The 41959-nt window shown below is 31.2% G+C and carries 34 protein-coding genes; 2 read left to right on the forward strand and 32 right to left on the reverse strand.

All coding sequences use genetic code 11. The features are described 5' to 3' along the window. Positions 1-260 precede the first annotated feature (260 nt). Positions 261-1328 carry a nitronate monooxygenase gene (locus COL3_RS14965; RefSeq protein WP_008423626.1) on the forward strand — a complete coding sequence of 356 codons (1068 nt, stop codon included), beginning with the start codon at positions 261-263 and terminating at the stop codon, positions 1326-1328. A 139-nt stretch (positions 1329-1467) separates the two neighbouring features. Here COL3_RS14965 and COL3_RS14970 read toward each other — a convergent pair whose 3' ends face one another. The 26 genes from COL3_RS14970 to yqeC form a co-directional block, all read right to left on the reverse strand. Beyond that, positions 1468-1848, reverse strand: coding sequence for a RidA family protein (locus COL3_RS14970; protein WP_008423625.1), 381 nt, complete (start codon positions 1846-1848; stop codon positions 1468-1470). Positions 1849-2059: 211 nt separating this feature from the next. After that, positions 2060-2551, reverse strand: a complete 492-nt coding sequence (locus COL3_RS14975) for a MogA/MoaB family molybdenum cofactor biosynthesis protein (RefSeq protein WP_008423622.1) — start codon at positions 2549-2551, stop codon at positions 2060-2062. Then, positions 2544-2972: an MOSC domain-containing protein gene (locus COL3_RS14980; RefSeq protein WP_008423620.1), complete on the reverse strand. Its 429-nt coding sequence runs from the start codon at positions 2970-2972 to the stop codon at positions 2544-2546. Before COL3_RS14980 ends, COL3_RS14975 begins: the two co-directional genes overlap by 8 nt. A gap of 2 nt (positions 2973-2974) precedes the next feature. Beyond that, on the reverse strand, positions 2975-3952 hold the full coding sequence (moaA, locus tag COL3_RS14985) for a GTP 3',8-cyclase MoaA (RefSeq protein ID WP_008423618.1): 978 nt from the start codon (positions 3950-3952) through the stop codon (positions 2975-2977). A gap of 68 nt (positions 3953-4020) precedes the next feature. Continuing rightward, entirely contained in the window at positions 4021-4497 is a 477-nt protein-coding gene (gene moaC, locus COL3_RS14990; RefSeq protein WP_008423617.1) for a cyclic pyranopterin monophosphate synthase MoaC, read from the reverse strand. Positions 4498-4514: 17 nt separating this feature from the next. Next, on the reverse strand, positions 4515-5540 hold the full coding sequence (locus COL3_RS14995; RefSeq protein ID WP_008423615.1) for a molybdopterin-binding protein: 1026 nt from the start codon (positions 5538-5540) through the stop codon (positions 4515-4517). A 52-nt stretch (positions 5541-5592) separates the two neighbouring features. After that, positions 5593-6501 carry a selenium metabolism-associated LysR family transcriptional regulator gene (locus COL3_RS15000; protein ID WP_008423613.1) on the reverse strand — a complete coding sequence of 303 codons (909 nt, stop codon included), beginning with the start codon at positions 6499-6501 and terminating at the stop codon, positions 5593-5595. A gap of 30 nt (positions 6502-6531) precedes the next feature. Further along, on the reverse strand, positions 6532-7905 hold the full coding sequence (gene hydA, locus COL3_RS15005) for a dihydropyrimidinase (RefSeq protein ID WP_008423611.1): 1374 nt from the start codon (positions 7903-7905) through the stop codon (positions 6532-6534). A gap of 58 nt (positions 7906-7963) precedes the next feature. After that, entirely contained in the window at positions 7964-9292 is a 1329-nt protein-coding gene (gene ssnA / locus COL3_RS15010) for a putative aminohydrolase SsnA (protein ID WP_008423609.1), read from the reverse strand. Positions 9293-9306: 14 nt separating this feature from the next. Next, positions 9307-10893, reverse strand: coding sequence for a D-aminoacylase (locus tag COL3_RS15015; RefSeq protein ID WP_008423607.1), 1587 nt, complete (start codon positions 10891-10893; stop codon positions 9307-9309). Positions 10894-10936: 43 nt separating this feature from the next. Continuing rightward, complete coding sequence (locus COL3_RS15020; RefSeq protein WP_008423605.1) at positions 10937-12124, reverse strand: YgeY family selenium metabolism-linked hydrolase; 1188 nt, start codon at positions 12122-12124, stop codon at positions 10937-10939. Positions 12125-12163: 39 nt separating this feature from the next. After that, the gene (dpaL, locus tag COL3_RS15025) at positions 12164-13366 is read right to left on the reverse strand and encodes a diaminopropionate ammonia-lyase (protein WP_008423603.1); all 1203 of its coding nucleotides are present in this window, start codon (positions 13364-13366) and stop codon (positions 12164-12166) included. A gap of 54 nt (positions 13367-13420) precedes the next feature. Further along, positions 13421-15133, reverse strand: coding sequence for a hypothetical protein (locus COL3_RS15030; RefSeq protein ID WP_008423601.1), 1713 nt, complete (start codon positions 15131-15133; stop codon positions 13421-13423). Positions 15134-15273: 140 nt separating this feature from the next. Then, on the reverse strand, positions 15274-17901 hold the full coding sequence (xdh, locus tag COL3_RS15035) for a selenium-dependent xanthine dehydrogenase (protein WP_035283408.1): 2628 nt from the start codon (positions 17899-17901) through the stop codon (positions 15274-15276). A 407-nt stretch (positions 17902-18308) separates the two neighbouring features. Continuing rightward, a complete protein-coding gene (locus COL3_RS15040) occupies positions 18309-20069 on the reverse strand; it encodes a sigma 54-interacting transcriptional regulator (protein ID WP_008423596.1) in 1761 nt (586 codons plus the stop codon). Positions 20070-20204: 135 nt separating this feature from the next. Continuing rightward, a complete protein-coding gene (locus COL3_RS15045) occupies positions 20205-22238 on the reverse strand; it encodes a Na+/H+ antiporter (protein ID WP_008423594.1) in 2034 nt (677 codons plus the stop codon). A gap of 269 nt (positions 22239-22507) precedes the next feature. Beyond that, positions 22508-24784 carry a molybdopterin cofactor-binding domain-containing protein gene (locus tag COL3_RS15050; protein ID WP_008423592.1) on the reverse strand — a complete coding sequence of 759 codons (2277 nt, stop codon included), beginning with the start codon at positions 24782-24784 and terminating at the stop codon, positions 22508-22510. A 37-nt stretch (positions 24785-24821) separates the two neighbouring features. After that, the gene (locus tag COL3_RS15055; protein ID WP_008423590.1) at positions 24822-25271 is read right to left on the reverse strand and encodes a 2Fe-2S iron-sulfur cluster-binding protein; all 450 of its coding nucleotides are present in this window, start codon (positions 25269-25271) and stop codon (positions 24822-24824) included. Beyond that, positions 25261-26061, reverse strand: coding sequence for an FAD binding domain-containing protein (locus COL3_RS15060; RefSeq protein ID WP_008423587.1), 801 nt, complete (start codon positions 26059-26061; stop codon positions 25261-25263). Before COL3_RS15060 ends, COL3_RS15055 begins: the two co-directional genes overlap by 11 nt. A gap of 395 nt (positions 26062-26456) precedes the next feature. Beyond that, complete coding sequence (locus COL3_RS15065) at positions 26457-27038, reverse strand: nucleotidyltransferase family protein (RefSeq protein WP_035283387.1); 582 nt, start codon at positions 27036-27038, stop codon at positions 26457-26459. 55 nt (positions 27039-27093) lie between these two features. Beyond that, positions 27094-27852, reverse strand: coding sequence for an acyl-CoA dehydratase activase (locus COL3_RS15070; protein ID WP_008423583.1), 759 nt, complete (start codon positions 27850-27852; stop codon positions 27094-27096). A 29-nt stretch (positions 27853-27881) separates the two neighbouring features. Beyond that, a complete protein-coding gene (locus COL3_RS15075; protein WP_008423580.1) occupies positions 27882-29033 on the reverse strand; it encodes a double-cubane-cluster-containing anaerobic reductase in 1152 nt (383 codons plus the stop codon). Positions 29034-29123: 90 nt separating this feature from the next. Then, positions 29124-30161 carry a selenide, water dikinase SelD gene (selD, locus tag COL3_RS15080; protein ID WP_008423578.1) on the reverse strand — a complete coding sequence of 346 codons (1038 nt, stop codon included), beginning with the start codon at positions 30159-30161 and terminating at the stop codon, positions 29124-29126. Positions 30162-30215: 54 nt separating this feature from the next. Continuing rightward, the gene (gene yedF / locus COL3_RS15085) at positions 30216-30833 is read right to left on the reverse strand and encodes a sulfurtransferase-like selenium metabolism protein YedF (RefSeq protein WP_008423577.1); all 618 of its coding nucleotides are present in this window, start codon (positions 30831-30833) and stop codon (positions 30216-30218) included. A 61-nt stretch (positions 30834-30894) separates the two neighbouring features. Continuing rightward, positions 30895-31686 carry a selenium-dependent molybdenum cofactor biosynthesis protein YqeB gene (yqeB, locus tag COL3_RS15090; RefSeq protein WP_008423575.1) on the reverse strand — a complete coding sequence of 264 codons (792 nt, stop codon included), beginning with the start codon at positions 31684-31686 and terminating at the stop codon, positions 30895-30897. A 44-nt stretch (positions 31687-31730) separates the two neighbouring features. After that, complete coding sequence (gene yqeC / locus COL3_RS15095; protein WP_008423574.1) at positions 31731-32504, reverse strand: selenium cofactor biosynthesis protein YqeC; 774 nt, start codon at positions 32502-32504, stop codon at positions 31731-31733. A 242-nt stretch (positions 32505-32746) separates the two neighbouring features. Between yqeC and COL3_RS15100 the strand changes: the two genes are divergently transcribed. Then, positions 32747-33820: a permease gene (locus COL3_RS15100; protein ID WP_008423572.1), complete on the forward strand. Its 1074-nt coding sequence runs from the start codon at positions 32747-32749 to the stop codon at positions 33818-33820. A gap of 62 nt (positions 33821-33882) precedes the next feature. On the opposite strand, the gene COL3_RS15105 is transcribed toward COL3_RS15100, so the two are convergent. The 6 genes from COL3_RS15105 to COL3_RS15130 all read right to left on the reverse strand — a co-directional run bounded on the left by COL3_RS15105 (position 33883) and on the right by COL3_RS15130 (position 41695). After that, positions 33883-34731 carry an FAD binding domain-containing protein gene (locus COL3_RS15105; RefSeq protein ID WP_008423570.1) on the reverse strand — a complete coding sequence of 283 codons (849 nt, stop codon included), beginning with the start codon at positions 34729-34731 and terminating at the stop codon, positions 33883-33885. Then, the gene (locus tag COL3_RS15110; protein WP_008423568.1) at positions 34725-35201 is read right to left on the reverse strand and encodes a (2Fe-2S)-binding protein; all 477 of its coding nucleotides are present in this window, start codon (positions 35199-35201) and stop codon (positions 34725-34727) included. Before COL3_RS15110 ends, COL3_RS15105 begins: the two co-directional genes overlap by 7 nt. Beyond that, positions 35194-37299: a xanthine dehydrogenase family protein molybdopterin-binding subunit gene (locus COL3_RS15115; protein WP_008423567.1), complete on the reverse strand. Its 2106-nt coding sequence runs from the start codon at positions 37297-37299 to the stop codon at positions 35194-35196. Before COL3_RS15115 ends, COL3_RS15110 begins: the two co-directional genes overlap by 8 nt. A 169-nt stretch (positions 37300-37468) precedes the next feature. Next, positions 37469-38746: a guanine deaminase gene (guaD, locus tag COL3_RS15120; protein ID WP_008423566.1), complete on the reverse strand. Its 1278-nt coding sequence runs from the start codon at positions 38744-38746 to the stop codon at positions 37469-37471. A 404-nt stretch (positions 38747-39150) separates the two neighbouring features. Further along, positions 39151-40512, reverse strand: a complete 1362-nt coding sequence (locus COL3_RS15125; protein WP_008423565.1) for a nucleobase:cation symporter-2 family protein — start codon at positions 40510-40512, stop codon at positions 39151-39153. 646 nt (positions 40513-41158) lie between these two features. Beyond that, positions 41159-41695, reverse strand: a complete 537-nt coding sequence (locus COL3_RS15130) for an XRE family transcriptional regulator (protein ID WP_008423564.1) — start codon at positions 41693-41695, stop codon at positions 41159-41161. Positions 41696-41959: the final 264 nt, after the last annotated feature.

Here is a 41959-nt window from a genome sequence, read left to right on the forward strand (position 1 = left end):
ACAACCAATGGTTTTGGAGACCACTACTCTACCGTTGAGCCATACCCCTAAGACAAATAGTATTTTATCATGTACTAATAACTTATGTCAAGAAATTTATCATTTTATTTTTTAAAAAATAATTAAAAACACTTTTAGCAAAAAAGTAGTTTTTTTAAATACTTCTTGTTTAAGTATCAATATTATTCTATAATATAGTAAAATACTTTGATTGTCAAAATATTTTATTGTCGATTTTTTCGTGAAAGGATATATGTAAAATGAATTTTAATTCTCTTAAAATTGGAAATTTAGTAGCTCCTATTCCTATTATTCAAGGAGGCATGGGAATTGGTGTTTCATCTTCCAACTTAGCTGCTGCTGTTGCAAATGCTGGTGGAATTGGAATCATTTCTGCTGCGCAGCTTGGTTATAAAGAAGATGATTTTGAAAAGAACCCTTTAGAGGCAAATTTAAGGGCTTTAAAAAAACATATTACTCTTGCAAAATCTAAAGCTGTAAATGGTATTATAGGAATTAATGCTATGGTTGCAACTAATAATTATGAAGACCATATTAAAGCTGCAATAGAAGCTGGAGTTGATTTAATAATTTCTGGTGCTGGACTTCCTACTATGTTACCTAAACTAGTAAAAGGTTCCTCTGTTAAAATTGCACCTATAGTTTCTTCTTTAAAGGCCGCAAAAGTAATTTTAAAGCTTTGGGATAAGCATGATAATGTAGCTCCAGATCTTGTTGTAATTGAAGGTCCAAAAGCTGGTGGTCATTTAGGATTTAAAGTAGAAGAATTAGAAGATGAAAATCTAGACTTTGATAAAGCCGTTGTAGATATAATCGATGAAACAAAAAAATACGCAGAAAAGTATAATAAGGAAATTCCAGTAGTAGTAGCTGGAGGAGTTTTTGATGGATATGATATTGCTAAATATCTTAAATTAGGAGCTAGTGGGGTTCAAATGGCAACAAGATTTGTCGCTACAGAGGAATGTGATGCTTCTGATGAATTTAAAAACGCCTATGTTAATTGTACAAAAGATGATATACAAATAGTAAAAAGTCCTGTTGGAATGCCAGGCAGAGCTATTAAAAATCCTTTTGTTAAAAGAACTTCTACTGAAAAGGAAAAAATTACTCACTGCTATAATTGTCTAACACCTTGTAATCCTGCAAATACACCCTACTGTATAAGTAAAGCTTTAATAAATGCAGTAAAAGGTAATCTTGATGAAGGACTTATCTTCTGTGGTGAGAATGCAAGTAGAATTACAAAAATAACTACTGTTAAAGAACTTATGGATGAATTAGTTTCGGAACTAAAAAATGCATAGTTTATAAAAATGGACTGTCTAATAAATAGCTTTTTATAAAGCAAATTTATAGGACAGTCCATTATTTTAGATTTCTTTAAGGCCACAATATTCGCTGAACTTATGCACAGTTAAAAAATAACAAGTTCATATGCCTTAATTAAGCATTTTTGCAAGCTATTACTTCAACCTCACATAAAACTGCCTTTGGAAGTTCTTTTACAGCTACACAAGAACGCGCTGGTTTACTAATGAAATATTTAGCATAAACTTCATTAAATTTAGCAAAATCGCTCATATTTGCTATAAAACAAGTTGTTTTTATAACACTGCTAAAATCAACATTATTAGCTTCTAAAATAGCTGAAATATTTTTCATCACTTGTAATGCCTGCTCCTCTATATTCGAACCTACCACTTCACCTGTTGCTGGATCTAAAGGTATTTGCCCTGATGTAAATAATAAATCGCCAAAGCTTATTGCTTGAGAATATGGTCCAATAGCTGCAGGAGCCTTTTCTGTATTTGTTACTTTTAACATTTTCAATTCCTCCAAATTAAATCAAATAATATAGTTATTTTAGATTTTATAAAATTAATATAAAAAATTCATTTTTCCTACTTCAACTTTTTTAAGTTTTAACTTATATTCTAATTTTACTCGCATTATGTCATATATTCAACCTTTAATGCTATAAATTGTATATGAAAACTAAGAAATTACATTAGCATAGCTAATCCTCTTCTCGCACTTATTGCCTGCCACATTCAGCTTCGTCACCTTTTAGGATCTTTATACCATGTTCTAATTCAGATACAATATAATTTAGGCTTTCCCTAACCGCCTTTTCGCTTCCAGGCAAATTCACAATTAATGTGTTTTTTCTAATAACAGAAATACCTCTGCCAAGCATAGCTCTCTTAGTTATTTGCATTGAATAAGCTCTTATTGCCTCTGCTATTCCCGGAACTATTCTCTCTCCAATTTCAAGAGTAGCTTCCGGTGTACAATCTCTTTTAGAAAATCCTGTTCCACCAGTAGTTATAATTAAATCAACAGTATTTTTATCACACAGTTCTTTCATTTCATCACGTAAAATTTCCTGCTCATCAGGAAGAACTTTATAAAATTCAATTTTATATCCATTCTCTTTCATTATTTCCGCAATAGCGCTTCCACTTTTATCTTCTCTCTGTCCAGCATACCCTTTGTCACTAGCCGTAATTATCCCAACTCTATACAACTCTCATATCATCTCCACATTTTATTTTTCCGCCATTAATCACCTTTGCAAAAACACCGTTAGTAGGCATAATACAATTTCCCATTTTTTTATAAATCTCACAATGATTATGACATTCCTTCCCAATTTGAGTAAGTTCTAAAATCACATCATTACACTTTAATATTGTTCCAACTGGCAGTTTAGTAAATTCAATTCCTTCTACTACAAGATTTTCTCCGAATGCTCCATCTATTACATTAGCACCTTTATTATTGAATTCTTCTATTTTCTCATAAGATAATAAACTCACCTGTCTATGCCAGTTACCTGCATGCGCATCATTTTCTATTCCAAAGTCTTCTATAAAATTAGCTTCCTTAACATTTTTCTTTTGGGTACCACGTCTTTCACTTATACATACCGCTATTATTTTCCCCATAATCATCCTCCAATCTGAGACATCTTTCTTATCTCTATATTATTAGATTTCTTGTCTTCGTTAAATTCATGTTTTTCTGGTTTACTTAAGATCCCAGACTTCATTACATTTGTTAATTCATCTTCACTAATACCATTTCTAATTAGATTCTTTAAATCAATGCCTGTTCCATAACATAAGCATGGTTTAAGCAACCCGTCTGCAGTGATTCTAATTCTATTACAATCCTTGCAAAATTCATTACTTATAGCACTAATAAAGCCTATTCGCCCTTTAAATATATCATTTTTATAATATACAGCAGGTCCATTATCCTTTACACTATTTACCTTTGAAAACTTTCCAAACTCTTTTTCAAGAATATCTAATATCTCTTTGCTAGATATACCATTAAACGACTTTCCTAATCCCATTGGCATCATTTCTATAAACCTTACATCTACATCTTTTTCCTTGCTAATTAATGCAATATTAGATAATTCATCAAAATTAAAATTTTTAATAGGTACGCAGTTTATTTTAATTTTAATTCCGCTTTTTATTGCTTTTTCTATTCCATTTATAACTATATCAAATTCACTTCTTCTCGTAATATCATTAAATTTCTCTTTTATTAATGTGTCTAAACTTACATTTACACTATCAACACCTGAGCTTTTTAACTCCTGAATTTTATCGTAAAGGAATACTCCGTTTGTAGTTAATGTAACACTTTTTATATGTGGTAATTCTTTAATATACCTAATTAATTCTACAGCATCTTGCCTGAGCAGAGGTTCCCCTCCAGTTATTTTAATCTTTGTAATTCCCAAATTAGAAGCACTTCTACAGATTTTAATAATTTCATCGAAAGTTAATATTTCATCATTTTTTAAGGTATCAAATTCACCTTCTGATACACAATATTTACACCTTAAATTGCATTTATCAGTTATAGATATTCTAAGATACTCTATATTACGTTTATATAAATCTAGCAAGATCTTGTTTTCCTCCTTATTATAATCATGTAGGTTGTATAAATACGCCAGCAGTTTAAAAACTATTTTTATCTATTATTTTCTATATCTCCACTTTTGCCGCCTGTCTTTTTATATAAGTAAACCTCACTTATTTCCATAGTTTTGTCCATAGCCTTGCACATATCATAAATTGTAAGAAGCGCTACTGTTACTCCAGTTAGTGCCTCCATTTCAACCCCAGTTTTACCACTTACCTTAACAATACATGTTGCTTCTATTTCCAATTTTTCTTCAGACATCTTAAAATCAATACTGCTTTTACTAATCATTAGCACATGGCACATTGGTATTAAGTCTGATGTTTTTTTAGTTGCCATAATTCCTGCAACCCTTGCGACTCCCAAAACATCGCCCTTTTTTGATGTTCCATTTTTTACGGCATCAAAAACCTCTTTATTTACTATAATTTTTCCCTTTGCAATAGCTGTTCTTTCTGTTACATCTTTATTTGTTACATCTACCATTATTGCATTTCCATTTTTATCAAAATGGTTTAACTCCATATTGGATTCCTCCATTCTTACATTCCTTTTCCAAACCCACAGTTTGGATAGGTGCATATATCACAAGATAAGCAAAGACCTCCATGTCCCATTATCGATAAATCTTTACTAGATAGTTTAACATTTGCCATTATTCTAGGTAAAACTAAATCAAATATAGTTCTCTTTGAATACATTACACAACCTGGCAATCCGACTATTGGAATATTATTTTTATAATAAGATAGTAGGAACATTGCTCCCGGTAATACTGGTGCCCCATAAGATATAATTTCGGCTCCTGTGCTTTTTATTGCGCTTGGAGTTAAATCATCTGGATCTACGCTCATACCTCCTGTACAGACTATCATATCTGCACCTTTTTCAAGAAAACCAATAATAGATTTTCTTATATTTTCAAGGTCATCATTAACTATCTCTTCACCTAATATTTCAGCATTATATGCTGATAATTTTTCTATTATAACGGGCCCAAAAGTATCTTTAATTCTGTCATAAAATATTTCATTACCTGTGGTAACAATACCAACTTTTTTGATAGCAAATTTTTTAATATTTAGTAACGGCTCATCTCCTACTATTTTTTTAACTTCATTCATTTTTTCTTTTTCTATAACAAGCGGAATAACCTTAGTTCCTGCTAATTTATCACCTTTTTTAACAGGAAAGTTATTATGACGAGTAGCAATCATAATTTCACCTAAAGAATTGATTTTGTTCATTTTCTCTACGTCAATTTGTAAAAGGCCATCAACGTCTGCTACAAGTTCAACCTTACCTTCTTTAACCTCAGTCCCTACTATATTTTCCCCTTTGCATACACTAAGTAGAATATCTGCCGCCTCATTTTCATGCAGCATTTCCTCATTTTTTTCCCATATATAAATATTATCTTTACCTAATGAAAGTAAAATCGGAACATCTTCTTCTTTAATAATATGCCCTTTTCTAAAAGCAACATTTTTAGTTACTCCTTTTATTATTTGCGTAATATCATGGCATAAAACATGGCCAACTGCCTGCGTTGTTTTTATCATTTTCATTATATACGCTCTCCTTAAATATACTGTCCATAACAAATTAAATATAATTTTATCATTTATCTAAATCATTGTAAAAATTTTTTATGAATTTTATAAACTTTCTTCCTGTTAAGGAAAGTTGTCTATTTTGATTATATACAACAAATATTTTCTTGTACCTTTTTTGATTACATATATCAAAGGTTAATATTTTACCAAACATTTCAAAGTCTTCTGTTGCCTTTTTAGACATTATTGATATTCCAATCCCACTACTTACGGATTTTTTTATTGTTTCCTGATCATTAATTCTCCCTATTACATTTAATTTATTCATATCAAAATTTATACTTTCAAGGAATATAACAGCCTCTTTCTGCTCCTCAGGTCTGCATTCTCTCATTATTATTGGCTCTTTTAATAAATCATTTAAAGAAACACCATTTTCTTTAATTCTTCGATATTTGCTATTATTGGGTGTTATAATAACTAACTTATCCTTGTAAATTTCTTCATATACACAGTTTACATTCTCAATTTTTTTGCCCACAACTCCAATCTCAACTTCATTCCCTGCTACTTTCTCAATAACTTCATTACTATCTCCTCTTATTACTGAAAAATAATTATTAGGATTTTTTTCATTAAAGGCAAATAGCACTTCTGGTAAAATATATTGTGCTGACATTGTAGATGCAGCTAATGTAATTTCATTGCTATCACATTGTTGCTTATTAAATGCTTCTAATGCTTTATTTTTCATATCTATAATTTCTCTAGCATATTTATAGAACTCTTTCCCATCTTCTGATATACACATCTTTTTAGTTGTCCTTATAAAAAGCTCAACATTTAGTTCACCCTCTAAGGACTTAATATGTCCACTTATTGTTGGTTGGGATAGGAAAAGCTTTTGTGCGGCCTTTGAAAAACTATTCAATTCTACTACATTCACAAAGGCTTCAAGTTGTTTAAATTCCATCTTCCTAATTCTTCTCCTTATGCCTGCATATTATAAGCATTTTTTTCTTTTTAAATACCTTCCAATTAGATTCTCCTCATTTACAGCTTTATCTTCAACCATCTTATTTCCTCTTAAGAATACCATTTTGATTTTTGCTTTACTTGGAAAACCTTCATATGGAGTAAAATCCACTTTTTGCACACTGCTTATAGCTTTAATAACTTCATCATTTCCTTCATCTATAATTATTAAATCAGCATGACTTCCTACGGCTATTTCGCCTTTTAGCGGGTATAATCCAAATATTTTAGCAGGTTTTGTAGATGTCAACTCGACCATCTTATTTAATGAAATTAAGTTTTCACATACTCCACTGCTATACATAAGCTGAATTCTATGTTCTACCCCTGGTATACCATTTGGAACTTTAGAAAAATCTCCTTCCCCAAGTGCTTTTTTATATACATAATTGAAGGAACAATGATCTGTTGCAACAGTATCTATTTCTCCATCCTTTATAGCTTTCCATAAAGCTTTATTATCTTCTTCATCTCTAAGTGGAGGTGACATTATATACATGGCTCCTTCAAAGCCATTGTCACCTTGTAATTCATACTTATCTTTATTTAATAAAAGATAATGAGGGCAAGTTTCTACAAATATCTTTATTCCTTTTTTTCTTGCCTCATTTACCGCTTCAAGGGCCAATTTAGAACTTAGGTGAACTATATAAACCGGATAATCTACTTCCTCTGCTACTTTAATTAAAGTTTTTACTGCATCTAATTCCACTTCTGGTGGTCTTGATATAGCATGATATTTCATTTCTAAGTTACCATTTCTAACTAGATTGTTGATATTTTCAACTATTTTATCTCCATTTTCACAATGAAATAAAATAAGCACTTCTAGTTCCTTTGCCTTCTTTAAAGCATTACTTATTTCTTCCTCATTAACTTGAAGATTTTTATATGCCATATACATCTTAAACGAAGTAATACCTATACTCACCACTTTTTCCATTTCTTTTTCTACTTCTTTATTCCATTCACATAAAGTCATATGAAATCCATAATCACAGTAACATTTACCTTCGGTTTTTTCCTTATATATCTCTAAAGCTTCACTAATTTTTTGACCTTTATGACAATCTACAAAATCAATTATTGTAGTGGTGCCGCCAGCTATTGCAGCCTTAGTGCCGCTTTCAAAATCATCGGATGTATTAGAACCTAAATCGAAATGAGTATGAACGTCTATTCCACCAGGAAGTATGTAGCTTCCTGCTAAATCAATTATTTCATCCCCTTCTTTTTCAAGAGATGACCCTATAGATTCAATTATTTCATTTTCTATTCTCAAATCGCTTTTAAATGTTTTCTTACTAGTTACTATATAAGCACCCTTAAGTACTTTTCCCATTTTTATTCACCTACTTGAATTACTTAAATTTTATTACACATTAATTATTAAATTCTCGTTATATTCTATCCCATAATTTTTGGCTGACTCTTCTAGCCTCAGCTAATATCTCATCTTCGTTAACATTAACAAGCTTACCGCTTTCTACTATAATTTTTCCGTTTACAATAGTTGTATCTACAGATTTACCCATCATTCCAAATAAAACATGGGAACTATAGTTACTCTCATTCATTGGCGTTAATGGATTATAATCTACTATTATTACATCAGCATTTGCTCCCTTTTCAATGATTCCGAAACTTCCTTCAAAATGTCTCTCCGCAATCTTTCTATTATTTTCAAATAACATTAATGGCACTTCATTCCAAGCTGCTGCTGGATCTTTTAGATTATGTTTATGAATTATATTTGCTACCTTCATAGATTCAAACATATCTTGAGTATAACCGTCTGTTCCAAGACCAACAACAGCACCTCTCTTTATAAGATCAAGTGCTGGTGATACGCCTACTGCATTACCCATATTAGATTCGGGGTTATGTGCTACTGCTGTGTTAGTCTTTGCAAGTAATTCTCTTTCTTCATTATTTGCATGTACACAATGAACTGCAATCGTTTTTTCACCTAATATGTTAAAGGCATTTAATCTCTCTACTACTCGGATGCCATATTTCTCTACACATTGCTTCTCATCGTCTATTCCTTCAGCAACGTGAACATGATATCCACAGTTTAATTTTTCTGCCTCATCTACACATTTTTTTAAGGATTCATCAGAAAGTGTAAAACTTGCATGCATTCCAAACATGGCAGATTTCATATTATCTTTCTTTTCCATACAATACTTTATGTAGTCTATGTTTTCCTTAATTCCTTGTTCTAAAATTTCCTCACCATCTCTGTCTGATACCTCATAACAAAGTGAAGTTCTTATTCCAAGTTCCTCTGCTACCTCGCTGATTGTAAAAAGACTATTTAATATAGCATTTGGGCTTGCATGATGATCAAAAAATGTTGTTACACCAAACTTTAAACTATCAATTAATGTAGTGTAAGCACTATATTTTACATCTTCTAGATTCAATTTCTTATCTAGTCTCCACCACAAATTATTTAGTATATCTAAGAAATTCTCAGATACAGGACCATCCAAATTCATCCCTCTTGCAAAGGCACTATATATGTGTCCATGAGTATTTATAAGACCTGGCATTATTACTTTTTTATCGGCATTGATATATTCTGCATTTTCATATCTGCTTAATATATCATTAGTATTTCCATAGTCTATTATCTTGCCATCTTTTATAACTACTGCTCCATTTTCTATAAATGGATTATCTTTATTGTGAGTTATTAATCGTCCATTGCCTATAATTTTCACAAGAATTCCTCCCACTATTTTCTAAGCACCATTCCAGCTTTTACTTTTATATATTCTCCTTTTTCAACAGCTAATTGACCATTTATTATTACATAATCTATTCCTTCAGGATATTGTATTGGATCTTCAAAAGTTCCCTTATCTATAACTGTATCCTTATTAAAAATAACCATATCCGCAAAACATCCTTCTTTAAGCATTCCTCTATCTTTTATGCTGAATGCATTCGCTGACTTACTTGTCATTTTCATAACAGCTTCCTCAAGAGTTAATACTCCAAGTTCTCTATGGAATCTTCCAAGTATTCTTGGGAATGAACCATAAGCTCTAGGATGAGGCTTTCCTGAAAGTAATCCATCAGTACAAACATTTTGTTCTGCTAATTTCATAAACTTGATTATATGTTCTTCTTTTCCATAATAATCAACCATTCCAACTGCATTTTCTTCTTCTAGTAAAAGATCAAAAGTTGCATTATATGCATCCTTTCCTCTTAACTCTCCAAGCTCTGTTAAACTTTTTCCTATGACATCTTCATTTTTCTTAGTCTTTGTTGAAGTTATAAAGATTCCGTCAAACCCGGCAAAGTCTATAAAATTATCCCAGCCTTCAATACCATTTTCCATATCATAAATCATCTTTTCTCTCATTTCTTCAGAAGCAAGTCTTTCTAATAACTTATCTGTGCCTCCGTCATGAGCCCAAGGTGGTAATATTACTCCAAGCATTGTGCTTCCTGCTGCATATGGATATTGGTCAAAAGTAACTCTTATACCTTTTTCTTTTGCCTCATTAAATAGTTGAATCACTTTATCAATATACTTCCAATTCTTCTTTCCACATACTTTAAAGTGTGAAAAATGAATTTTAACCCCTGACTTTTCACCAATTTCAATTATTTCTCTCATAGAACTTATAATTGTATCAGCTTCACTTCTCTGATGTACTACAAACACTCCATCAAATTCTGCTACTACCTTACACATTTCTATAAGTTCTTTGGTTTGTGAATAAGCACAAGGCATATAGATTAGTCCTGTAGATAATCCGTAAGCCCCAGCTTTCATTTCTCTTCTTGTTACTTCACACATTTCTTTTATTTGTTCATCATTTGGAATAACATTATCAAGCCCTAAAACTTCCATTCTCACATTTCCATGCGGTACTAAATAAGCTTCATTTAGGCCTACTCCGTTGTTTTCCATGATCTTTAGATAATTATCTGTAGTTTCATATTCCCAATCTATATCATCTGATTCTCCATCTAAACCTGCTAAATTTTTTCTCCAAGGTGATATATATTTTTTTGGCAGTGGTGCCATAGATATTCCATCCTGGCCTAATACTTCTGTTGTTATACCTTGCCTAATTTTAACTTCATTATATGGATTCTCTAATATCTTAAGGTCACTATGAGAGTGAGTATCAATAAAGCCTGGGGCTATAACTAACCCCTCAACATTTATTGTTTTATCTATATTTTCTTCATTAATTTCTTTTGCTATTTTTTCTATTTTTTCATTACAGATTAAGATATCTCCTGTGAAGCCTTTATTTCCACTTCCATCGACAATAAAACCACTTTTTATTAATATCTTCACTTTTAATCACCTTCTATATATTTATAACGTTAAATTTTGTAGATTATTTGTTATAAACAGATTTTAATATTCCATAGTATCCTTCTGCTCCAGTGAATAATTGCTCTTGTTCTATATATTCATCAATTGTATGAGCTAAATTTTCCTTTGACGGACCAAAACCAATAGTTCTTATTCCAGCTTCTCCTGCATAATGAGAACCATTTGTGCAAAATGAATATTGTGTTATTTCTGGGTTTATTCCTGCAGCCTTCAATCCTTTAAGAGCCGCCTGAACAAATTCATCTTCTTGACTGTATAACCAAGCTGGAAAGAATCTCTCACCTTCAATAGTTTCACCTGTATAACAAGTTTCTTTTCCTATTGCATATGAAACTTTTGCATTCAATTCACTGTCTTCTGCTATTAGTTCATCCACTATTTTTTGAATAGGAGCTAATACGCCTTCTTTAGTTTCTCCAACTAAAAGTCTTCTATCAAAAGTAGCTCTACAGTAATCTGGAACTACTGATGCTCCTGGATATGGTGAAGATTTAATATCAGTTAAAACTAATATTCCCTTACCTAGTACTTCATGTACTGGAGTTTCTATGTTTTGAATCTTTTCAATTATTTTAGACATTTTATAAACTGCATTAATCCCCTTTTCTGGATTAGCTGAGTGAGCTGGTCTTCCAAACGTCTCAATAACAATTTCCGCTCTTCCTCTTTGACCAATCTTTAAATTCAATTCTGAAGATTCTCCAATAATTACATAATCAGGCTTTACAGCTTCACTTATTTTTCTTGCTGCTACTCCTTCAAAAATTTCTTCATGAACTACACCTGCAACAAAGATATCTCCTTCAAAATCTTTATTAGTATCTTCTGCAAAATAAGCTGCTGCGACAATCATAGCTGAAGTTTGTCCCTTCATATCTGAAGTTCCTCTTCCATAAATTTTCCCATCAGCTATTTCTCCTCCGAATGGTGCATGAGTCCATTTTGAGTCATCTGGTACCGGAACTGTATCAATATGTCCATCAAAAAGTAATCTCTTTCCTGGTTTGCTTCCTTTAATATGACCAATTACATTGCCATAAGCATCTACAAAACATTCATCATATCCTAATGCTTTAAAATTTTTCTTTATAACTTCTACCACTTTTCCTTCTTCGCCTGAAACTGAGTGAATTCTTACTAAATCCTGACATAATTTTGTTAATACTTCTTTTCTTTTATTATCTAACATATCTATCTTCCTCTCATTTTAATTCTTTCACTGATTTCTTTAGTAACTACCGTCCCAAACTATTTCTCTATATTTCTTAGGATCTGTATCTCCTTCAGTACTAAATAAAAGTACTCTTGAATTCTCATTTAATTCTAAAGCTTCTTTTAAATCTTTGTAATCATCATCTATCATAATTTCATATAGAAGACCTGCTGTTACTGCGCCTGATTCACCTGAAATTACCCTTGTATCTCCTTTTAAAGGATTTCCTAAAATTCTCATTCCCTTTGCAGTTACCCAGTCTGGACATGAGACAAAAGCTTTTGCATGATTTTTCAATATTTCAAAGCCAATGGTGTTAACTTCTCCGCATGCAAGTCCAGCCATTATTGTCTGCATATCTCCGCCAACTGCTCTTGCTTCTCCATCATCAGCTACTGCCGATTTATAATAGCAATCTGCAAGGTTTGACTCTACCACTACAGTCTTTGGACAACCATCTCCATAAACACTAGCAAAGAAACCTTGAATAGCTCCTGCTAAAGATCCAACACCTGCCTGAACAAAAATATGTGTAGGTTTTGCCACGTTAAGCATTTCTAATTGCTCTTTTGCCTCTAATGCCATCGTTCCATAACCTTGCATTATCCATGCTGGTATTTTTTCATAACCTTCCCATGCAGTATCCTGAACCATTACTCCATTATGTTCCTCAGCATATTTATTAGCAAGCCTTACAGCATCATCATAGTTTAAATCTGTAATACTTGCCTCAGCGCCTTCTGCCTTTATATTGTTTAATCTTTCAAGGGAAGATCCTTTTGGCATATAAACTACTGATTTTTGTTTTAATCTATTAGCTGTCCATGCAACACCTCTTCCATGATTACCATCTGTTGCAGTTACAAAAGTTATTTCTCCTAATTTTTCTTTAACTTCTTTTGAAGTCATTTTTTCATATGGTAGATTTTCTATATTTTCTCCAAGTTTATCTGCTAAATATTTTCCCATAGCAAATGATCCGCCTAATACTTTAAAAGCATTTAATCCAAATCTATAAGATTCGTCCTTTAAGTAAATTCCACCGAGCCCAATTTTTTTAGATAATTCTTTTAAATTTACTAATGGTGTTTTATCATATTCTAAAAAGCTTTCATGAAACTTTTTTGCTTTTGAAACTTCCTCTTTATTAAAAAATTTTATACTACCTTCTTTATCTCCTTTAGGCAATGTATTTTCTTTCCATAATATTTTTTCCATTACACTTACTTCCCCTCGTATTTTCTTTTTATTTCAGTAAATATTTGATTCTTCTTAACTTAAAATATTTATATCATCAATATAATAAGAATAATCTTTCAATATTGTCTCAACGGTTTTTTCTAACTTATTCTTGTCTTCTTTTGAATTAGATACATAGATATATTCTTTTCCATCCTCTCTTAGTAAGAACTTATCTTCTCCAATTCTTAATAAACCAATATTCTTTGAATTGGTATACTCTTCTAAATCTTTGTATATAGTTGTTTTCTTAAGGTATGGAAAACCGCCTTTTGGACAGAACATATGGCAGTTACCACATTCATTACATCTATTTTCAATGTGAGCTATTTGATAATTAGCTGTAAGCCCTTCAACAGTGACCCTCATATTTGCTCTATTAGGACATATATCAACACAGATTCCACAGCTCTTTAAACAGTCAAAAGCTTCTAGTTTATCCTCTAAGACTTTTCCATTTCCTTTATTCTTATAATTAGCATCACTTTTTGCTTTATCAGCCAATGCACTTAAAGCTTCAATATCTAATCCTTTAGGTGCCTTTCCTACTTTTTTCATTTCATTTAATACAGCTTTATTATTTGTATACCCTTTTGGTTGTAAGAATAATGTTGACATAGTAATAGGAGCAATTCCCGTATTAAATACATCTAATACATTATTTTTATCTATTCCACCTGACATAGACATAGTTATATCTTTAAACTCATCGGAAATATTTTTAGCTACATTTATTGCAATTGGATATAATGGTTTTCCGGACATATACATAGCTTCCCCTGGCATAACATTTCTAGTATTAACTACTGGAAGTGTGTTTGTTAACTTAACTCCGAATGTTACATTGTTTTCTTTAGCCGTCTCTAGTAGCTTAGCTATTATTTCTTTAGCAGTGTCAAATTGTAAATCATGATCAAAATCGTCTCTCTTTAATTCTATGTCGTTATAACCCAAATTATCTAAGATTTCTCTTACCGCATCGCATCCTAATAATGTAGAATTACATTTCAATAATGTATTAATCTTTTTATTTGATATTAAATGAGTTGCTATACCTAAAATTTCACTTGCCTTACATCCGTGCATTGTAGAAAGAGTAATTATGTTTGTAATATTTGAAGTAATCTTATCTACATCTTCTAATTTAAATCTTTTGAAATTACTTATATTTCTCTTTAATACTTCTATACATTCCTTAAACGTCTCAGTATTCTTCGCGTCCTTAAGATCATCAATAAAATCCGAAATTTTCTTTGATTGGATTCCTTTAAGATCATATCCTACACTTATGTTAAGTATAAAATCTTTCACATCTGATAAACCAAGTTCAATCCCCATAGCTTGCATTAATACCGAAGCTTTTATATATTCTTGTTTTGCTTCCTCAGCTGTTAGTTCTGTAGACCATTCTACATTGTAACCTACATTTTTAACATCAATACATGGTCTTGATATCATTTCTTGCATTTGCTTTCCATCTACTACTTGAACAGTCTTAGGTTCAAAATATCTACAACCTGCTAGATAAGCAGCTAAAAAGTTTTGAGTTAATTGTGTATGTGGGCCAGCTGCAGGACCTACTGGGAATCTTATATATTCGTTGCAAAACTCCATTTCTATACTATTATCAATTTCCTTATAAAAATCCTTTTCCTCTATTTCAAATATTTTTCCCTTTGTATAATAATCTTGAAGCACTAGCTCAAGAATCTTTTCAAAAGATATTGGTTTCATTATTTCGCTCATGATTGACCGCCTTTCTTAAGATAAATTTATATAATCAATTATCAAAATTTAATTTAGCAATTCTCATACCAAAAACAATGGTGAAATACTATTTTTTCAAGAAGTGAATTTCTTTTAAATAGAATTTCACTTCTTATTTTCTACTTTTTAGCCGCAGGTTTTGGTTTACGATAATATGTATCATCCAAAGGATATCTGTATCTGAAAACCCCATCTTTTTTATAATATGCATTTTGACATGCTGGAGCGCCCATAACACAAACAATCTCACCAATACCTTTAGCTCCAAACGCTGCCCCATTTGGATCATTTTTTTCAATTAAATGCACTTCCACAGGTGGCATTTGAGGCGCCTTAAGAAGGCCTAATGTTCCTAATTTTACTTGGGGAATACCATCTTTTAGCGGAAAGTCTTCAGTTAATCCATATCCAAGTCCCATAGCTACTCCACCTTCCACCTGACCTGTAGCAGAAAGAGGATTAATTGCTCTTCCTATATCATGAGCAGCAACAACTTTTACCAGCTTTCCTTCATTATCTATAACGACAAGCTGCGTTGCATACCCATAAGCTATGTGGCTTATGGGGTTAGGTTTCTCAGAACCAATAGGATCTGTTTTGAAATCAAATTCTCCTATATACTCCTTATCTTCTAGCTCCCTTAATGTACGCCCTTCGTCTAAATCAGCCTTTAATTTTAACGCTGCCTTACATGCTGCTTCTCCTGCAAACACTGTTTGACGAGAGGCAGTTGTAGTACCTGAATCAGGAGTATATTTTGTGTCGGGATGTTCTACTACAATTTCATCCGGAGTTAATCCTGCTGCTTCACACACTATTTGCATAAGTACAGTCTGTACTCCTTGGCCAATTGCACCTGCTGAAGATCTTACATGAACCTTTCCATCAATTATTTTTAAGTTACATCTTCCTATATCAGGAACTGCTACACCTACGCCTGCATTTTTCATCGCTGAAGCTATTCCAACATGATAATTTGGGTCTGCTTCATACTTTTCAAAATCGTCTTTTACTGCTTCCAAAGTTTCTGCCATTGCAGTGCCTTCGTCTGCAATTTGTCCATTTGGAAGTGATTGCCCTGGTCTTATTGCATTTCTATAACGAATTTCCCAACCAGAAATACCTACTTTTTCTGCTAACTCATTTATTAAACATTCTACAGCCGCACAAGATTGTGTTACTCCAAAACCACGGAATGCACCAGCTGGAGGATTATTTGTATAATAAGCATTTCCTTCTATATCCATGTTTTGATAATTATAAGGGCCTCCTGCATGAGTACAAGCTCTTTGCAATACTGGTCCTCCAAGTGAAGCATAAGCACCTGTATCAGATGTAAGTCTAGCTCTCATTCCTTGGAAAATTCCATTTTCATCACAACCAATTTTACAGTAAATATCCATTGCATGACGTTTTGGATGATAATTAATACTTTCTTGGCGACTAAAAGATACTTTTACTGGTTGCTTAGTCAAATATGCACAAAGTGCAGCTTGATGCTGAACGCTCATATCTTCTTTACCACCAAATCCCCCCCCAACAACGGCACTTTGTATCCTTACTTTTTCTAGTGGAAGTCCAAGGTAATTACTAATTTCGTGATGTTCATCATAAATACCTTGTCCTCCTGTTATGACCTTTACGCCATCTCCATCAGGAAGCCCAATTGCAGTCTCTGGTTCCATAAAAGCATGCTCTGTTGGCGGAACATGAAATGTGCCTTCTACTATGTATTTAGAATTAGTTAGAGCAGTTTCAGCGTCTCCACGTTTTACTTCCTCATGATCAAATAAATTGTTTTCTGGAACTATAAATTTTCCAAATTGCATAAAACCCTCTCCATGAACTTGGGGTGCACCTGGAGTTGCAGCCTCTTCCGGAGTACGGATAGGTACTAACTCTTCATATTCTACCTCAACAGCCTTCACTGCTGTAATTGCTTGTTCTAGTGTTTCTGCAACTACCATTGCAATAGTATCACCAATGCACTTTGTTTCTTCTCCAATATCAATCATTCCTGGCCAGTCTTGTGCTAAGTGACCAATATATCTCTTTCCTGGAATATCCTTCGCTGTATATATTGCTACAACACCTGGCATTTCAAGTGCTTTACTTGTATTAATAGCTAATACCTTTGCACGAGCATATTTACTAAATACATTTTTTCCATATAACATACCATCAAAACTATAATCATCCGCATACTTTGCTGTTCCTAAAGTTTTTTCACGTGCATCAACACGACAAACTCTTTCTCCAACTTTACCTGTTTGCTTTAATTTAGGAATTTCTAAGTTTTCTCTTAACATTTTTGCTGCTAATAGAATCCCCTCTTCAATCTTCAAATATCCTGTACAACGACAAATATTAGTCCGAATTGCTTGTTTTATATCGTCTCTTGTAGGATTTGGATTTTGGTCAATTAAGCATTTACCGCAAATAACCATACCAGGAATACAGAATCCACACTGTACAGCTCCAGCCGCGGCAAAAGCGTATACAAATACTTCTCTTTCTCTTTCTGCGAAACCTTCTATAGTTTGTATCTTCTTACCTTCCAACTTAGAAAGTTTTTGTACACATGCACGGGTTGTCTTTCCATCAATGATAACAGTACAAGTTCCACATGCACCTTCTTTACATCCATTTTTTACTGATGTTATTTTGATTTCTCCCCTTAGAAAATCCATTAATGTCATATCTATTTCAGATTCATAATCCTTACCGTTCACATTTACTTTAAACATTTTAAATTCACCTCTTCCAAGCCACCCTATCATACATTTTCCATTATATTTATTTGATTTTTATACTATTTATATCTATAGCAATTTTCATGCCAATTTCTCAAAGTATACTTAAGTACATGAAGGAAAATAATAGACCAAATATGCACCAATATTTTGTGCCAGACAAGGAAATAAATTCAGCTTACAGTGAGTCTATTGTTGATTTCCCTAACACAATATGGTACAAAATAAGCAAGTATACGTGTCTATTATTTTATATCTATACAAGTAAAGTTAATAATATTATTAACTTTACACATTTTATCAAAATGATAATTAATTATCATTTTGATAAAATGTGCGTATACCTCATTAAAATATAATATTTACGTATAGAAAAGAGTATGAATTATCATTTTGATAATTCATACTCTTTTTTCGTCAAGCTTCCTATACAATGTAGCGATTCCAATTCCTAATTTTTCTGCTGCTTTCTTTTTTCCTAATGTATCTCTTCCATATAAGTTTAACGCTTTTTCTATATATTCTCTTTCCATATCTCTAAGTTTTTTTATTTCCTTATTATTAGATTTATCAGTAACTATTGCTTCATTCTTGTCATACTCAGCTATGGATTTTGGTATCATATCCTTACTTATAATGCCATCATCTCCACTTAAATTAACTAATAATTCAACTATATTTTCTAATTCTCTTACATTTCCTTTCCATGGATATTCTTTGAATTTATTAATGACATCTTCATTTACTGTATGAACATATTTGTTAAATATTTTATTATATTTCTTTATAAGTTCATCTATAATTAGTTCTAAATCTCCTGCCCTCTCTCTAAGTGGAGGCATCTCAAGTGGTATTACATTTAATCTATAGTATAAATCTTCTCTAAACTTTCCTTCTTCAACTAATTTCTTTAAATCCTTATTAGTTGCTGCAATTACTCTAATATCTAAATCAATTAATTTGTTTGACCCTATTTTAACTAGTGTTCTTTCTTGCAATACTCTAAGTAATTTAACTTGAAGATATATTGGCATATCTCCTATCTCATCTAAAAATATTACACCTTTATTGGCTAATTCAAATTTTCCTATTCTTCCACTACTGTTTGCTCCTGAAAATGCTCCTTTTACATATCCAAACAATTCACTTTCTAAAAGGCTTTCAGGTATTGCACCACAATTTATAGCTATAAATGGTTTGTTGCTTCTCGGACTTTCCGCATGTATAGCTCTAGCCACTAATTCTTTACCGGTGCCACTCTCACCTGTTATTAAAACTGTTGATTTTGAAGATGCTATCTTCTTTATTTTTTCTTTTACTTGCTTCATTACTAAAGAATTTCCTACTAATACATCACAAGTTATTTTATTTTTTCCATGAGTTAAATTAATTACTTCTTGATTTATGTTCTTATATTCATTGAATACTAAAATTTTGGAACATGATTCTTGATTAACATAATTATGTATTAATCTCCCAACCACTCTATATTCCTTTGAATTTATATGAATACTATACAGATTTTTATTTATCGAATAATCTTCTATTTCTTCTATATGTATTTCTTTGCCAATAATTGAAGGTTTTAATTTTAACATTTTTATACCTTTGTTATTTATAAGACTTATTCTATTTAAACTATCAGTTGTAATTATTCCATCTTCAAGAGAATTTACTATTTGTTTTAAAAATTCTAAGTTATTCTTATTTATAAGAACTTCATTTTGCTCTATAAGTTTAATTGATATAAAATCAGAAATTTCTTCTAGAAAGCTCATTATATCTGAAAAATTATCTATCAAATAATTTTTTTGCTCTTTAGTAAAACATACGAATCCTATTACTCCAAAAGTTATATTGCCATATTTTATAGGAACACATATCTCCATCTCTTCTTTACAATTTCCTTTATCCCTACAATCCTTGCATAAAATATCATTTCCAGGATTTCTTATAATTTGAGATTTTCCTGATAACAATGCTGCTTTATAAACATATCCTTCTGATTCTATGTTTTCACCTATGCCATCTTTATATATACCTGTACCCGCAATCCTTTCAAGATTATTGTCAACAACTTCTACATCTAGTTTCAATATATTAGATAATAGTTTAGAATATTTATTTACTACTTCTGAAATATCTTTTAATGTTATTTTCATAATATTTGTTCTCCTCATTTTTATTATACCCATGACTTTTTGCTTTAGATTTTATTCCATATAATAAAAAATTTAAAAGTATGAAAAAAATCTGTATTACTCTTATACCACAGTTTTGTAAATATTAATTCTCATTTATTCAGCATGCCTATATAAAACAACACTTTCAATATAATTTATATATCTTCTTAATTCATTTGTTTGTTCTTTAGTAATTTCTCCTGATTCATACATTCGATGAATTTCTGAACGTTCTATATCCATCATTTTAATCCGTAATTCTTCTTTTTGCTCTTCACTTTTTTCATTATATGGCTTAGTTGGGCGTTTTAATCTATTAATCATTCTCTTATAATCTAAAATTACTGGATAAACAATATTAGCTTTTTTATGCTCTCTCGAATATTTCTCCAATTCTTCAAGAGCAATCTTAAAAGCTCTTAACTGAATATTTTTCCCTAAACGTAATTTAGCTAATCTAGTTTTTTCATGTTTACTATAATGACCACTAAAGCGATTCCAGTATCTTATGACTTTTCTTATGATATACATTGCTCCTGAACGGATATTATTTGAAAGAGCTTCTTCTCTATAATCAAGCGCTTTTTCAAAGGTTTCAAAAAGTTCTTTACTCATTCCCTCTTTATTCATTATATCATTTATATATTTCCTTTCATATTTTAATGCCATTAATCGTACTTCTGCAATTTTCTGTTGGTAAGAATTTGTATTCTCCTCCATGAGATTTTGTGCAAATTGAATTCTTTGAAATATAGACTTATATTCATCTATAAGTTCATAAATCACAGCTTCATTCTCCTCATTCATTTCTAATTTAATTTTTTTAATTGTTACTAACAATATTTTACTCTTTGCTTGGCCTAAATCAATTTTATCTAATTCCTCTCCTTCTATTAATTCTCCTTTATTTAAGAAAGGCAAAAAAACCGTAGCTGATATTAACGTAAATAAAATTACGCCAGCTGCTAAAAACAAAATCAACGAACGTTCCGGGAACACCTCTCCATTAATTAAAAATAAAGGAATTGATAGAACTCCTGCCATTGTAACTGTGCCACGAACACCTGTTAAACTAATTATCAATGAAGTTTTAAAGTTTGGCTCTATAGCATCTTCAATTTTTATATAGGCATATTCATAATAAGAAAAAAAGTAGGACCAAATAAATCTAATTAAAAAAATAATAAACTCAATTCCAAAAGTATATCCGACAGCTAACCAATTTCCTATATTAGGATTAGATACTGTTTCAATCATTGATGAAGGAATATTTAATCCTAGTAATATAAATACAATACCATTTAAAGCAAATAGAATAATTGACCATATATTTTCTGTAAGTACTTGTTCTTCTGCCAGTATAGTTTCAGCTCCTTCTCTTAATAATGAATGGACAATTCCAGCAACTACTACAGCAATAACTCCAGATGCATGCAAAAGTTCTTCTGTAATAATAAAAATGATGAACGGTGTTAAAATTTGCAACATAGAATGAAATATCACATCATCGATCCCTTGTTTACGTAAAATAAATCTTATCCATGTTACAATCAAACCAAGTATTAATCCTAAGATTCCTCCAGCTATAAACACATATGTGAAATTAAGGATTGCTTCTTGTAAAGAAAAATACCCGGTTACTACTGCTGCTACTGCATAATTAAAGGCAACTAAACCAGATGCATCATTTATTAGAGATTCTCCTCTAACAAGATTCAATACTTTTTCAGGAATATGAATTCTTTTTGCAATCCCGTTTACAGCCACAGGATCAGTTGGCGATAAAATAGCAGCTAATGCAAAGGCTGCAGCAAGAGGAATGCTTGGTATCACCCAATGAATAAAGTATCCTCCACCAATAGTAGTTAAAAGGACAAGAACAAGAGCATTACCAAATATTGATGCTTTCATTTTCCACAATTCTTCCCGCGGAAAATGTCTTCCATCATTGTATAAAATAGGTGCTACAAATAACAATAAAAACCACTTAGTTTCTATTTGAAATGAAATTCCTTTAAATGCAAGTGCAGTTATTATTCCAAAGCTGATTTGAATTAGTGCCGCGGGAATAGATGGGATATAGTGGCTAATAATATTGGAAATTAGTATAAAAACAAGCAATAATAATACCGTCATCAATAAATCCATTTTTCTCCGCCCTTCTAAAATATTATTTTTATTGTTTCTAACTTTATTGTTATTTATGTTGAGATTATAATATAAAATAAAAAACACCATTCTTAGTATAAATTAATTCTTTAAAATTGATTCTACTAAGAAAGGTGATATTATATTGATCAAATAATAACTTTTTTTATTATATACGCCACGTATTGCTGATAATATAAATTTAACTAAGACTTAAGTAGATTTTAATCTTCACCTTAGTCTTAGTTAAACCTGGAATATGTATTATTCTATTTTTCAAGCATTCTCATAACTATTTTTTCAGCAGTTATTGGTAATGTTCTTATATTTACTTTTGTAGCATTATATACAGCATTAACTAAAGCTGGTGATGGTGTATTAATTACAATTTCACCTATCGATTTTGCTCCAAATGGTCCACTTGGTTCAAAGCTGCTTTCAAATTCTACCCTTATATTTCCTACATCAAGACGGGTTGGTATTTTGTATTGAAGGAATGAATCATTTCTCATCCTTCCATTCATATCATAAGTAATATCTTCATATAAAGCCATTCCAATCCCTTGAACAATTCCACCCTCTGTTTGAATTCGTGCAAGATTTGGATTTATAACAGTTCCACAATCTACAACTGCAACATAATCTATTATTTCAAGCTTTCCAGTTAATTTATCTATTTCAGTTTCCACAATTCCAACCATGAATGGTGGTGGTGAAATTGGTGAAGAATTTGATTCGCTAGCGCTTAACATACTGCTTCCCGCAAGATATGTTGCATCAGCTAATTCTTTTAAAGTTATGTTTTTATTATCTTCAAGTGAGAATATTTTTTCACCATCGAACTCTAAATTCCCAGCTGGGCAATCAAGGATCTTAGCACTTTCTTCTATTATCTTTTTCCTCAAAGTATCACAAGTCTTAACCACTGCTCCTCCAGTAATATAAGTTGTACTTGAAGCGTAAGAACCAGTATCGTATGGTGATTGATCAGTATCAACTCCATGAACAACTATATTATCAACATGACAATCTAAGCAATCTGCTGCCATTTGAGCAAGTATTGTGTCACATCCCATTCCCATTTCTGATGCCCCTATCATTAAAGTATAGAATCCATCATCATTTAATTTTATCTCAACAGCTGCTGTATCTACATTAGATATTCCAGATCCCTGCATAGCCATCGCTACACCAACTGATCTTACTTTTCCATTTCCCATATCTCTACAAGGATATTTTTTATCCCAGTCTATCATTTCTTTAGCTTTTTCTAAGCACTTATCTAGTGCACAACTCCTAGCAGTTTCATTATAGTAAGCAGGCATAACTTGTCCTTCTCTTACCATGTTAATTTCTCTTATTTTAATTGGGTCCATATTAAGTTTTGCTGCTAATTCATTAACTGCTGATTCTACTGCAAATAATCCTTGTGTAGCTCCATATCCCCTATAAGCTCCGCCACCCATAGTATTTGAATATACAACATCAAAATTAAATCTATAAGCACTAGCTTTTCCATAAAGCGGCATTGATTTGTGTCCAGATAATCCAACTGTAGTTGGGCCATGTTCACCATATGCTCCTGCATTTGATAGTGTATAAACATCTATAGCTTTAATTACACCATTTTTATCTGCACCTAATCTAACTTTTATCTCCATTTCATGTCTAGGACTTCCGCTAGTCATACTTTCTTTTCTAGTAAAAATCATCTTAGCTGGCTTTCCTGTTTTTAATGTTACTATTGCTGGAAAAACTTCTGCTACAACACTTTGCTTAGCACCAAAGCCTCCTCCAATTCTTGGCTTAATTACTCTTATTTTAGATTTTGGTATTTCAAGAGCATTTGATAATATACGTCTTACATGGAAAGGAATTTGAGTTGAACTTGTTATGTTTAGCCTTCCATAAGTATCTAGTTCAGTAAATGTTCTAAAAGTTTCCATCATAGCTTGGCTATTAGCTTTTGTATGATAAGTTTCCTCAATTACATAGTCACATTTACTTAATTCGTCTTCTACATTTCCAATTTCCATTTCACCACATGAGCAAATATTTCTTTTTGCATCAGTTCCAACATCGCATAATGATTTAAAATCCTCTTCTGGATGAACTAAAATTTTATTATCTTTAGCTTCTCTAAAATCCAAAATAGCATCTAGAACTTCATATTTTACTTTAATTAATTTTAGTGCTTTATCTACACATTTATCATTAATACCAGCAACTATAGCTACTGGATCCCCAACACATCTAATTCTTTTATCTAAAATTAATCTATCATAAGGGCTTGGCTCTGGATAAGATTGCCCTGCCATAGTAAATCTAGATTTAGGAACATCTTTATATGTTAAAATACACTCAATGCCTGGTACCTTACCAGCTATTTCTATGTTAATGTCTTCTACCAAAGCATGAGCATGCGGGCTTCTTAAGACTTTTACTATTAAACAATTACTTGGTGCTATATCATCTGTATATACTGGTTTACCTGTTATAAGCGACATTGCATCTTTTTTTCTTATCCCCTTGTTTACAAAACTCATTTTAATTCTCCTTATTTAATAATTAATTGTTCATTTCTTAATTTATATTTAAATACTTCTTTACTGCTCTTAACTGACTCATATATCCTGTGCAGCGACATAAATTTCCTACAAGATATTGTTTAATTTCTTCTTCAGTTGGATTTTTTAACTCTTTTTTCATTGCTAAAACATTCATCACAAAACCAGGACTGCAAAAACCACATTGTTCTGCTCCTTGGTCTGCCATAAATGCTCCAAATTCTTCCGCCTCATCTTGTAAGCCTTCAAGAGTTGTTACGTGGAATCCGTTTGCTTTAACAGCTAAAGTACTACATGATAAAATTGGTTTTCCTTCTAAATGCACAGTACATAATCCGCAATTTGCAGTTTCACAGCCTCTTTTAACGCTGTAAAATCCCTTACTTCTTAAATAATCAATTAGTAGCATATCAACTTGTATATCATCTTCAAACAATTTATTATTTATCCACAATTTAATTTGCATAAGTGCCTCCTACAATTTCCTCTATTGCTCTATTAATAAATACTTTAGCTAAAATTTGCCTATACTCCTTACTACCTCGCATATTGCTTCCAAATTTCACATTTTTAGCGATATCGCTTAATAAAGAATCAATTTCTTCCTTACTTGGAACTTCACTAAGTATCTCTTCTGAACTACTTACAACCATCGCTCTTTGTGGTCTAGCCCCTAATACTATTTTCCATTTACCTTCATTTCTAGAAACTGCTGCTGCTAATGTTGGAATATCTGTAGCACTCATTCTATGTGTCAAATATGATACTGATCTAGAATCTTTCTTTATTATTATTCTTAATAAAATATCATTATCATACTGCATATCCTTATATACTTCTAATGGAATTATTCCACCTTTATAAAGCTCTACATAAGTATCTAAGGCCATTAATACTGTTAAAATATCAGAAAAACCAAAGCGTGAATAAATGCTTCCTCCAATAGTTGCACAGTTTCTAAATTGTACTCCAACTATATGTACTAGGGATTTAGCTATTGCACCATTAAAATAGGAATTTAGTGATTTATGCACTTCTAATTCTCTCAATGTACACATACATCCTATTTTAAAAGATTCTTCATCTTCTTCAATTTTATCTAGCCCAACCTTAGATAAATCAATTGCTGTATCAATATTACGGTTTCCCATTTTAAGCCATGCTATTCCACCTAAAATAGTATTATTTCTTTTTTGGTTTAATTCGTATGCTTGTTCCAGGTTTTCCACTACAACATAATTCTTAATAGTAAACAAATTCTTCTTACCTCCGTTTTATTTCATATGTAAAAATATTTTCAATAATTAATTACTAATTTTCTGTATAGTATTTTTATAAATAGTTTAGTTGAATTTAATACATTAAAATATCCACCAAATATTTTGCAAAGATAATTTAGTGGATGTTTTAAAATTTTTAGTATTTCATAAAAATTCTCTGCTGTCTTAGCACTTATTTTACAATTTTCTTACTTATATTTAGATAATGAATATAAATAAGTTTAGTATTTGTAAATTAATTTTATCACACTTACCATTCATATTCTAGTACTTTTTGTCGTTATTTCGCGTAAATGTTCGTCTTATTCCTATACTTATACAATTTTACAACCCTAAGGTTCGCATTAAAAAAGAGATGAGTTACCAGCTGCTCATCTCTTTTTTTCTATATCATATAATTCTTTTTTCGTATCAATGTCTGTTATTTCTAATTTATCATAAATTTCTGTTGTTACTAAATCATCTAAGTTTTTATTTATTATATACTTTCCACCAATATCACCTTTTAAGTTCAGCAAATCATTTTTATATTTATTTGAAAAAATAGTTGGATTACATAGATTACCTTTGTATGCAATGCAGGCTAATCCTTTATGACTTTTTGTAAACTCATTTATCAATGCCTCTAGACTATTTAATGATATAAATGGTTGATCGCATACCATAAACATGTATGCATCTGCATCTTTAGAACTTTGCACTCCAAGTTTAATTGAATGAGATATTCCAAGCTCGCTATTGTAATTCATAATAACTTCTATGTTACACTTTGACAATGCTCCTTTAATTTCTTCATATTGTGTTACTACAATTATCTTATTAAAGCTTATTTTTGAAACTATTTCAATAGCATTCATATACATAGGCTTATCATTAACTATAGTAAGCAATTTATTTCCTTCAAATCTACTACTATTTCCTGCCGCTAGTAAAATTAAATTTATTTTCATTATGTTAATCTTTTAATTATACCTCCAAGTAAACTTTTGTATAATTCCTTTCATCACTTTATTTAAATTTTCTGTATCCAATAGTAGCTGCGCCAATTGCACCAGCATACTGACTTAAAGTATTGGTTAGTACTTTTTTATTAAGATAACTTTCAAGTGTTGTTCTAAATGTTTCAGAAGCCGCAAGCCCGCCACTAAAAAATATATCTCCATTCAAATTTATTTTTTGTGCAAAATTAGCTGTTCTTTTGCAAATTGAATGAATAATTCCAAACGCTATATCGCCTCTATGCACATCATTCGCTAAAAGGCTAATAATTTCACTTTCTGCAAAGACAGTGCACATGTTAGATATACTTACTGGATTTCTATTTTTAACGAACTCATCAATATTAGAAATATCTTCTTCTAAAATTCTCATCATAACTTCAACAAATCTACCAGTTCCAGCAGCGCATTTATCATTCATAACAAAATCTACAACATTTAATGAATTATCTAGTAAAATAGCTTTAGAATCCTGCCCACCTATATCTATAACTCCTCTAATAGTAGGAGCAAGAAAAGCTGCTCCTTGGGCATGACAGGTTATTTCTGTAATAGTTTTATCTGCTTCTTTTAATAGGTTTCTACCATACCCTGTAGCTATAGTATATTTAACGTCCTCAGAATAAAGTTCTTCATAAATTTTATAAATGCTCTCCTTTGGCTTTGCAGAAGTCTTTAAAATCATTGTTTTAACAATTGTCTTGCCATCAAATAACACACCTTTTGTAGTTGTTGATCCAGAATCAATTCCTAAAGTATATTTGTTCATAATTTATCCCCTTAGATTCTTAATAGGTATTAAAGCATTTCTATAAATGCAGCCATTCTAGTATTTAATTGACCTATATCATTAGTAGAAAAATCAGTTTCAACACTCATATATGGCTTGCTTTTCTCACTATTTACAAATCGCTTAATTGATAGAGTTTCTACACTATATGTATGACAAGCTGTCAGTATTACATCAACAACAGCATCTACTTTATACTCATCAATCATCTTGTTAAGAAGTTTAATCCTATTAGGATTAGGAGTCATGCATGAACACCCAATTGATAAATATTTACGAGAAAGAGCATCATAAACATCTGGATTATTTTCATCTACTAATTCATCAACAGCTTTTGCAACACTGCAATTTTCAAAAGCAACTACATAAGCTCCATTATCTTCAATTGCTTTAATAACTTTTTCAGCCGCCCCGCCAATAGGACACCCGGTAATTAATATACGCGGTTTAGATTCATATTTCTTTGTGATTTCATACTCAGAATTAATTTTTTCAATTAGCTCATCCATTTGTTTAGGAATTTCTTCTTTATCAAAGCTAAATGTTGTTCCATTTATAACTTTAAAAATATCTTGCCCTAACATTGCAACTGGTTCTTTTTTACCAAGTTCATAAAATCTTTTTAATGCTTTACGCTCATTATTTTTTACTTTAATTGCTTCTCTTATATCATTTTCACTTATTTTTACACCAAATAATTCTTCCAAACTCTTTGTTAATTTAATGATTTCATTTTTCCATAGCTTAAGTCCCCCTTCACTTTGAGAATTTGGAAGTTCCATAACATGCACTGGTTTAAAATCAGAAAGATACTCATACATTTTCTTTTTACCATCACAAGTTGTTTCCCCAACAATCAGGTCTGAAAAGAAAAAGAATGGACATTTATCAGTTTTTGCAAAACCATAGCTTGATTTGATTAATGGACATAAATTACGTGGAAGGTCTTGTTCTGCATCCACAATAGTTTCATCAGATGTCGCACAAAGGGAAACAGTAGCAGCCCCCATAGCTAGTGCTATTTCTTGTGGAAAATAAGTACAAAATACACCTATTAAAGGTATATCTTTATCCTTAAGTTCCTTAGCTTTAATAAACGCATTTCTTCTGCCTTCTGCAAATTCTTCAAAGATTTCTGGTAAGTTCTTTTGCAATTTCATAATCACTGCCCCCAATTTATATTATTCTTTAATTTTCCATTTAGCTTGCTCACCTATCTCTGTATATTACTCCTAAATTTATATTTTTTATTATTTAATAATTATATGTTTATCACCCTTATCAACAACTTGCCCAATTACTTTTGCATATGAGGTAAATTCTTCAATTCTTGATAAGTACTCACTAACATTCTTTTCTGAAATTGAAATCAATAAGCCGCCTGAAGTTTGTGGGTCCATTAAAATATCCTGTAGCTCCTGTTTAATATCTGAAGCCAAAGTGAATTTACCATTTAAATAATCGAGATTATTATACATCCCTTCAGGTATGATACCCATTCTAGCATAGTCTAAAGCTCCCTCTATAATAGGTACACAATCACTAAAAATCTCTATAGCTTTATTACTTCCGCTTGCCATTTCATAACTATGACCAATTAAACTAAACCCAGTTATATCAGTACATGAATGTATCTCGAGTCCAGACATGCATTCTTTAGCATATTTATTCAATGTGGACATTATAGATGTAACTTCTTTTATCTTACTTTCAGTTAACAACTCCGCTTTAGCAGCAGTATTCATTATTCCAATACCTAATGGTTTTGTAAGTATAAGTATATCTCCGCTCTGTGCATTGCTATTTGAAAGTATCTCACTTGGATGTGCAAATCCACTTACGCAAAGGCCATATTTAGGAGTTGGATCTGAGATAGTATGCCCTCCAGCAATTACAGCACCCGCTTCCTTGACTTTCTCATACCCACCAGCAAGGATATCATGCATAGTTGATGTATCTAAGCAGGAAGGAAAGCATAGTAAATTCATAGCTATTGCTGGATTTCCACCCATTGCATAAATGTCGCTAAGAGCATTAGCGGCTGCAATTTGACCAAAAGCGTATGGATCATCAACCATTGGTGGAAAAAAATCCACTGTTTGAATTGCCACTGTATTATCATTAACTTTGTATACACAAGCGTCATCATTAGTATCAAATCCAACGAGTAAATTAGAATTTTCGAATTTAGGCAGCTTGCTTAAAACATTATGAAGCACACCAGGACCAACTTTTGCAGCACATCCTGAAGTTTTAACCAGACTAGTAAGTTTAATATTCTTTGACATATAACACCCCACTCATACAGTTTACAGTTTACAATTTACAGTTGCTTGCTCTTGCTAAAGTGTAATAACTTTTGATGATTCTTTCATAGCATTTGTTATGTCATACATATTGCTTATTTTTCCTACCTTTAAGCTGCTTTCTAATTTATAAAAATTAAGACATGCTCCACAAGTTAGTATTTCAACACCTTTATTTTCTAAATCTTTAATATGTTCTATCGCTTGTTCATTTAAAGTTGGAACTTTTACACCATCATTCATAAATAAAATTGATTTAGGTAAATCTTCACCTTCTGCTATTGTATAAAAAAACATTTTTATTAGTGATTTTCCAAGTTCTTCATTTCCAGCTCCAATAATTTCTTTTCCTATAAAGACAGACCAACTACCTGTATGAGTAGTATTCCCCTCTAATTTTTCTAATACTTGATTACATTCTACACACTCATTATCCTTGCTTTTATCACTTAAAAATGTAACTTTAAATACATCAGTATCTTCTTTTGTATATGTTGATAAACCTTGGCTGTTAGCTAATTTTTCAAGATTCTGTACCGCTATTTTATTATCAACTTCAACGATAAAATCCCTAACTCCTTTATCTATTTCTTTTTTTGCCATTATTACTGGAGTTGGACATTCTTTTCCTTTAGCGTCAATTACTTTATTCATATTTTAACTATCTCCTTATTAAAGAATTTTATTAAATTTAAATAGATATTCCACATTACTATTAATTTTCTTGAGTATTACTAAGAAATAAAATTCCTTCTAAAACACCACCCGCAATAGATCTTGCTTTATCTGATATTGTAAAACAGTGATTCCTTTCACATCTTGGATCTATATCACCACTCTTCATACCTTTATAGACTTCTAATCCCTCTTGAAGCATTCCTCTCACTATTCCACTTAACTGAGCGTAAATTGGAGCGTTATTCACATATGCTACAATATCTCCTTTTTGAACGTAATCCCCTATTTTAGATACCGGCATAATTTTGCCATCATCTTCTGCTCTTATTATTCTTTCTATTGTATAACCACCTATATTCCCTGGAATTCCAGTATTGGGTATAGCACTTCCCTTATATATTGCTTTTCCCAAATAATGACCTCTTTGTGTCTCAACAACACAATGACAATCAATTCCTGCCTCAAATCCTGGTCCAAGTGCAATTACAATTTTGGCATCATTGATGTTCGTTCCTAAATTTTTCTTTGCTATTATAGCATCAATTACTACATCGGGTTTTATATCCTCTATGATTCTTGCATTTTCATCCACTATTACGGCTATATCTCCATTTTTAATAATCTTATAAATATCATCCTTTTTATATGCTAAAACAGCTCTTATCCCTTCAACATCTACTTCCTTGTCGTATACTGCCTGTGAAAAAGCCACTGTTCTTCTAACCGTCGTTGGCTTAGGAATTTCTGTCATAACTATATCAAATCCACATTTTTTCAATCTATGAGCTACCCCTGTTGCTAAATCTCCAGCACCTTTTATTAATATCATATTTATATTTGTATTCTCCTTTCTAAACACTATGACTCGTAAGTTTATATTTTTTCCTTAAAGGTAGTTAATATCAACTCATTTAATCCTAATTCATAAAATTCACTTGATATCTTTTCAGCTATTCTTAATAATTTCTCATTATCTACCTTATTTATAATAACTTTATAATCACATTGCACATCTTTTTTCTGACCATTATGGCTTAATAGTATTAGCGCAATATCTTTTTCGTTAATAATATGATTTCTATTAACATTTAAAAGATTTGCGACTAAATTAGGTCTATGGCAAGTTTCTTCTATTGGCTTTCCAAATGCATCGATACCACATACTCCAATAACCAAACTGCTTCCTTCTAAAATTACTGGTTCATGTTCTGCTGGGGCCTTTAAGGGAAGCCTCCTTGATCCATCTGCTTCAACTAAAACAAAATCAGCTAATTCTATAAGTTTCCTTGCTTCATTTAATGGAAGACCAGTTATCTTTTCTAATTCCTCTGTATTGGCATTTATATCTTTTGGGGATGCCTTCAATCCAACTGTAACCAAATTCTCATACTTTAAGAAACTAATAATATCTTCTTTCTTCCCAGTAAACACCACGTTACTTTGGGGCATAAACATATTAGTAGTTGTAGTTATAATAACCTTTTTTCCTAATTTGCTTAACTCATTTCCTAATTCATAAATTAAACTCGTTTTCCCGCCTCCGCCAACAAATGAAATAACCTGCCTTTTATTTTCATGTATTTTTAAGACTTTCATTAATGAATTTTGTTCCTTAACTAATCCATTAATACATTTAAAAACTTTCATTCTTTTCACCCAATTAACATTAAATAACTTTTCTGAATTTAGAATAAGTAAACAGAAAAGTTGAAATTCTTTACTTTACATTATATCATTTTTCGATAATTGATAGTGATTTTTATATATTTATTATAATTTCCTATATATAATATACTTTTATAGAAAAATACTATATCAAATTTTATTGATTTTTGACGAATTTAAAGATAAACTAACTTATTATATTAAGCTTTTACTAGGGGGTAAAAATGTCACAAACAATAAATAATAGTACTTTGAATAACACATCAAATCAAAAAAATATTAAGTTATTATTCCTTTTTATACTTATAGTGGTAGGTGGATTATTTTATGTTAAGTGGTCACCTTATTATGCAAAAGCATTCATAGCCGCATCTAAACATTCAATTGGTGACTCAATAATATCAGGTAAGGCTGCTGTTGCACCTCCGCCATCTTTTGCAGCTGCAATATCGTACATGACTTCCTATTTTACATCTGTGTGGAAAGCAGTAATCTTGGGATTATTAATAGGCTCCCTTGTTCAGGTGCTATTTCCTAAGGCTTGGATTAAAAAAGCTCTTGGAAGCAAAAATATTAAAAGTACAGTTTTTGCAGGATTAACATCACTTCCAGGCATGATGTGTACATGCTGTGCAGCACCAGTTGCTGTTGGTCTTAAAAAATCATCAGCCTCAACTAATGGAGCTCTAGCTTTCTTCTTAGGTAACCCAACTCTTAATCCAGCTACAATAATATTTATGGGATTTGTTCTAGGCTGGAATTTTGCCATATTAAGAGTAATAATGGGTATAGTATTAGTTTTAGGAATATCAACTCTTTCATCAAAGTTCAGTAAGGACGAGCAAATTGACATTGAACTATTAAATTCTGAATCTAAAACATTAGAAAGCACAGATACTTTATTAATTAAATGGTTAAAAGCATTATTACAATTAATTATAGATACCATACCAGCGTATTTAATTGTAGTTGCAATCTTGGGTGCGTTTAGAGCATGGCTATTCCCTGCTGTTAACCCTGCATGGGGGAATAGCTTTATAATAATTATAGGATTAGCTATAGCAGGTACATTATTCGTTATCCCGACGGCAGGAGAAATACCCATAATTCAAGCTTTAATGTCTCTTGGACTTGGAGCAGGACCAGCTGCAGCCTTACTTATAACTTTACCAGCAGTTAGTCTTCCATCATTATTACTTGTAAAAAGAGCATTTCCAACACGCATCCTTGCATTTGTGGGAACCGCTACTGCAATACTTGGTATCATAAGCGGATTTATAGGTATGATTGTTTTATAATTAAATTTATTGTTCACTTTTTATAAAGAAGAACTACCCATAAACAGGTAGTTTTTCTTTTTCTAATTAATTAATTTTATATCTAAAAAGTATTTAACAAGCCTTAATGCCGCTGTTTTTCTATAAACAGCCGTAGACCTTTGATCATTAATAGGAGTAATTTCTTTAGAGTAATTTCTTTTCACTTCCTCTATCAAAGCTTTTACATCTTTAATATTGCTTCCTATTAAAATATCTTCCGCTTCCTTTATTCTAACTATTTTAGGAGCTACTGAACCTATTGCTATTCTGATGTCTTCAATTCTTTCATCTTTCAATACTGCAAGTCCTACAAAAGATAATTTCGATATAGCTGAAGCTTTTCTTGCTCCAACTTTTTCATAATATACTTTATTAAATTTGGTTTTAGGTATGATTATACTTTCTAAAATTTCGTGTTTTCCAAGAATAGTTTTTCTTGGTCCAAGTATAAAATCCTGTATACCAACTTCTCTATAAGTTTTTTTACTTGTCAGTTTAAGTTTAGCATCTAACACATATAATATGGGCAGCGTATCACCAGCTGGAGATGCATTACATATATTGCCGCCTATTGTACCCATATTCCTTATGGCAGGTGATGCTATTTCTCTTATACACTCTTTTAAAACTTCTGGAATTTCTTTTTCCCATAAAAGTGATGATAAAGTGCATGCAGCTCCTATTTCTAAGTAATTAATTGATTCTTTAACTCCCTTTAATTCTTTTAAATTTCCTACATATAATAAGTCATTATTAAACTTTGGAAGAAGTGATGCCGCATTCTTATTTCGAACCATCAAGTCAGTTCCCCCCGCATAAATAGTAACATCTTTTTCATCTAATATTGTTAGCGCCTCTAGAAAATCCTTTGGTAAATATCCATCTACCATAATCCATCACCTCTTTTAGCTGCCATGAGTATAGCATTAATTATCATATTATATCCTGTGCACCTACATAAGTTTCCTGAAATGCCATCTCTAACATCATCTTCTGTTGGCTTTGGGTTCCTAGATAGAAGTGTATGTGCTGCCATTATCATTCCTGGCGTGCAGAATCCGCATTGTATTGCCCCTGCTTCTGCAAAACATTTTTCTAAAACATCAAACTGCTTAGTCCCTTTTAATCCTTCAACGGTTAAAACTTCTTTTTCCGCAATAGAACCAATAGTTACTAAACATGAATTAACTAATTCATTGTCTATAATTACAGCGCATGCACCGCATTCTCCTTCGCCACAGCCTTCTTTAGGACCTGTTATATCCAAATCTTCTCTTAAAAAGTCCAGTAATCTTTTTGTAGAATTTTCTTTTGTAAATATTATTCTATTGTTTATATTCAATGTAATTGTATTACTCATTTATTATCGCCTCCATTATCCATTCAGGAGTTACAGGTATTTTATTTACTTTTACTCCTAATGCATTTTCTATTGCATTTACATAAGCTGGTGCAGTTCCTACAAAGGTTAATTCTCCTGCTCCCTTTGCGCCAAACGGACCAAGGTCGCAAGGATTTTCCACTAATTCATTTTTAATATTTACAACATCTTTGGCAGTTGGAATTATATAATCTGTTATGCTATTTTGCTTTAATATTCCATTCTCACACTCCATATTTTCACATGATGCATATCCAAGCCCCTGTATTACTCCTCCTTGAATCTGTCCTTCTATAATTGTTTCATCGATTGGAGTTCCAACATCAAAGACTGTATATATTCCAGTTACTTGTGTTGTCGCTGTTATTGTATTTACCTCTACTTCTACTACATTTATCCCCCATGAATAATCTGGATAAGCGTCTCCATTAAATTTTTCTATATCCCAAGGAATTAAATTTGGATGCTTATAGTCCTCTTCTATTATCTGAACTTGTCCATCAATCCAATTTTCCTTAAGTCTTAATGCAGCTTTCTCAAGTAATTTACCAACTACCATAATTGATCTTGAAGCAGCTGTTGGGCCTGAATCAGGTACTCTATCTGTATCCGGGTTTATATATAAAATGTCTTCATAATTTTTATCAAGTACTTTTGCTACAATTTTTTTAAATGTAGTTTGAAGTCCTTGTCCCATTTCAGTATTAGCTGCTAAAATCTCTATAATTCCATTTTCACGTTTTAAAAGCTTAACTTTAGCTTTTATTAAATCTCTTTCTCCGCTTCCAGTGAATCCACAACCATGTAGAAATATTGATATTCCTATTCCTTTTTTAATTATTCCTACTTCTTTTAAATATTTATCATGTTTTTCACTAAATCCACTTATTCTTTCAGCTTTTTCCAGCATCTCTTTGAGTTTTACTTCATGTGCAAACTTTCCACCAGTACTGGTTACATCTCCAGCCTTTACAAAATATTTTCTCTTAAATTCTAATGGAATACATCCTATTTCTGAAGCTACATGCGCCATATGTGTTTCAATTGCAAATAAGCTCTGTGGCCCGCCAAACCCTCTAAATGCTCCAGTAGGAACTGTATTAGTCTTAACTACACGTCCTTTAACTCTAACATTTGGTATATTATAAACTCCGGTAGCACATATCAAAGCCCTTTGAAGAACAACACTTGATAAAGTTGCATATGCTCCACCATTTAAAGTTATATCTATATCCATTCCAATTACATCATTATTTTTATCAAGATATGTTTTATATCTTAATAAAGCAGGATGTCTCTTAGTTGAAACAGATATGTCTTCAACTCTTTCTAAGATTAATCTTACTGGCTTTTTAGCTTTGTAAGTCGCAACAGCAGCCTGTGCTCCAAGTAATGAAGGGTAATCTTCTTTTCCACCAAATCCGCCTCCAGTTATGGTTTGCACTATTCTTACATTATCTTCTTTAAATCCTAGCGCTTGAACAACAGCACCTTTAACATAATATGGACACTGCATAGTTCCATATACAGAAACTTTTTCATTTTCATAAGTCCCTATTACTCCTTGAGTTTCTAAATAAGCCTGCTCTTGATATCCTGTATAAAATTCTTCTTCAATAGTTTTTAAAGAAGAATTAATTGCATCTTCTATATTTCCTTTTTCATATTCATATTTATCAAATACTTCTTTAGAGTTTCTCATATCAAAAATAGGAGTACATTCTTCATATTCAACTTTAATCTCATTTAATATTTTTAAAACTTCTTCTAGCTCAGGGCCTATAACTAATAATATTGGTTCTCCTATATAATTAACTTCCTCATCTGAAAAAACCGGCATATCATTCTTTATTATTTTTACCTTATTTAATCCCGGCACATCCTCTCCTCGGACTATATAGTATCCTTCTTTTAATTCCGGAATAATAATATTTTTTATAAAAGCCTTAGCTTTTTCTGAACGTAAAGTTTTAGCATATAAACTATCTTTAAATTTTATATCAGCTATATATTTAGCACTTCCATCTACTTTTATTTTATGATCTACTTTTGTGACTGCCTTTCTTATATCTTCCATAACTTTTCACTTCTTTCAAAATAAAATATTCATCTTATTCATATTTAATATTCTTCAATCTAAAATAAGATTACTTCTATATAAATTTAACTAATTTATTAAATAAAAAAAGAGATCCTATTCCGAATTTTGAAATAAGACCTCTTTGTCCAGTTATATATAATTTTTACTATATTTCTCTTCCACATACATATCTATTAATTATATTTTTATTATTTCCTAAATATATTAATTTTTCTATTCTTTCTTCTAAAGTTCCTTTATTAATCTTCCATAGGTTATCATCTTCAATTACCAAAGCATCAAATTCATAACCTTTTTCAAAACTTCCTACATTACCAAAAAATTTACCTCCACCTTTTGTTGCTAAATAAAATACTTCTGGAAGTGTTAATTGTTTCTCTTTCTCTTGAAAATGTATTTCTCTCAGTTTTGATATTTTAATTGCACACGCCATTACTGACAACATGCTTAAACTTTCTCCTCCTGCTATATCTGATCCAAGTCCTATATCAATACCTCTTCTTAGCAGCCTATTAATCGGTGGTATCCCACTAGACAAATTCACATTAGAGGTTGGACAATGTGCTATTGTCACTTTATTTTTCTCAATCTTATTTATCTCATCTTCCGTTAAGTGAACACAATGAGCCATTATACTTTTTGTTTGTCCAAAAAGATTAAATTTATCATACACCTCTCCATAGTTTCCACATTCCGGATGTAATTCCTTTACCCATTCAATCTCCGATAAATTTTCTGATAAATGTGATTGAACTGGTATATTATCCTGTAATGCAATATCACCTAACTCCTTCATTAAGTAGCTTGTACAACTTGGAACAAATCTTGGAGTAATTATCGGCTTAACAAATGTATATTTTTTTCCGCAGTTCTCTATCCACTTAATAGTATCTTTTATGGATTCATTGCTATTTTCCTTTAATGTATCCGGACAATTTCTATCCATATTAACTTTTCCTACATAAGCTGCTATTCCTTTTTCCTCAATAAGATTCATTAATATTTCTGTAGCTTCAGAATGAATTGTAGCAAAAATAACTGCTCTCGTAGTTCCCTCACTATATAGCTCATCAACAAATTCTTTGTATACTTTTGTAGCATAGGATATATTATTAAATTTAGCTTCTTCAGGAAAAGTATAAGTCTCAAGCCAAGGTAAAAGCTCTTTATCATAACCAATTCCCTTTATAGCAAATTGAGAAGCATGAGTATGCAGATCTACAAATCCAGGAATTATTAGTTTATCTCCATAATTTTTAATATTTATATTTTTATATTTTTCTGGTAATACCTCAAATACTCCTTCTATAACATTCTTATTAACCACAATAAATCCATTTTCAATCATATTAAATGAATTACAGGTTTCGGTATATATAATATTTCCCTTTAAAATTTTGATTTCATTATCATAACCTTTCATATAAAATCATCTCTCCTTAGTTTAAATAATTTTGCATATTCAACTTGATATACGTTTTTACTAAATTCCTAGTTTCTGAAAGCGGTACCATATATAATTATATGATTCTACTTTAATCTTATTTACTACTTAATTCTTATATTAATTTTAAAAATTTCTTACGGGATAGGGTTCCTTAAATCATTATAATAAACTTTTATAGAAAATGTATAGATCAGTTATTAATTATATTTAAATGTTATGGAAAACCTAAGGAGAAAAATACATTTATATTACTTTATTAACAAACCACTTTTCTTCTATAAATTATTTTTAATATATTAGAAAAATACCTTATAAAAAAGTCATCACACGTTAAAATGTGATGACCTCTTTGTCTAATATAAGTTTAGTACAGCTATGGTTTATATAATCATTCCTGTAGAATCGCTTTCTGAAGCTTTCACTTCGCTATCAGTTTCCTTATTACCGTGATTTAAAAATGCATTAAGAATTACTGCTACAACAGAAGCTGAAACTATACCACTACTAAAAATCGATTTGAAAATTGTTGGTGTCTGATCAAGTAAGTTAGGTACAGCAGTGATTCCAAGTCCTATACCAATTGAGCAAGCAACAACAAGCATATTTGAGTTCTTATTAAAGTCTACTTTTGAAAGCATTTGGATTCCTGCTACTGCAACCATTGCAAACATTATAGTTGTAGCTCCCCCTATAACAGGTTGAGGAATAATAGTAGCTAAAGCTGCAAATTTAGGAATTAACCCTAATGCAACAAGAATGATACCAGAAGCTACAACAACAAAACGGCTTTTTACTTTACTTAAAGCTAAAAGTCCTAAATTTTGATTGAATGTAGTATATGGGAATGAATTAAAAATACCTCCCAAAATTGTTGCTAATCCTTCTGCCCTAAGTCCTTTTACAATATCTTTTTCAGAAATTTCTTTTTCGCACACTCTGCCAATACCAAGGAATGTACCTGTTGATTCAATCATTACTGTTAGCATAACAAATGTCATCATAATTATTGACCCAAGATCAAACTTTGGTAAACCAAAGTTGAAAGGATGAACAAAACTTATCCATTGTGCACTTCCTACTGCTGAAAAATCTACTTTCCCCATAAAAGCAGCAACTATTGTTCCTAAAATAATACCATTTAAAACAGAAATAGCTTGAAAAAATCCTTTTAAGAATTTATTTGATACTAACACAACAATCATTACAAATGCTGCTAATAAAAGATTTTGTATACTTCCAAAATCTTTAGCTCCTGAGCCACCACCAATACTAGTAACTCCAACATTCACTAAAGAAAGTCCAATCATTGTAACAACGGTTCCTGTTACAACAGTTGGGAAAAACTTTAATATCTTTCCATACAACGGTGCTACTAATACGACTATAATTGCAGCTACTATTATAGATCCATAGGCTGTTTGCATCCCCAAGTTCTTACCTATAATAATTAATGGACCAACTGCTGCAAAGGTACAGCCTAAAATTGCTGGTAACTTAATACCAATATATGGTCCTACGCCAATTGCTTGTAATAAAGTTGCAATACCACAAGTAAATAAATCAGCAGCAACTAATAGTGCTAATTGTTCTGGAGTTAAACCTACAGCACCCCCAATAATTAATGGCACAGCTACCGCTCCTGCATACATAGCTAGTACATGTTGTAAGCCTAAAATAGCAAGCTGACTTACTGGAAGAATTTCATTTACTTTATCTTCTTTGTTAAAATTATTTTGTGACATAATGCCCCCCCTTAATTTAATAGAACTTTCTAATAGTTATAAATGATTCAGATTTGTTTATATATTTAAATATAAATAAGCAGAAATTTTGCAAATAAACTTTTTTTCTACAAATTTATTATTTTTATATTATCATTCTACCATAAAAACCAAAAAAGTCGAATGCTTTTTTAATTTTTTTATATAAAATTCGTAATAATGCAAATTATTTATAAGAAATTACAAATATAATTATGAATTGTTTTCTGCTTAAATATCATATTACCCAATCCTTAAATTAATATTTCTATATAGTTATAAACGAAACTACTTTATATAAGTGTTTCTCTTACCTTTCTAAAATATAAAAGGCGCTATGGATTTTTCCATAGCGCCTTTGCTATTATATATTATTATGATTTTTACTTTCTAATACTAATGATAGTAAAAATTTTATTGTATAATTATTTTCTTCATTAAATATTTTATTTTAAAAAAAGATTTTAAATACATGATATTAATAATACAAATTATCTAATCATAAAAAATCAAATTATTTTGGCTTCATTGCCAAAATAAAATTTAGTCACACTAAATTTATTTAATGTATGTATAATATCATGACTTGATTGGATTGTCAATAAATTCATAATTATTATATTGATTTTTAGAATTGAGGTGGAGTTATAGTTGAAATAAATATCATTTCATCATCCCCAGTATTTATTATTTGATGTGGGGTAGTACCAAAATAATAGATAGTATCTCCTTCCTCAAGAGTATATTCCTCATCGCCTATCTTTATCCACATTGTCCCTTTCATAACATAGGTTACTTCTTCTCCTGGGTGAGTCATTGGTTCACTACACGTCATAGCTCCCGGTTCTAATTTTGCCATAAACATTTCAAGCTGCCTATCCATATCTGGACATAATAATTCATAAGTCATATGAGATTCAGAAAATCTTATTTTTTTCCTTTCATTATGTCTGACTACAGGGTTCTTAACTTTATCATCTAGCAAAAAATAAAATACAGCTACCCCTAAAACTTCTGCAATTTTACGTAATGATGATATTGAAGGTTCCGACAAGTCCCTTTCTATCTGGCTTAAGAAACCTGATGTTAATTCAGTTTTTTCCGCTAGTTCTTTTAAACTTAATCCCAACTGTTGTCTTCTTTCTCTAATTCTTTCTCCAATCATAATAAAATCTCCCCTCACGTTTTGTAAACTCATTTTATTTCCATATTATTATCCATTAGCTTATCCAAATAGTCAATAATTCAAAGCTACATTCTTCCTCTTGAATACTTTTCCATAAACATAAGAATTATTGAATAATCTTTTTTTATATGTAATAATTTATTATTACATATAAAAAAAGCCGTAGTACAACGTACTACGACCTTTGTGGCAGGGGCAGTAGGATTTGAACCCACAACCAATGGTTTTGGAGACCACTACTCT

This window comes from Clostridium sp. LS, from assembly GCF_002760435.1.
In the GTDB taxonomy this organism is placed as follows: domain Bacteria; phylum Bacillota; class Clostridia; order Clostridiales; family Clostridiaceae; genus Clostridium.

What these genes read in the sequence shown, in the direction of transcription:
- COL3_RS14965 (WP_008423626.1), top strand. Translation starts at nt 261, where the DNA reads ATGAATTTTAATTCTCTTAAAATTGGAAATTTAGTAGCTCCTATTCCT.
- COL3_RS14970 (WP_008423625.1), bottom strand. Translation starts at nt 1,848, where the DNA reads ATGTTAAAAGTAACAAATACAGAAAAGGCTCCTGCAGCTATTGGACCA.
- COL3_RS14980 (WP_008423620.1), bottom strand. Translation starts at nt 2,972, where the DNA reads ATGGGGAAAATAATAGCGGTATGTATAAGTGAAAGACGTGGTACCCAA.
- moaC (WP_008423617.1), bottom strand. Translation starts at nt 4,497, where the DNA reads ATGGAGTTAAACCATTTTGATAAAAATGGAAATGCAATAATGGTAGAT.
- COL3_RS14995 (WP_008423615.1), bottom strand. Translation starts at nt 5,540, where the DNA reads ATGAAAATGATAAAAACAACGCAGGCAGTTGGCCATGTTTTATGCCAT.
- COL3_RS15000 (WP_008423613.1), bottom strand. Translation starts at nt 6,501, where the DNA reads ATGGAATTTAAACAACTTGAAGCCTTTGTGAATGTAGTAGAATTGAAT.
- hydA (WP_008423611.1), bottom strand. Translation starts at nt 7,905, where the DNA reads ATGGGAAAAGTACTTAAGGGTGCTTATATAGTAACTAGTAAGAAAACA.
- COL3_RS15020 (WP_008423605.1), bottom strand. Translation starts at nt 12,124, where the DNA reads ATGTTAGATAATAAAAGAAAAGAAGTATTAACAAAATTATGTCAGGAT.
- dpaL (WP_008423603.1), bottom strand. Translation starts at nt 13,366, where the DNA reads ATGGAAAAAATATTATGGAAAGAAAATACATTGCCTAAAGGAGATAAA.
- COL3_RS15030 (WP_008423601.1), bottom strand. Translation starts at nt 15,133, where the DNA reads ATGAGCGAAATAATGAAACCAATATCTTTTGAAAAGATTCTTGAGCTA.
- xdh (WP_035283408.1), bottom strand. Translation starts at nt 17,901, where the DNA reads ATGTTTAAAGTAAATGTGAACGGTAAGGATTATGAATCTGAAATAGAT.
- COL3_RS15040 (WP_008423596.1), bottom strand. Translation starts at nt 20,069, where the DNA reads ATGAAAATAACATTAAAAGATATTTCAGAAGTAGTAAATAAATATTCT.
- COL3_RS15045 (WP_008423594.1), bottom strand. Translation starts at nt 22,238, where the DNA reads ATGGATTTATTGATGACGGTATTATTATTGCTTGTTTTTATACTAATT.
- COL3_RS15050 (WP_008423592.1), bottom strand. Translation starts at nt 24,784, where the DNA reads ATGAGTTTTGTAAACAAGGGGATAAGAAAAAAAGATGCAATGTCGCTT.
- COL3_RS15055 (WP_008423590.1), bottom strand. Translation starts at nt 25,271, where the DNA reads ATGCAAATTAAATTGTGGATAAATAATAAATTGTTTGAAGATGATATA.
- COL3_RS15070 (WP_008423583.1), bottom strand. Translation starts at nt 27,852, where the DNA reads ATGAACAAATATACTTTAGGAATTGATTCTGGATCAACAACTACAAAA.
- COL3_RS15075 (WP_008423580.1), bottom strand. Translation starts at nt 29,033, where the DNA reads ATGAAATTGCAAAAGAACTTACCAGAAATCTTTGAAGAATTTGCAGAA.
- selD (WP_008423578.1), bottom strand. Translation starts at nt 30,161, where the DNA reads ATGTCAAAGAATATTAAACTTACTAGTCTGGTTAAAACTTCAGGATGT.
- yedF (WP_008423577.1), bottom strand. Translation starts at nt 30,833, where the DNA reads ATGAATAAAGTAATTGACGCTAAAGGAAAAGAATGTCCAACTCCAGTA.
- yqeB (WP_008423575.1), bottom strand. Translation starts at nt 31,686, where the DNA reads ATGATATTAATAAAAGGTGCTGGAGATTTAGCAACAGGGGTAGCTCAT.
- yqeC (WP_008423574.1), bottom strand. Translation starts at nt 32,504, where the DNA reads ATGAAAGTTTTTAAATGTATTAATGGATTAGTTAAGGAACAAAATTCA.
- COL3_RS15100 (WP_008423572.1), top strand. Translation starts at nt 32,747, where the DNA reads ATGTCACAAACAATAAATAATAGTACTTTGAATAACACATCAAATCAA.
- COL3_RS15105 (WP_008423570.1), bottom strand. Translation starts at nt 34,731, where the DNA reads ATGGTAGATGGATATTTACCAAAGGATTTTCTAGAGGCGCTAACAATA.
- COL3_RS15110 (WP_008423568.1), bottom strand. Translation starts at nt 35,201, where the DNA reads ATGAGTAATACAATTACATTGAATATAAACAATAGAATAATATTTACA.
- COL3_RS15115 (WP_008423567.1), bottom strand. Translation starts at nt 37,299, where the DNA reads ATGGAAGATATAAGAAAGGCAGTCACAAAAGTAGATCATAAAATAAAA.
- guaD (WP_008423566.1), bottom strand. Translation starts at nt 38,746, where the DNA reads ATGAAAGGTTATGATAATGAAATCAAAATTTTAAAGGGAAATATTATA.
- COL3_RS15125 (WP_008423565.1), bottom strand. Translation starts at nt 40,512, where the DNA reads ATGTCACAAAATAATTTTAACAAAGAAGATAAAGTAAATGAAATTCTT.
- COL3_RS15130 (WP_008423564.1), bottom strand. Translation starts at nt 41,695, where the DNA reads ATGATTGGAGAAAGAATTAGAGAAAGAAGACAACAGTTGGGATTAAGT.